A 57,671-nucleotide genomic window follows, 5' to 3' on the forward strand; every position below is an offset into this window, starting at 1 on the left:
TACTAACAGTATTCACCGTAAAAATAGTATTAATTAGTCACATTTTCTTATCCGCAAATCGATATATCCAAAATGACTCTCTTTCTGATTACTCAATAGCTTCTGAAATTCCAACTTCATACTCTCATTTCAGTTCTTTTACAAACTATCAAATCATTACCGCATACCATGTTACCCCGACCAGTAGAACAAAAAGAAGAAAAATATAGATTGCAGATAAGTTTTTCACATTTCTTTTTGTAGACTTACCGTAATTCTCCTCCACGTTTCTTGCAACTAGTACAGTCCCAAACAGCGATACAATTACAATAATAACGACTAGTGAAATTGCAAAACTCATTGTCTTTTCACCTCTCTAAGACCCATCTATTTTAATTAAAGAACTTACATAAAAACCTTCCTCTTTAAAACGTTGATAACATACTACCTTTCTTCTCTTATCATAATAGATGTTTGCAAAAAGCGGACCAACCACTTTTATGTTTTTTTGCTCATCCACTTAAAAAATAAAAGCAACTGATCACTTATGATCAGTTGCTTTTTCGTAAAGTTAATTATATTCATTTTTCACTTAAAATTGATCCGATTTAAAAGTTTAGTCTTTTCATAATGAAACATCGACTGAGATAACTCGAAAATTGTCCCGTTTACAAGACAAACTGTATTTTCAATAAGAAGCGCCGGATCACCTTCATTTAATTCTAAAAGCTGTGCATTTTCTTTATTTACTTTTTCACAACTAATAACTTTATCAGCAAAACCAATATTTAATCGTAAATCTTCAATGAAATAACTGTATACAGAGCTTAATGCTATTTCTTCGTTCAAATATGGAATAATATCCTTTTTGAAATAACTTACTTCAATAGAGAATGGTTTAGCATCTACAATTCTTAAGCGCTTCAAAAAATACAACCTAGTCCCAGCTTCGCATTGCATCCGCTTTGCTATCTCTTCGTCCACATCTATTACTTCAAGCTCTAACACTTTCGTTTCAATATTTTGTGAAACAAGATTTTTCGTTAATCCACGTAAACTTCCTAAATTAATGTAATCTGTTACAGAAGTTTCGCGTAAAAACATACCACTACCTTGCACTTGAAAAATATAACCTCTATTCACAAGCTGACTAATTACTTTACGTATCGTATTACGGCTTACTTCAAATCGATTCATCAACGCTTCTTCTGTAGGTAGTTTTTTCGTTTCATTAAAAAGCCCATCTCGAATGTTTTGCTCTAACACATCTGCAATTTGTTTATACTTTGCACTCATACACTTTCTCCTAAAATACTCTTTTATCTGTTATAACTCTTCCCCTCTCGTTTCGATCACACGTTTATACCAATGAAACGAAAGTTTCTTCTTACGTTTTAAGTTATCATTATGATCGACAAAAATAAAGCCATATTGCTTTTTATATCCATTTAACCAACTTAAAAGATCAATCACTGACCATGCATAATAACCTTTTAAGTTAATTCCCTCTTCAATTGCACGCTTCATTACTTTTAAATGCGCTTCAATAAATTTAATTCTCGGAACATCTACAATTTCTCCGTCAATGATTGGATCTTCATCACCAAGTCCATTTTCCGTTACATACATCTTTATGTCACCGTAACGCGCTTTCAACATATGCAATCCATCTAAGAAACCTTCGGGAGATATTTCCCATCCCCATTTTGTATATGTTTTATCATCCATTTTAACTGTTCGATAAAAACCATCAAAAGAAGGGTTACCTGGAGCAAGCGTTGAGTTTTCTCGAGAATGTTCCTCACTCTTTATATCTATATCGTATCTTTCTACTCGTATTGGTTGATAATAATTCAAGCCAATAAAATCATTTTCTTCTGCATTTTGTTTAATGATTTCTAATTCTTCAACCGTCCAATTAGGAGTCCATCCTTTTTCCTTTAATTGTTGTACAACATAAGACGGATACTCGCCTTTTAAAATTGGATCATAATACCAATACGTTTCATATTCATTCGCATGATTTGCTGCTCGTATATTTTCTTTTTGATCATCCACACTATAAGCAGGTAAGAAAACATGTGTAATCCCAATCTCACCATATTGTTTCAGCTGCTTGTACACCGCAACTGTTTTCGCATGTGCATAAAATACATAATGAGTCGCTTGAAAATACTTAGGAACATCATTTTGGATTCCTGGTGGATGTGCACCTTTTAAATAACCTAATCCACAAAACATTACTGTCTCATTAAAAGTAATCCAATGCTTAACTCTGTCACCAAATGCCTTAAAACAAGTTTCTGCATATTTCACGAAAGCCTCTGCTGTTCTTTTATTCGTCCATCCACCATCTTTTTCTAACGGTAATGGTAAATCCCAATGATATAAAGTGACAAACGGCACAATCCCGTATTTTAAACATTCATCAATTAAGTTGTTATAAAATTCAATCCCTTTTTCATTTACCTTTCCATCTCCAGTCGGCAATATTCTCGCCCAAGAAATAGAAAAACGATACGATTCTAATCCCATCTCAGCCATTAAGCGAACATCTTCCTTATATCGATGATAATGATCAACAGCTACATCACCATTTGTTCCATTGTATGTTTTACCAGTAATTTTTGAAAACTCGTCCCAATTCGTAACACCTTTTCCATCTTCATTCCATGCACCTTCTACTTGATAAGAAGCTGAAGCAGCTCCGAATAAAAAATCATGTGGAAACTTCATAGTATATACCTCCATTTCATTACAACAAATAAAATTCATTCATACATATAAAATTTATAGGTACAAATTTTATATGTATGATTATATCTTATGTTTTTATTTTTTTCTATTATAAAAGTACAATTTCTATTGTTGGTTATTGGAAAAGAAAAAGAAGCGATATATTTTATCGCTTCTTACTCTCATCATCTTTATTCTTTTATTAATGACTTATTCGCTCTTATAACTTCTTGATACAATAATGGTGACCACTTTTCATTTATGTAGTCTTGAATTACCCAGCCCACTCTCGAAGAATTCTTTTGTTTTATATGGTTTGCAATTTCAGGATTTATATAAGAAGCGTAGTAATATGGACTATTCCATGCTGTACCACCAGAAGACAAGCTTGTAAAATTAATATATAGATGATTTAAATCCTCGCTATTGTTCATCGTTTCATCCATCATATCTTTAATAGATTTTACTTTCTCATCATAACTCACTTTATATTTATCTTGTACTGTTACATTTACATTTTGGTTTACAGTTGTGGTAAACGTCTCATTATCTGGCCAATAAAAATTATTATATCCTCCAGATTCATTACTATCACCATATCTTTTTAGTAGTACAATTTTCCCACGAGCATCTCCTAATTTTATATTTCCTTCTGTTTTTAAAAAGATAGGATCAACATAATAATTTTTTTCAAACGTACTACTAAATGAACCTTCTGCCCCTTTCATATCCTCATACTCTTTTTTTAAGGACATAATAATCGTTTCACTTGGGTTATCTTTTAAAAATTGTTTCGCTTCGTTTATGAATTCATGCAGTGTTACATAAAGATATAATGGTCCATGATGAAGAACTATCGTATTATCATCTGTTAAACGTCCTCTTATATCGAAAATTCTAGCTCCATGATCCATTTGATAACGAAAATCATATTCTTGCGTCATTCCCCATACTTGCTTAATCGGATTTTGCAACTTGAATGTCCCACTATCATGTGTTCCTGGAATTGAAATTCGTGCTAACGGGATATTATCATGTATAGGTTGCATCCATTTTGACCAATTTTCAAGCTCATTAACAGAGCTAGCTGCAACTACTTGCTTATCATGTAAAGCAAATACAAATGTGATAAATATTGTACTACATATGAATAATTTCAAAATTAACTTCTTATTGCTCATTATTATCCCTCTCTCTTTCTGTTTTTACATCAAACTTATTGAATATAATATAAGCTAGTTCATAAAAAATAAATAACATTTCATCAATATGAAATATTGCATAGAAGTAAAGTTAAAAAATCATTCACATATACTAAATTAGAAAAATTTAAAGGAACTTCATCTGAAGTTCCTTTTGCTTATTTTATGTTCAATACATATGAACCATCTTTATTCTCATATTTATAGACGTATAAATAATATTTTCCTGGCTTTGCATTATAAGTTCCTTTAACTACCTTTCCTTCATTTTCACCATATGCTACATAGTTATTTAAATCTGATTCATGATGAAGTACCCATGTCATGCCGATATTTTGTTCATTTAGTAGAGAAATATTAATATTTTCCGGTGAGTCAATTTGGAAAGTAAATACATCTACTCTATCACTATTATGTAGCGTTCCTTTCACCGGTGTATGAAAGTTAACTTTATTTGCCTGTCTAGGCTCATTGTTTGGTTCATTTTCTGTTACTTGTAACTCATTCCCACCGTTTGGTTTTCTTTGTTCATAACCTAAGTTTACTAGTATAGACTTCAAATCTGGTAAAACACCAATTTTATCTGCATATGGATCTTTAGATTTTGTTCCTGTGCTCTGGTTGCTTAATATTGCTCTTAGTTCACTTGGTCTATATGGTTGTCCTAAATTTTCTTTAGCAATGCTTTGTACTAAAGTCGCTGCCCCAGCAATAATTGGCGAAGCACTTGATGTTCCGCTAAAGCTTGAAGTATAAAGATTTACAGCACTTCTACTTTGCTCGGCTGTAGTTGTATCTACATTTTCTCCCCATCCGTACACATCAATACGGCTTCCATAATTCGAAAACCACATACGTTCATGAGGGAAAGATGAAGAGCCAGCTCCTACCATAATTGCACCCGAATCTTTAAAATCTTTACTATTACGATTTAAGACTTGCTTACCTTTTCTATCTTTGAACTGATCTAAATCATTCCACCCATTTGCTCCAGCCTCTATAATTACAATTCCCTTATCTGTACCAGCACGAATTGCATCAAAAATATCTGGTTGTACTTCGACAGGTAAATATTTATCACCATATCCATCAAAGGATGCTTGCGCCTCTAACAATAAAACATCCCCAGCTTCTAACTGATTTACAGCGCTTAATATTGCATCAGCCGTATTATACTGTCCGTTATCTCTTATTTGAGAGATAACCTTTGCTTTCGCTTTTGGCGCAATCCCAATATTCCCAACTCCATTGTCCTCAGAAGATACAATTCCTAGTACAGACGTCCCATGACCGACATGCTGATCTATATTTCTTCCAGACATTAATTCAATATTTTGATGTAATAAATCCTCATGATTTAATAGCCATCCGTATTCCATATCAACAAAAGTGATACCATTTCCATTACCGCCTTGAATTCCCCAGGCGAAAGGCGCATTAATACCGTATGGGGCTGCTTCAAGATAACCTTGTTTTTTAAATCTAGGATTGTTATTAGGATTAAGAGCTACACTTGATGATTGCACTTCAGGTGGCATTATTTTCTCTTGTTTCTTCATATACGCATCTTCTATTAAAGAAGATGCCTTTAACTTATCTACTATTTCTTCTTCATACCCACTATTTTGATTTTGAAGAATATAGTAGTTTAATAAACTTGTAGATACATGATTAGGTGCTTTCACTTCAAGGTTTTGTATTTGTTCCGGGCTTACAGATGTGAATAAACGAGTAAATGTTACATCTGGATATTCTGTCAAAAGATCTTTTATTACTTTATCATTCGTTTGAGATTGTATTTGTTTTTCAATACCATCTTCATATGGCAAATCCAAATCCGCTTTAAATTTTACAATGATTTGCTTATCTGTTTCTTGTTCTATCCCTAATTTACTCTGCTGTTCTATAGAATCAGCATATACACTATTGATAGTGCCTCCTGTTCCTAAAAGTGTTGTAATGATTACAGTTGACGCACACATTTTTTGAAATATTTTCATTACATCAATCCTCCTATTAATAATTATTAATCATTATATTAATCTATAATAATTTTATTTCTATAACGTATTCCCTTTCTACTAAATAGATTATAGTAATCAGAAATATGAACTTCAACGTATTTTCATATGCAATATTTCATATTCTGACTCTACACTACACGAATATGAAACTTATAGTGATTATTTATTTTATATGTGCTAATATACTTACATTAATATATTACGCATATACACATTTCAAACTACATTACTTAATAGTTTCACCTTAATTTTTTCTTAGGAGGATTTATAATGAAATTACTAAAAATAAAACATATAATCCCTTTATCTGCGGCTGCAATTACATTCGTATGTAGTCAAAGTACAGCTGAAGCTTCTACTATTCATACAGTAAAAAAGAACGATACACTTTGGGGCATTAGTAAACAATACGGCGTTTCAATACAATCCATTAAACAGGCTAATCATAAAGGAAACGATCAAACCTTTATTGGCGAACAGTTACATATTCCAGGGGCCACGAACTCAAATGAAATTACCGTTCGTCAAAACGTCAAACCTGCGAACATTTCTGGACAAATTATTTATCAAGTACAACAGGGAGATTCATTAGAAACGATAGCAAAGCGTTACAATGTTACCGTTCAATCTATAAAACAAATTAACAATACAGTCGGAAACAAGCTTTATACAGGACAACATTTAAAAATAAACTCAAGCATTTCACAAAAAGAAAAAGACTTAATGGCACGCTTAGTTACTGCTGAAGCAGGTGGCGAATCCTATAAAGGAAAAGTGGCCGTAGCAAAAGTTATCCTAAATCGTGTAAACGCAAAAGGTTTTCCAAATACAATAACAGGCGTTATTTATGAACCTATTAAATATGGATATGCATTTACTCCTGTTACAGATGGAAGAATTAATCATCCGGCAAGCCCAGAAGCAAAAATGGCAGTAGAAGAGGCTATCTCCACAAATGGCATACATTCTGATTGGCTTTATTTCTATAATCCGAAAACATCAACAGACAAATGGATTACGACACGTCAAACAGTAGCAGTAATCGGTAACCATGTCTTCGCTAAATAAGATCTAAATTCATTAACAGACCTCTTCACTTAAAAGGTCTGTTTTTTTATATGTAAGATGTTATTAATCATATGAAATAGTGATTTTTCAAACTATTTCTTCTTTCAAATAAAAAATTTTGTATTTACTCCACCACTCGGAGAAATTAATAAAGCATCAAGTTCAAAAACCCCTTCTTTATTCATAAAAGCTATTTCTTAACTTCATAAAATTGTTATACACTAGAAAAATAGAAAACAAACTATTCGTTAGCAGGTGAAAGAATATGTATGATGTTACAATTATCGGCGCTGGAGTAAGTAGCATTTTTATGGCTTATTCACTAGCTAAAAGTAACAAAAAGGTTTTAATTCTGGATAAAGGTAAAGCGCTAGAAGATCGTCATTGTCCTCTAGACGAAGGAAAAGCGTGTACTTGTACTACATGTGCTAAATATTTCGGGTTTGGTGGTTTAGGAAAATCTGAAGGGAAATTTAATTATACAAACGGATTTGGTGGCGAACTTGAGCAAAAAGTCGGTAAAGAAGGCTTTATACAACTCATGGCTGAAGTAGATGAAATTCTATGTCAGTTCGGAGGAAATGCTGTTTCAAAATATTCTACAGAAAATCCAACTCTCAATCAGAGAGCTAAAGCGTGTGGTTTACAAATGCTAACAACAGAAGTAAGGCATCTTGGTACTACCCTTTCAAGTGAGATTTTTCAGCAACTCTATGAATTTTTACTTACGAAAATAAATATTCAATTTCATATAGATGTGCAACATATTATGAAACAGAAAGATCATTTTACAATAGAGACAAATGAAGGAACAGTTCAATCTAAACAACTAGTATTTGCAACTGGACGGTCCGGAGCGGATTGGTTAAAAGAAATGTGCACTTCTCTCAATATCTCTCAGAAACAAACTCGTGTAGATTTAGGTATTAGAGTAGAGATGAACGAACACCAATTACGTTCTATATTAAAAGATACATTTGAAACAAAGCTTTCTTATGAGCATGAACACTTCACAGCAACTACGTACTGTATGAATCCGAAAGGACGCATTATTAGAAAGTACGAAGAAGGTTTAGTTATGCCTGACGGTCAAAATTTTCGAGAGCAAGGAACTGGCACACCTAACTTAAATTTCACTTTATTTATCCCGCGCTATTTTTCAACTCTCAAAGAAGCAAATGTATACGCAAGTTCAATTATTAAAAGCATTAACCAAGGACGAGATCGAATTGTTATACAGCGCTTAGAGGACTTACTAAATAAACAAGCTACAACAGAGAACAACATGAAACATAACCGTATACGTCCTACACTACAAGGAGATTATGGAGATTTGCATACAGAAATTCCACCATTATATATTGAAGGACTTAAAGAATTTTTATTACGCTTAGAGCAATTCATCCAAGAACCGATCGATAAAGATACTTTATTATATGGAATTGATGGAAAGTTCTATGCTCCTACGATAAAAATTAATAATCATTTTGAAACTAGTATACACGGGCTATTTTTAATTGGAGATTGTTCCGGCGTTACGCATTCATTATCTCAAGCAGCCGCAAGTGGGTTGTATGTTGGAAAATATTTATCTCATATTTAATTACTTTCATTAAGATTGCAATCAAATATTTTAACTTCCATAGTAATAGCTTACTACCGATTCTCCCGTAAAAATAGGGATTTTACGAGAGAAATATTTAATATAGCCGTGTATTCAAAACTATTGACATTTAATTCTAACTAATTGAATGTCAATAGTTTTTAAAACCTCTATTCATTTCCCCTTTCATTTGTTCGATATTTTGTAACATCATCATAGTGTTTAATATGTTAGGATGTCTATAAGTATTTTTTACTACAACTATGACTTTTTCTGCTCTGTTTCCAAAAAATAGATTTATGCTTTAAAATTCCTCATTGTACGTATATGAATACTTCATATTATTACCTTTAAAAAACATAAGCTAAATGGTTCATTACACTCTAATAGTTATGAAAATATAATATATAACACAAGTTAAATAAACTGTATAAAGAAGGTGTAAAAATGAAAAATAAAATCAATTTACAAATGAAAAATATAAGCTTTGTTTTAATAATTGCTTTAGCAGTATGGTTAAAAACATATCTTATTACAAGATTCAGTTTTGATTTAAAAATTGAGTCTTCTACACAAGAGCTTATTTTGTTTATTAGCCCTCTTGCTTTATCATTAGCATTTGTCGGATTAGCATTATTTGCAACTGGTGAAAAGAGAAATTATATCGCGCTATGTATTAATTTCTTATTAACAATCGTACTTGTTGGGAATGTAATGTTCTATGATTTTTATAGTGATTTCGTTACGTTACCAGTACTTGGGCAAACATCAAACTTTGGCCAATTAGGCGGCAGTATTATAGAAATATTGAACTACAAAATTATACTCGCATTCGTAGACATTATTTTCTTCTTTATTTTATTGAAGAAGAAATCAATAGTCTTCAAAACAGGACGTGTAACTCATCCGGCACGCTTCGTATATTTTCTTTTAACGATTGGTGTATTTTTTGCGAATCTACATCTTGCAGAAAAAGAGCGACCTGAACTATTAACGAGATCCTTCGACCGAGTTATGCTTGTTAAAAATTTAGGACTATACACGCATCAAATATATGATTTAACACTACAAGTAAAAGCAGGTTCACAAAAAGCACTTGCTGATAGCAGTAAATTACAAGAAACAGAAAACTACGTAAAGGCAAACCAAAGTGAACCGAACCCTAGCATGTTTGGTGCAGCGAAAGGAAAAAATGTAATTGTCGTTACTCTTGAATCCCTGCAAACCTTCTTAATAGGAGCATCAGTTAACGGGCAAGAGGTTACACCATTCTTGAATCAATTCATAAATGAAAGCTATTACTTCGATAACTTTTTCCACCAAACTGGGCAAGGAAAAACATCCGATTCTGAATTTCTAATTGATACGTCGTTATATCCATTAAATCGAGGAGCTGTATTTTTCACACACGGTAACAATGATTATACTGCGACTCCAGAAATTTTACGTCAGCAAGGTTATTTCACTTCTGTATTCCATGCAAATAACGCAACATTTTGGAATCGTAACATTATGTACTCTGCTCTTGGTTATGATCGTTACTATAACGAACTTGATTACAAAATTACGCCCGAAACAAATTTAAATTGGGGATTAAAAGATATCGAATACTTTGATCAATCTGTAGATATATTAAAAACTGTTGATCAACCATTTTACGCTCGTTTCCTCACTTTAACAAACCATTATCCATTTACGTATGATGAAGATACAAAATTCATTGAACCATATAACTCTGGTAATGGCGTATTTGATCGTTATATCGTAACAGCACGTTACTTAGACGAATCAATTAAAAGATTTATTGAGCGTTTAAAAGCCGAAGGAATGTATGATGATTCTATTATTGTGTTGTATGGTGATCATTATGGCATTTCTGAAAAACATAATCGCGCAATGGCACAGTTTTTAGAAAAAGATCAAATAACAGAATTTGATACTTTAAATTTACAACGCACACCTTTATATATTCATATGCCTGGCCAAACAGAAGGTCAAACAATTTCAAAGCCTACGGGACAAATCGATATGAAACCTACTATTCTAAATTTACTCGGGATTGATACTACGAACGATATTCGTTTTGGTCATGATATGTTTTCAGATGAATATACCGGATTTGTTGTTTTACGTGATGGGAGCTTTATTACAGACAAGTATGCATACACAAACAACACTTTCTATGACCGTATAACAGGTGAAATTGTAGATTTACAAAAAAAAGAAGCACAAGCACTCATTAACCGTGCACAAAATGAATTACGAATGTCTGACAAAATTATTGAAGGTGATTTATTACGTTTCTCAGAAAGTAATAAAATGAAAACTGGCGAAGTACAAACTAAAATTAAAGAGACTGAAAAATAATTTAAATATGAAAAGGGAGCAACTCATTACAGTTGCTCCCTTTTACTCTCTTATAACATATGATGCAATGTCATATAAAAACCTCGTATATTTTACTTTTATTCTACGCTTGTTTCTAAAGTTACATCTGTATAGGTATGATCATCCCCCATATTTAAAATTACTTCACATTGACGTAATCTCAATTCAAAGAGCATGATAGAATCATGATAGACTTCAGGATTTGATTTCATCTTATGTAATATCTCTTGTTTGTCTTGTGTTTCTAGATGCGTGTTTTCTACAGCTTGTTTCAAGGAGTTAAATGGATTCCTAAAGAATATATGAATATCCCGCTCTTGCGTGTTTTCAAATAGCTCAAATTGCAAGAAAAACTTCTTCATAATAGAAGCCGTTACCTCTGTATAATCTTCATTTTCTACATACTGTTTGTATTTGTTATATAGCATAGCTTTGTTTTTAGGAAGAACTCCAAATAATTTACCGGCACTTTTCAGTAAAAATTGTGCTGGCGTAAATCGACGTAAAATATTTACTTCATCCATTTGTATTCTAGTCGTCATTCTGTCCGTATCTCTGCGCCAATCATCAAGCACTTTAAAATCACATGCTAACTGTATTCGATTTTCTCCAAATAAAGAATTAAGTCCTTCACTAAGTTCTTCTAGGTACGATTGACTTTGAAGGAGCTCATTATTAGAAGTTGCAATCCAATTTTGCATAGAAAGAGCAAGATTAGGTAATACAGTTTGTTCTAAGTACTTATGTACTCTTTCATTCATCGCTTTATTTAGTTCCATATCCATGTGACTAAAATCACTTTCTTCACTCATTAAATCAGAACAACTCTTTAATATCTTCGGAATACCTTCAGTAAGATCATTCGTAATTTCAGTCTTCATTGAACGATATGATTTTGTAATGAAATGAATTTTTTCCTTCTCAAAAGCAGTAAGATTATTAATACTACCATTTAGTTTGACTAGCATATCTTCATTCCAATTAATAGCATCTACTAGATTATTTTCTTTTTCAACACGTTTATCCAAAAGATATGTAATTGTTTTTCGAATGAAGAACAATAGCTTTTCAGTACGTTCTACATCGATATCTTTATGATTACAGTTAAAATGAATAAACTCCGTTAACTCATTTAATTGTTGACTACTTGTATATAGCGAAGAGTAGGGGAAAATTCTCGCACGCGGGAAATATGTGCTTATTCTAGCTTGCGTATCATATAATACTCTTTTCACTTCTGCTTCACTGTATATGTTATCGATTTTATTTAATAAGAAATGAATTTGTAAATTTGGTGTATGTTCTTGAATACTTAATAGAATGTCACGTTCTTTGTCAGTAAAAGGTGAATCCGCATTCAATACGAATAGTAATTCGTCTACAGAATTTAAATATTCGAACACCTCATCTCTAGTATCGTTATTCCTATTAAAGCCAGGTGTAACTACAAATGTAAGTTTATTTTCACTTAAAAATCTGCATGGTAATTTAAATTCAACACATGCTCTATCTCTATATGTTTGATGGTGCTGAGACATCATATTATGGTAATCAGAGACATCTTCCGTTGTTGTAATTGTAGCGTCTGTTATGGCGTTAATTTCTGTATGAGCATCATTTTTTAAAACTACTACATTTGAAATTGATTTTTCTAATATACTTTCTCCTAATATAGAGTTAATAAATGTAGTTTTTCCGTTCCCTGAAGTTCCCGTTACTAAAATACGAGTTGTTCTTAAATCTGCGAGTTCGTCAACTAACCATCTAAATCGGTGACCTATTTCTATATTGTGCTTTTGTGCCCACTGTGTAATAGATTCAAAAAGATGTAAACTGTACTCTAAACCATTCACATGATTAATAGAATATGACAGTAGGTTTTCCGCATGTTTTATATTTGCTGAATCTATTTTGGAAGGGAAAATCTCATCCCATGCCAATACAGCTGCTGCTGGAAATACAGCATAAGATGGATTGACTACTTTTAACCAATTTGTTAAAAGGTTTGGAATGATATCGTGTAATTGTCTAAGCATATATTGCCCTTGAATTAATGCAAAGTACGTTTCTTCGTAAAGAGAAGAAATTTTGTCCCATATATCGGACGAATGTATTTCAATATGTAAGAAAAATTCATTTATTGTGTTCAGCCATAATAAGTAATTTTGTTCATTTTTATAACTGTTCCAAAGTGATGAAACCATTTGTGTAAATTGTACTTGATCTATATTATTTAACGTAACTAATATTTCGTAAAAATAATCTGGTGAAATATGTTTAGTAAATCCTTTATCAATATATCCTTTTAAAACCTCAAACCACGGATAAGATTCTGTTCGAATTAACTCATTCACCGCAAGATCTACTGCACTATCAAAATCTTGCTGCTCCTCATAAAAGGAACGGGCAATTTTTGTGACATTCGGGTAATCGGGATTTAAAGAAACCGCTTCTTTAATAACAGCGAAAGCGGAGTCAAAATTATTTTGCTCTATATAAAGAGAAAGTAATTGTAATCCAATTTCAGTCATCAATATTATATTATCAGTAGTAATAGAAGTATAAACATTTTCAGCAACTGATAATTGATTAAGTTCAAAATAAGCATCCGCAATATTTTTTTGTGCCCATGGTGCTAATTCATTGCCAACCTTCTCCCATTTAAAAATAGCTGCTTCAAAATCTTGATGGCGATAATAAAATTCCCCTTGTGCAAAACGAATATAAGATCCATCAGAAATCTCATTTCTTTCTTCGTTTACATAAACTTCTCCAAGTACGTCAAGAGCTGGTTTTGTTTCATTCTCCATTAGGAATGTTTCATAATACATCTTTTTTATTAATTGTTTTTCTATTCTCATCTTTTCCCCCACTATATCTTGAAAATACATTTTTAAGATATGTCAATACTTTTTGTATGTATGCTTTTTATCTTAACAAAGAATACCTTTTGGAAAATTTCATTTTCCTTTCATTTTTCAAGTAAGATTGAATTTTTATGAGAAAAGTTTCAGTTTTTTTTCATTTTCCTTTCAGTTGTGAAACAGCATTAAATGTTCCTAATAACCTAATAACACTATAATCCCCCTCATTATATTATCAGGAAAAGCCTATATAAATCATATTATAAAAACAATTTATAACGAATATATATGCAATATTTCCTTCTCTAATAAATAAAAGAAGCATTATCATATATTTCTCACATTATTTTCCTTTAAAATATTTCAGTAGTTACGTAATTTAATTCCATTAACCTCTATAAATAACTAGTCCAAAAAAAATCTATATGCATATCATGTTATAGTAAAGAATTCAGGAAATCCTAAAAGGAGGCATTTTCATGTTTGAAGATAAATCTAAAATAAACTACCCATATGAATTTACTGAAACTACAACAATCCCTCTAAAAAACCCCATCAATAAAACATACAAAAACGGCTCAGGTACACATACTTTCCCAATTAAAAAACACTATAAAGAACAGGTGTTATATACGGAAAAAATTAATAATAATAAAAACAAATAACCTTATAGACTTTTATCACAATTGAACAAATAAGAATCTATATTAGACCTTGCATAGTTATAGGTAATATATAAATCTTTCTTATACAACTCATGTACTTTTAAAAAGTGCTGATATACAGCGCTTTTTTATACATAGATAATGGAAGAACAAAAAAGGTATGGATATTTTCCATACCTTTTTTGTTCTTTACTATTTATAAATTTTACCTAATATCACTTTAACGGGCCTTCTAGAAGCAATAAAAGCTAGTTTAATGGAACAATAAGTTTCTTAGCGTTTTCAGAGATATTCATGATAATACTATTCGAATACATTAGGCAATAAAGTCCACCTTCACTGATCCTTGGCCAATGCTCCTGCCAGCAAAATTTTACTCGTTGGAGTCATTGAAGAAAGGAGTAGATTGATGAATCACACAGTTAAAGAAGCACCCAAGAATGATATAGGCATTATGGCTCTATTATATATATTTAAAAATTTACTAAACGTTGTTTCAAAGCTACTTAGTTTTCATAAAACATTTTTTGTTTCCGTTGGAATGGATAGGCTTTAATCTCATCTGTATCTAAATTTTCATGGAATAAATGAATGGCTATAATTTGTCTACAATCGTAGGTATGATAATAATATGTTCCGGACTCCATACACATGACGCTTGTATAAATGGTATTATCTAATGCACCTTCTTCTGTTATTACTCCACCTTTAGGAACCTCGCAATTTGATAAGATATGAAATAGGGCCGATACTCCCTCTTCTTCACTATCTATACCTTGAATGTTTTGTTTGCCATATGCTGCCCGCACAAACCTTGATGGCGGGGTGAAATCCCCTGGAAGTCCCATTGAGCCTGAACCCTGACCAACAGCACTTAATGGTAAGTTACTCCACTCAGTTGGCGCGAATGGCTGCGATTTAAGGCCAATATATTGTCTTAAATTTTGCAAATGCCAATTAAACTCCGGACTATTCGTCATCACTCCTAGTGGGTTGTCATACATTTTTAATCCTTCATTTGTCGGCTCCAGTACAATGCAATCTCCCCATTTATCCGCTAAAATCCAATGGAGTGGTGGCGTAAGTCCTAAATCCGGTAATGGTATATCCAAAAAGGTAAGGCTATCTACAGATTTCTTTAACTCTTTGACAGAATTGAATTGTGTCAGACTCCACGTCACAAAATCAAATGGGGCCAAATTCGTTTTGTTGTCATCTATGCTTTGACTATAAGTAGCGAATCCTGGAAAATAGAGTGTTGCACATGTCATACCTGCTTCATTTACTCCGTCCGCCATAATGATCCGTCCTTGATGATTAATCCCCATTCCGACCGTAGCATGTTTCGTATTAATGATTTCACCAGTTATATTATTCCACTGGTAATGTCGAGGAATGATTAGTACTTCTTGATTCAAATCTAATGTGAAGTCCATCGTTCTTGCAAAAAGATGCTGACCATTTTTTGTCTGTAATGTCAAACTAGTACACATAAAGAACACCCCTTTTTATAGTTTTATCTACACTTTACATAATTCTGATAAATCTGTAAATTAAAAACCTCTTTCCTTACAAAGAAAATGAGAAAGCACATATAAATTACAAAAAGGTTATTTCTAGTTTATAAATAATTTTTTATATATAGTTACAAAAGAATTATATTAAAAAGGAGCGACTTGTTACTATCGCTCCTTTTTATTTCTCTCTATATTTTATTAAAATAACAAGAAACCCTTTTTTCTCTATGAACAGTATCCCTACATAACCCTCTTAAACATCTTCTCCAACTCATAAGTAGAATGATGTACAAGAATCGGTCTTCCGTGCGGGCATGTGTATGGGTTTGTTGTTGTACGTAGTTCTTCCAGTAAAGCAAATATTTGATCGTTCGTTAAATATTGATTTGCTTTAATGGATGCTTTACAGCTCATCATGATAGCTGCTTCTTCACGTAACTTTTTAATATCAACTTTTTTTAGTTTGACGACTTGTTCCATCATTTCGTCGATAATTTCTGTTTCTTGCCCTTTCGGGAACCACGTTGGATGCGAGCGGACGATAAAGGATTGATGGCCGAATTGTTCTAAGAATAGGCCAACTTTTTTCAGTTCTTCTAGTTGCTCTTCGACACGTAAAAATTCAGTAAGAGATAAGTCAATACGGTACGGTACAAGCAGTTCTTGTACTTCTTGCGCTACTCTCCCTACTTTATCACGGAAGTATTCATAATTGATACGTTCCTGCGCGGCATGTTGATCAATCATATATAAGCCTTTATCGTTTTGGGCGAAAATATATGTTCCATGCATTTGTCCAATTGGATAAAGCGGTGGTAAATCATTACCGTTCATTTCAATCTCTTTTATTTCTCGAACTTCTTCTTCCAATTCCTCTAATTCAAAGTCCTCTTCGTTATTATTCCAAGATTTTTCTTCTCGAATCGGTTCTTCGATTATCGGCTTAGAGGATGGCTGCCAACTTTGCTCTTCTCTTACTGGCGACTGTGGTGGTTGCCATTCTTGCTTCGGTGGTTGCCACAGTTGTGCTGGTTGTTTCACAGCCAGTGATTCTTCTTGTTTTTCATCCATGCCCGTCGGTAAAACGATATCCGGCATAGATGACTCTTTCGGCTTCGCATGCTCAAACTGGAATTGTTCTTGCACACTTTCATCTTTTTCTTTTTTCTTCGTTGTTACACCTGCATCTGGAATGAGCTGTATTTTTTTGAATGCCGCTTGCAATGTTTCTTCGATAAGCTTTAGCAATTCTTGTTCTTTACTAAAACGAACTTCTAATTTTGCTGGATGTACGTTAACGTCAACAAGCATTGGATCCATTTCAATCGATAGGAAGCCGATTGGATATCGTCCGATTGGCAATAATGTATGGTATCCTTGCTGAATGGCTTTCATTAATACGAAATTTCGAACGTAACGGCCATTCACGATCGTTGACATATAATTTCGAGATGCTCTCGTTACTTCTGGTAATGTTACATAACCTTTAATTGTGAAATCTAAAGATTCAGCTTCAATTGGAATAAGCTTCTTCGCAACTTGAATACTGTAAATCGACGCAAGTACTTGTCTTACATCACCATTTCCTGATGTGTGAAGCAATTTCTTTTCATTATGAAACAGCTTTAACGATACTTCTGGATGTGACATTGCGATACGATACACGATATCTGTAATATTCCCAAGCTCTGTATGAATGGTTTTCATATATTTAAGACGCGCTGGTGTATTAAAGAATAAGTTTTGTACTGTAATATCTGTTCCTTTTCTGCTCGCTGTTTTCTCCTGCTTTATAATGTCTCCACCTTTAATCATAAGGTGTGTACCAGGCGCATCACCTGTGCTAGTGATTAATTCTAATTCACTAACTGAGGCAATACTCGGCAATGCCTCACCACGGAAACCGAGTGTTCTGATGCGAAACAGATCGTTTTCATCTTTAATTTTGCTCGTCGCATGTCGTTCAAAAGCGACGATACAATCTTCTTCTGCAATGCCATCTCCATTATCAATGATGCGAATTTTCGATAAACCAGCTTCTTCTAAGTGGATTTCAATAGATGTACTATTCGCATCGATAGAATTTTCCACAAGTTCTTTTACGACTGAGGCAGGGCGCTCTACTACTTCCCCTGCCGCAATTAAGTTAGAGAGTTGGTCATCGAGTTTGCGAATTTTCCCCATCTACTTACTCATCCTTTCTTTAACTTTTTCTGCAAGCGATACAGTTCGTTCATCGCCTCTAAAGGTGTCATATCAAGTAAATCAATTTTTTTAATTTGCGCAAGTACTGCCGTTTCTTTTGCATCTAGAACTGACTTGTCTTGTTTTTTTGAAGACTGTTCTCCACCAAAGAATGATAATTGCGATTCTTCCTCAGTCTCTACTTTCGTCTCTTGTATTTCTGCTGGTTCTTCTTTTACAACTACAGGTTCTGGAGCAACTTCTTGTACTTTCACTTCTGTACGCTTTGGAATAATAATTTCTTCTTGTCCTTCTAGTTGCGCTAACACTTCTTTCGCACGAGCGATTAAGCTATCTGGAAGCTCCGCAAGTTGCGCAACGTGAATTCCGTAACTTTTATCAGCTGCTCCATCTTGAATTTTATGAAGGAATACTACTTTTCCGTTCTCTTCAATAGCTGAAACGTGTACATTCTTCAATTGACCTAAACTTTCTTCTAGCACCGTCAATTCATGATAATGCGTAGAGAATAACGTTTTCGCCCCAATTTGGTCATGAATATGTTCAATGATTGCTTGTGCAAGTGCCATACCATCATACGTAGATGTACCGCGTCCAATTTCATCGAATAAAATTAAACTTCTTTCTGATGCATTTGCAATTGCATTTTTCGCTTCTAACATTTCGACCATAAATGTACTTTGACCCGAAATTAAATCATCCGCTGCACCAATTCTCGTAAAGATTTGATCAAATACAGGTAATACCGCTTCTGTTGCTGGTACGAAACAGCCTATTTGCGACATAACAGTTACAAGTGCTAATTGTCTCATATACGTACTTTTACCAGACATATTCGGTCCTGTAATTAAAAAGACATCCATCTTCTCCGGCATAATACAATCATTCGGTACATACAATTTCCCGTTCAATACTTTTTCAACGACAGGATGACGACCATCTTTAATAAAGATTTCGCGCTTAGTTGTTAAAACAGGTTTTACAAACTGTTCTTCTTCACTAACTGTCGCGAAACTTTGCAGTACGTCTAATTCACTAATTACTTTCGCTAAATGCTGTAATTTCGGAATAAATACTTTTACTTCTTCACGAAGCGCTGTAAATAAATCGTATTCTAGTTGTACAATTTTTTCTTCTGCTTCTAAGATTAACGTTTCTTTTTCTTTCAGCTCATCTGTTATGAAACGTTCAGCATTAGCAAGTGTTTGTTTACGCTCATAGCGGCCTTCTGGTAATGCTGCAAGGTTCGCTTTCGTTACTTCAATGTAATAACCGAAAATACGGTTGTACCCGATTTTTAATGATTTAACTCCTGTAATATCACGCTCTCGTTTTTCAAGCTCAGCGATCCATGTTTTTCCATTTTTACTAACGTAACGATATTGATCAAGCTTGTCATTATAACCGTCTTTAATAATATCTCCATCTTTAATAGAAAGCGGTGGGTTTTCTTGAATACTTCTTCCTAGTAATTCAGTTAAGCTCTCACATGGATCCGCACCTTGAATTAACCTTGCTGCATAAGCATTATCTAACAAACTAATCGCTTCTAAAATAGCTGGTACTTGAAGTAAAGATCGTCTTAACTGTAATAAGTCCCGTGCATTCACATTACCAAATGCAACTTTCCCTGCTAAACGTTCTAAATCATATACTTCTTTTAATTTTTCTTTTAAATCTTCACGTAAGAAGTAATCATTTACAAATGTTTCAACCATTTCTAAACGCTCTTCTACTTTTTCTTTTTGGATCAGTGGACGTTCCATCCACTGTTTTAACATGCGACCGCCCATAGCTGTTTTCGTTTTATCTAATAGCCATAATAATGATCCTGTTTTTTCTTTCGTTCGAAGTGTTTCTGTCAGCTCTAGATTTCGCTTTGAATGCACATCAATTTTCATAAACTGGTTTGTATAATAAATTTCCACTGGTTGCAAATGATCTAACGAACGTTTTTGCGTTCTTATCACATAGTTAAATAAGCGTCCAACTGCTTTAATTAACTTTGCTTGCGAAACGTTTTTCACAAGATGTTCTAATCCCTCTGGAATCGTTGTTGCATCTTCATACGAAATCGTCATTTTTAATGTTGCAGTTAATTTATTTAATTCATCTTTCGAAAATGTAGAATCTACAACAATTTCTTTTGAACCAGTTGCATACACTTCTAATAAAATATCTTCTACTGAACCTGTTAACAACGTTACTGTATTTTGTCCAGTCGTTAAATCATTACAAGCTAAAGCATACGATCCATCTTCAAAATGTGTTAATGCTGCTAAGAAGTTATTTTCTTTCTCATCAATCGTACGCCCTTCCATCATCGTTCCTGGCGTAATGAGTTGTACGACTTCACGGCGCACTACACCTTTAGCTGTTTTTGGATCTTCCACTTGCTCACAAACAGCTACTTTATATCCTTTTTCAACAAGTTGCTCAATATAATTTTTAGCTGCATGATGTGGTACACCGCACATCGGTATACGATCACTACTACCACCATCTCGGCTCGTTAATGTAATTTCAAGTTCATGAGCTGCTTTAACCGCATCTTCAAAGAACATTTCATAAAAATCACCTAATCGGAAAAATAAAAAGGCATCTTGATAGTCTGCCTTAACCTTTAAATATTGCTGTATCATAGGCGTATATTGCGTCATACTTATCCTCCATAATTCTTACATAATAATCTATATTCATATATGTCACATTTCACGGACATCCATATCTCCTATTTCAGGAGTCTTTCTTCATTATAGCACATTTCATAAGGAATCATGGTCATTCAAGCACTACTTATGTAAAGTAAAAAGCTAGGAAGAACTTCTCCCTAGCTTTCTATTACTCTTCTTCTGCATCAACGATAAAGTTCGGATCTAATTCTTCAAACTCATCATCATCGATTTGGAAATCTTCGTCTGATTCTACACAACCTTCAGGATTTACACTTACACAAATTTTCGTTTCGCCAACTACTTCTGTTACAAATTCACGTTCTACAGTCACAACGATTTTATTACCATTTGGTGATACAAGAGCTTCTAAACAATTTGGTGGCTGAATGACACGAGCGATAATTTCTAAATCATCACCAGAAAAGTTTTTATCACGATACCCAATACTCACTTCATCAGTGTAGTTTACACGTTCTGTTACAACTTCTGTCTTTGTATTACCATCAAACGAATACCAAGTGTTCACATCATAGAAACCTTCAATTTCCACATGCTTTCCATTCTTTCTTGCTTCGTACGAGTGGTTAATTACCCAGCACCCTAAAATACTTGTTGGCTCATTATTCGATTCACATGTATGCGTTGACTTTGTATACTTACGTCCTTTTCCAACCACTGCTTTTGTAATAATCTCTCTAAATTCGGACATTCGTAACCCTCCTCAATCACTATTCACTTAATCATATGCGTGACAATAGCGGAATGTGTCATTCTTTTTTCGAGAAGAACTTACGTTTAACCCACTAAAAAAAGAGATGTCAATTCGACACCTCTTTAACAACCACAATTTCCTTTTTTACTTTCTACCTCTGCGCCCGTTTCACCCTTCAATACATCACCATTAGTCGAAATTAATATTTCATCTGTTACGTTGTTAGAAATCGTACTGGCAACTAGCTGTAGTAAGTCATTTACATATGTTTGTGAAGATTTAAATTCTTGTACAACTGGGATACTATCCAACTTATCTTGCAATGCATCAATTTCAGCTTCTACTTTTTTCAAAGCTTCCCATTTCCCGTAATGCTGCAAGTTTACTGCTTGCTTTTGCAGTGCTTTAATTTCATCAATTGCGCGCTTTACATTTTCATTTTTATGAATTTGCGCCTCTGCTTTCTTAAAGAAATCAACTTCTTCTGTTTCAGAAATCATTTTTGCTAATTCTTTCGCTTGCTCAACAATGTCATCTTTCGTATATACTTTCATCTATTATTCCACCTCAATCGGCTCTTCAACTAATTCTCCGTTAAGAGACCAAGTTTTCGCATCCGTTACTTTTACTTTCACTAGCTGACCAATTAAAGATTTTGGCGCAACGAAGTTTACAAGTTTATTCGTACGAGTATAACCTGCAAGTACTTCCGTGTTATTTTTACTTTCCCCATCAACTAACACTTCTACAATTTGACCTTTATAACGATCATTCTTTTCAACTGCCAATTTATTTACTAATGTATTTAAGCGTTGAAGACGTTCTTTCTTCACTTCCATCGGTACATTATCTTTCATCTTCGCAGCTGGTGTACCTTCGCGCGGAGAATAAATAAAGGTAAAGGCAGTATCAAATCCTACTTCACGATATAACGACATCGTTTCTTCAAATTGCTCATCAGTTTCATTTGGGAAACCGACGATAATATCAGTCGTTAATACCGCGTTTGGAATTGCTTCTTTAATTTTTCTTACAAGCTCTAAATAATGCTCACGTGAATATTTACGCGCCATAATTTTCAACATCTCTGTGCTTCCAGATTGAACTGGTAAGTGAATATGTTCTACTAAGTTTCCACCTTTTCCAAGCACTTCAATTAAGTGATCATCGAAATCGCGTGGATGGCTCGTTGTAAAACGAATACGGGCAATATCAACTTTACGGAGTTCGTCCATTAAATCGCCAAGTCCGTATTCAAAATCTTCAAAGTCTTTACCATATGCATTTACGTTCTGTCCAAGTAACGTAATTTCTTTATAACCATTCGCAGCTAAATGGCGGATTTCTTGGATAATGTCTTCTGGACGTCTGCTTCGCTCTTTTCCACGTGTATACGGCACAATACAATATGTACAGAACTTATCACAGCCATACATAATATTTACCCAAGCTTTAATATCGCCACGGCGTACTTTCGGAAGGTTTTCAATTACATCCCCTTCTTTTGACCAAACTTCAACTACCGTCTCCTTCGAAAACATTGCATCCTTTAGAATGTACGGTAATCTATGAATATTATGCGTTCCAAACACCATATCTACATGCTGATTTTTTTGCATAATTTTATTTACAACAGATTCTTCTTGCGACATACAACCACATACACCAATTAAAAGGTCCGGATTTCTTCGTTTTAATGACTTTAAATGACCTAGTTCACCGAACACTTTATTTTCAGCATTTTCACGAATGGCACAAGTATTTAATAACACTACATCTGCATCTTCAGTTGAAAAGGTTGGATCATATCCAAGTGCGGTGAAAATCCCCGCCATTACTTCCGTATCATGTTCATTCATTTGACAACCATATGTACGAATATAGAACTTTCTTCCTGTACCAAAATTGCGAAATTCTTCAGGTAAGCCAAAATCCCGTTCAATTTTAACTTCTTCTTTCCCTCGTTTTTTCGCGTCTTTTAAGGAAGGTGGTTGGTATACACTTTCAAAGTATTTACTATAATCTTTCTCTTCTTTTTTCGTAGAGGAATTTGCTTGTTGACTTGCTAATCGTTGTTGCTCGTTCATCGGTAATCTCCTTTCACCCTTAACTATACACATTCTATAGTCCATTTTAATGCGCTTTGACTCACCTCAAAAATGGTTAGATAGCTTGAGAGATAACTTGTCCTTTGAAACTTGAGTAATCAATCTAATCATTCATAAGAATGAAGTCTTCCCCACACAAATAGACATTCCCTTTTCATACTTCTTTTTGTCCTACCAAAAAGCATATTGCTTTATCCCTATAAACATTACCATAGTATGAAGCGTTGCGCCAATTTTAACAAGAAAAAGGCTCTGTCTAATCTTACATTTCATAAGCAATGAACTCGAAATTTCCATACAACGATTTATATATTATTTTACCATTCTGAATTTTCTAAGTAAATAAGACTATCCCATATTTTTCTCATAAAAAAAGGTTGCCACATGGCAACCTCCTCTTCTTATATTACATAAATTCAGCAACAAGTTCATCAAACATTTTCTGATCCATATTTAAATCAGCTTGCACTAAAGGCTTCTCGCTATAGCCTTTTACAAGTTCTTGGTATGAAGGTTGCGCTGTATTTTGATAAATTAAACCTGTTACTAATCCGTTATTTTCCATTAACGTTTGCATAGCCATCATGCGATTAGACGGATCATATCCCTCTACTGTACTTAGTTTTGTTAAATTCTCTTTAAACCAATCGTAAGTATTTACTTTATTGTAAGTAACACATGGGCTGTATACGTTAATTAATGAAAATCCTTTATGGTTAATACCAGCTTCAATAATTTGTGTTAATTCTTTTAAATCACTTGAAAAGCTTTGCGCCACAAATGTCGCACCAGCTGTTAAAGCCATTTCCATAACATTTAGTGATGGCTCAATTGAACCTTGTGGTGTGCTCTTCGTTTTAAATCCAGCTTCACTACGTGGTGAAGTTTGCCCTTTTGTTAATCCGTAAATTTGGTTATCCATTACGATGTACGTAATGTCGATGTTACGACGAATAGAATGGATTGTATGTCCCATACCAATCGCAAATCCATCACCATCGCCACCTGATGCGATAACTGTTAAATCACGATTTGCCATTTTTACACCTTGTGCAATTGGAAGGGCACGACCATGAATACTATGCACACCATATGAATTAATATAACCTGAAATACGACCTGAACAGCCGATACCAGAAATAACAGCAAGTTCATCTGGATTTAAGCCAACGTTAGCTGCCGCACGTTGAATTGCAGCTTGCACCGAGAAGTCTCCGCAACCTGGGCACCAGTTTGGTTTTACACTGTTACGAAAGTCCTTAAATGTTGCCATTTAATACAACCCCTTTTTTGCATTCGTTGTAAATCTCTTTCGGCAAGAATGGGTTCCCATCATATTTTAAAAGACTAGAAATTTTCTCACCATTACCAAGATTCATTTTCATAATGTTAGCAAGCTGACCTGTTGCGTTGTTTTCTACCACTACAACACGCTTCGCATTTTTCACAAGTGGATCGATTTCAGCTGTTGGGAATGGGTGAATTAAACGCACATGAGCATGGTTTACTTTCATACCCTCTTGTTCTAAGCGCTCCATTGCTTCTTCGATCGCACCACGAGTTGAGTTAAATCCAACAAGCAATACGTCTGCTTCTTCATGCTTAACATTTTTATAAACAGGGGTATTAAACTTCAAGTTCTCCATTTTACGGAAACGTTTGTCCATTTGATCTTTACGGTTTATTGCTGATTCAGATGGTTTACCAGTTTCATCATGTTCTACACCTGTAACGTGGTGAACACCATTTTTCATACCAGGTAAAACACGTGGTGAAACGCCATCTTCTGTTACTTCATAACGCTTGAAGTATGCTTTATTTTCACGTTCTGGTAATTCCGCTTCTAAATCAAGCTTACCGCGACGAATTTCCACTTTATCTAACGTAAGCGGTTCTACCGTTTGTTTTCCTAAAGAAAGCTGTAAATCTGTTAAGAAAATAACAGGAACTTGATATTCTTCAGCTAGGTTAAATGCTTCTACAATATCATAGAAAGCTTCTTCAACTGTACTTGGCGCCATTACGATTTTTGGAATCTCACCGTGCGTACCGTAAATCATCGCCATTAAATCAGACTGCTCTTGTTTCGTTGGTAATCCTGTACTTGGACCACCACGTTGTGTATCAACAATTACTAATGGTGTTTCTGTAATACCTGCTAAACCAATCGCTTCCATCATTAAAGATAGACCCGGACCAGCAGATGCAGTTAATGTACGAACACCAGCATAGTTTGCACCAATTGCCATTGTACAAGCTGCGATTTCATCCTCAGTTTGGATTACTGTTCCGCCAACTTTCGGCAATTTTTTAATTAAGTATTCCATAATTTCAGATGCAGGTGTAATTGGATATGCTGACATAAAGCGAGCACCACCAGCTACCGCACCAAATGCGATTGCATCGTTTCCAATCATAAACATGCGTTTCTTACCGTCAGCTTTTTCAAGCTGCATCATGTTTACTTTCTCACCTAATAATTCTTTCATATATTGAGAGCCGCGCTTAATAGCGTCCATATTCTTTTGAACAACTTGCTCTCCTTTACGACCAAAGATTTCTTCAACAACATCTAAATAAGCTGTTTCATCTAATCCTAATACCGCACTTGATGCCCCAACAGCAACCATGTTTTTCATTAATGATGTGCCTAATTCTGAAGCAATATCTGTAAACGGTATCACATATAGATTTACATCTGTATTGTCAGGTATTGTTGGATTAAATTTCGCATCCGCAACTACAATTCCACCTGGACGTAGTTCGTGGAAGTTAAAATCAATTGTTTCTTGATCAAAAGCAATTAAAATATCTAAATCATCTGAGATCGCGCGTACTTCTGTTGTACTTACACGAATTTTATTATTTGTATGGCCGCCTTTAATACGTGATGAGAAGTGGCGGTAACCGTATAGGTAATATCCTAATCGGTTTAATGCAATACAGAAGATTTCTCCTGTACTTTCAATTCCTTCACCTTGTTGGCCTCCAACTTTCCATGAAAGTTGACTAATCATCTCCTACACCCCTTTTGGCTGCATTCATTGTAGTGTATTTTTTTACAGTAATAGTTTAGCATTTTTTATACAAATAAACTACAACGGACGCAAATTATGCCTCTTCTGATTTCCCTGAATCTTTAGTATAAAGCTATTTTGTTTTTCATTCTAGTATTAGGTCTTAAAAAAAGCAATACTATCAAATGAATTAATTCTAATTTTTCTGGATTTTTAAACCAAAAATCTTAAAAGCTTATATGTCCAACAAAATTATCATATAAAAATCGCTCTACAGTAGATGCTGCATAGTGTTTACAAAGCTCATTCATTACATTTTCGTATTCTCTATACGCTGATACATTTACAACTGTTTCTAAAATTCCATCAAAATCCGAACCAAATCCTATATTCTTCTCTCCACCTAATGAACAAATATATTCGATATGGTTTACTATATCCGCTATATTCGCTTGTTTTTCACTTGTTAGAAACTGTGGTACAAAAGTAACACCGATCATGCTATTTCGCTTTATAAGAGCTCTAAGTTGTTCATCTTTTAAATTACGTGGGTGCTGACAAAGTTTCATACAATTTGAATGGGAGGCAATAGGATTTTTTGCAATTTCTATCACATCCCAAAAGCTTCTTTCATTCAGATGAGACATATCAGTCCATACATGTAACGTATTAAGTTCTTGTACAACATGTTCACCAAAGGTCGTTAAACCCGCCCCACGTGTCTCTAGCGCACCATCAGCTAATAAATTGGCATAATTCCATGTTAGTCCAAAAGAACGTACTCCTAGACGATAAAGCAACCGTAATTTCATTGCATCTTTTCCAATTGCTTCGCATCCTTCTAGTGTTAATATCGCTCCAATCTCGTCCTGTTTTAACATGTTAATATCATCTTTTGTCTGAATAAACTTCACACCCGGTAATGATAAAATTTCATTATAAAAAATATCTACCATTTGTAATGCCGCTTCAAAGCGTTTTTCATATAGCACCGTTTCTGGCACATATATAGCAAAACATTGTATACTCCCTTTTCTTTTCTTTAATTGTTCAAATGTAATATGTAATTGCGGATCGTTTTTAAAATCCTTTTTCCCCTGTGCACTCCATAACTGAAAGAGTACATCACAATGAGCATCAAAAATTTTCATTTCCATTCCTCCATTATAAAAACAACCTGTTTGCATACTGCAAACAGGTTGTTTAAACTTAACGAGGTTCTACAATTAATTTTATTGCTGTACGCTCTTCCCCATCAATCATAATATCCGTGAACGCTGGGATACAAATCAGGTCCAAACCACTAGGCGCTACAAATCCTCTTGCAATTGCTACTGCCTTTACCGCTTGGTTCAATGCACCTGCACCAATGGCTTGAATTTCTGCTGTTCCGCGTTCGCGAATAACACCTGCAAGTGCACCAGCTACAGAATTAGGGACCGACGTTGCTTTAACTTTTAATATTTCCATTCCGCGTTTCCTCCTCGTTTCTATAAAAAGTATTAGCAATTATTTCACTTTAACTTATATTCACGAGGAATGACGCGTATTCCTGCTAAATTTCTGTAATTTTTCTAAAAAATTAAAAAATAATAACTTTTCTAAATTTTATCCAGGAATTACTCAAAAAATGGCTGATCATCATTAATTAAGATACGCTGAATTTTCTTAGCTTTTCCTGTATTAGGATCCACATCAACTAGCACTGCACTTAATTGTGTTCTACCACTTGTCACTTCAAATCGTACTGGTAAGTTTGTTAAAAATTTCTTCAATACCGCTTCTCGATCCATACCTAAAATTCCATCGTAAGGCCCTGTCATACCAACATCTGTGATATATGCGGTTCCGCTTGGTAAAATACGATTATCTGCTGTAGGAACATGTGTATGTGTACCTACTACCGCTGTAGCACGACCATCTACATACCAACCTAACGCTTGTTTTTCACTTGTAGTTTCCGCATGAAAATCAATAAAGATAATATTCGTACGTTTTTTTGCAATGTTAATTAATTCATCCACTTTACGGAATGGGCAATCAATTGGAGGAAGGAATGTACGTCCTTGTAAGTTAATAACTGCAACTTCTGTTCCATTACAGTTCACAAAGATGAGCCCTTTTCCTGGAGTTCCTTCTGGGAAGTTAGCTGGTCTTGCAAGATATTTTGCATCATCAATAAATTCAAATACTTCACGGTTATCCCAAGCATGGTTTCCAAGTGTAACCGCTTGTGCCCCACATTCTAAAAAGTTTCGATATATTTTTTCCGTAATTCCACGTCCACCTGCTGCATTTTCTCCATTAATAATGGTTACTGTAGGTGTATATTTTTTCTTTAATGCCGGTACGTATTGTTGAATCATACCTCTACCAGGAGATCCTACTACATCCCCAACAAATAATATTCTCATATGTCTTACCCTTCCTATGTACTACATTTTTTATTACTATAGCTTCAAGTGATTCCCTTACAATATATGTATTATAAGTTTGTTTCACTTGTATGCTAATTTCCTTTATTTTAACCAATTCCAACACAAAAAAATAAAGTGGTGTTTCACCACTTTATTTTGCGTATTCCACTGCACGTGTTTCACGAATAACAGTTACTTTAATATGTCCTGGGTAATCCAGTTCATTTTCAATACGTTTTCGAATATCACGAGCTAAACGATGAGCTTCTAAATCATCAATTGTATCTGGCTTTACCAGAATACGAACTTCTCGTCCTGCTTGAATTGCGAAAGATTTTTCTACGCCTTCATAAGACTCTGAAATCTCTTCTAACTTTTCAAGACGACGAATATAGTTCTCAAGTGTTTCACTACGAGCTCCAGGTCTTGCAGCTGATAATGCATCTGCTGCTGCAACTAAAACTGCAATGATAGAAGTTGGTTCTGTGTCCCCATGGTGAGATGCAATACTGTTTATAACTACAGGATGCTCTTTATACTTCGTTGCGAGTTCGACACCAATTTCAACATGGCTACCTTCTACTTCATGATCAATCGCTTTACCGATATCATGTAATAGACCAGCACGTCTTGCTAGTTTTTCATCCTCACCAAGCTCCGCTGCCATAAGTCCAGTTAAATATGCAACTTCCATAGAGTGTTTTAAGACGTTTTGTCCGTAACTTGTACGGTATTTCAGACGGCCTAAAATCTTAATTAAATCTGGATGTAATCCGTGAACACCCACTTCAAACGTTGTTTGCTCTCCGACTTCGCGGATATACTCGTCCACTTCACGTCTTGATTTTTCGACCATCTCTTCAATACGCGCTGGGTGAATACGTCCGTCCTGTACTAGTTTATCAAGAGCGATACGAGCTGTTTCACGACGAATTGGGTCAAATCCGGAAAGGATAACCGCTTCTGGTGTATCATCGATAATTAGGTCAATACCTGTTAACGTTTCTAACGTACGAATATTTCGACCTTCACGTCCGATAATACGTCCCTTCATTTCGTCATTTGGAAGATTTACAACCGAAACGGTTGTTTCAGCAACATGATCAGCTGCACATCTTTGCATTGCAAGAGATAAGATTTCTTTTGCTTTCTTATCCGCTTCTTCTTTCGCACGAACTTCACTTTCTTTTACCATTACGGCAATTTCATGAGAAACTTCACTTTCTACTTTACCAAGAATAATTGCTTTCGCTTGTTCGCGTGTCAGATTGGAAATGCGCTCTAATTCTGTTTGTTGCTTTTGAACTAACTCTCCCACTTTGCTTTCCAACTCTTCAATCTGTTGTTGTCTCGCTACAAGAGAATCCTCTTTCTTTTCTAACTGTAGCTCGCGTTTATCGAGCGTTTCGTCTTTACGATCAAGGTTCTCTTCTTTTTGCATTAAACGATTTTCTTGTTTTTGTAATTCGCTTCTACGGTCACGAATTTCTAATTCAGCTTCTGTACGAAGTGTATGAATTTCATCCTTTGCTTCTAAAAGCGCTTCTTTCTTAAGTGCTTCAGCCTCACGATTCGCTTCGTCTATAATACGTTTCGCTTCATTAGCTGCACCATTAATCTTCGCTTCAGCAATAGACTTTCGAACAAAAAAGCCAACAACTGCACCGACTGTTGCAAGCAAAATGGAGATGAGTATCCAAACTGTAGTACTACTCATGATTTCACCTCCCCTTGCTATGAATGAAAAAAGACTGTCGGCATGTACATTGAATACCAACATACAGCAAAGACCGTCGTCCCGCTTTTTTAAGGGACTTTCTTCATTTCACAATTAAAATGTCATATTATTATTTCGGCAAGATTTAAGTCTTACTCCGAATATTACTTCTCTTCTTGAGAAGAGTATTTCGTATATAAGAAAAAATATACATTCTCATTGTATCTATCGCAATTTTCATTGTCAAGCGTTGTCTACTTTTACTTTCTTTACCTTCAGCTCTAATTCATATATGAATTTAAAAAGGAGACAGCATATTATCCTGGAAAACCTTAGTAAATTCCAGTTTATTCATACAAAACATGCATATATCCCTCTTTATACATAATCTTTTAGGCAAATTAAATATTTTATCTCCAATGATATACAACGCTTTCATAATGATTAAAAATAAAAGACACGGAACCGTGTCTTTTATTTTTAATCTTGAAGAGTTGAATCTTCCGTGTCTTCCGCACCAGAGTCTTCACCAATTCCGTGATGGTCACGAACAAAGAAGGCAATTTCCTCTCTTAAATCCGTATTCTCTTTTAAGAATTGCTTCGAATTTTCACGACCTTGCCCTAAACGCTCTTCATTATAAGAGTACCAAGCACCACTCTTTTGAACGATATCAAGTTCAGAAGCCATATCTAAGATTTCACCTTCTCTTGAAATACCTTCCCCGTACATAATATCAACTTCAGCAACACGGAATGGTGGTGCCACTTTATTTTTAACTACTTTTACTTTTGTTTTATTACCAACGATGTCGTTACCTTGCTTTAATTGCTCCGCACGACGTACTTCAAGACGAACTGTTGAATAGAATTTCAACGCACGACCACCTGGAGTTGTTTCTGGGTTCCCGAACATAACCCCAACTTTTTCACGAATTTGGTTGATAAAGATTGCGATTGTTTTTGATTTATTGATTGCACCTGATAGCTTACGAAGTGCTTGAGACATTAAACGAGCTTGTAAACCTACGTGTGAGTCACCCATGTCTCCTTCAATCTCAGCTTTCGGCACAAGAGCTGCTACAGAGTCAATTACGATAATATCCACCGCACCACTTCGTACAAGTGCTTCTGCGATTTCTAGTCCTTGCTCCCCTGTATCAGGTTGTGATAATAGTAATTCATCTATGTTAACACCTAATTTTTGTGCATATACAGGATCCATCGCATGCTCCGCATCAATAAACGCTGCTTGTCCACCTTGACGCTGTACTTCAGCGATTGCGTGTAATGAAACTGTTGTTTTACCTGAACTTTCTGGTCCATAAATTTCGATAATACGGCCACGTGGGTATCCGCCTACCCCTAGTGCCACATCAAGTGCTAAAGAACCACTTGAAATTGTAGAAATTCTACGCTCCGCTTGTTCTCCTAATTTCATAATTGAACCTTTACCGAATTGCTTCTCTATTTGTTTTAACGCCATATCTAATGCCGCTTGACGATCACTCATTCAAAATTCCTCCTTAACTGAATTGCTAATCTTATTATACCTATTTTCAATTCAATTTGCCAACAAAAATCGAACATTTATTCGATTTTTTTATTTTCCATTAAATAAAACTGCATTTAAGCATAAAAAAAAGCTAGAAGAAACTTATATCTCTTCTAGCTTTTTATATAAATGATAAAATCCATATTTCGCCGAACGTTCCCTAATTTGTTGACGACTTCCACTTAAATTAAGAGAAAAGACTACAGTTCGTTCATCCTTCATCGCCAATCCAACGAACACTGTTCCCGGCTCTTTATGTTCTGAAGCATCCGGTCCTGCTACCCCAGTGAAACTAATTCCGATATCCGCCTTTAATAAGCCCTTAACATTTTCAGCAAGATAACGCGCACATTCTTTACTAACTGCACCATCAGTAGATAACACTCCCTCAGGTACATGTAATACATGTTGCTTCACATCATTATGATAACAAATGACACCGCCTTTAAATACTGAAGACACACCAGCTCTTTCTGTTACTTGATTTCCAAAGAGACCTCCGGTTAAACTTTCTGCACACGCTAAAGTTAATCCTTTTTTCTTCAATAACTCTATCGCCTTATCATGCAGAAACTCTTGATCATACCCGTAGAAAAATTCTCCTACTCTTTCTAAAATCAAATCTTCCATATGCTGAATGAGTTTCGCCGCTTCATCAGCATTTTGATGTTTGGCAGTTAAACGTAGTGTCACTTCTCCATCATTCGCAAGGGGCGCGATTGTCGGGTTCGTTTGTCCATCAATTAAATCTTGAACTTTCACCTCTAATTGAGATTCCCCAATCCCGAAGAAGCGAAGCACACGAGAATAAATGTTTTCTCCTGTTGTAAAGTTACGTAAAAAAGGCTCTACATAACTTACATACATCGGCTTCATCTCTTTCGGTGGTCCTGGTAATAAAATATAAACTTTTCCGTTCTTATTTAACCCCATACCAGGTGCCATGCCGTGATCATTCGCAAATACAGTTGCTCCATTTAAAACGAGCGCCTGCTTTTTGTTATTCTCCGTAAACTCGCGACCTGTACGCTTAAAGTACTCGCTTATCGATGCTAATGCCTTTTCATCATACACAAGCTCTTCACCCAAACTAGAAGATATCGTTTCTTTCGTCAAATCATCTTTTGTCGGGCCTAATCCACCTGTGAAAATAAGTATGTCAGCACGTTCTTCCGCAACTTCAATCGCCTGCTGTAATCGCTTGTTATTATCTCCAACTACAGTATGGTAGTACACATCAATTCCAATTGAAGCTAACTTTTCAGATAAAAACTGGGCATTTGTATTTGCAATTTGTCCAAGTAATAATTCAGTTCCAACCGCAATAATTTCAGCATTCATCCCAATTCCCCCATAAACTTCTATTTTGAGTTTACAAAAGCTGCTCTATTTTTCCAGAAATAATCCCACCCTGAAATAACAGTAAAAATTAATGCAATCCATATAAAGATATCAGCTACCGGAATATGGATTAGATTTAAAGGTACATCGTGTAATAAATATGCTGCAATCGCAATAATTTGTGTCCATGTCTTAATCTTCCCTAACTGATTTGCCGCAACTACTTCTCCTGTTCCAGCAAGTACAAGGCGTAAACCAGTTACTGCGAACTCACGGCTGATAATCACAATAACGATCCAAGCAGGTACGTATTGCATCTCAACTAATGTAATAAGTGCTGCTGAAACAAGTAATTTATCAGCTAACGGGTCAAGAAACTTCCCTAAATTCGTTACAAGATTATACTTTCTTGCGTAATGTCCATCAATCCAATCTGTAGCCGAAGCAATAATAAAGATAAGTGCCCCTACTAAATGTTGAATTGGTAAATCAACATCACCAATTGTGTATGAACCCCAATCAAAGGGCGCTAACATAATTACCATAAAAATTGGAATTAAGAAGATTCTAGATATTGTAATTTTATTTGGTAAATTCACAGCTATTCCTCCATCATATCAAAAACATTTGTTCATTGAAAAAAGTCATCGAAGCGATGACTGTTATTGTGCAGGTTGCTCTATCCCTTGGTTTTTTATCACCAATCTTTGGTGAAGTTCTTTTCCTGTATCCAATGGGTAAGCGACCACTTGGCCATTCAGTTTAACTTCAACATTCGTTGCATTTCCAATATTAAGTCGCACTTCTTTTGCTGTTGATACATCATGTTTTTCTACTTGACCCTCTTGTACTGTAGTGTTTAGAATCACATTCCCAGCATCATCTTTAACATCTACATAACTCGCACCTTTACTCGATATTTCCAGTTCTAATGTTTTATTATTATGAATTTCCAAAGTAGATACTATACCAGTTGTTCCAACTACTTTCACTTCTTCTTTTCCAGTTGGCTGTGCTGGTTGTTCTTCTTTCTTTGGCTCTTCTTTCTTTGGTTCCTCTTTTTTCGGCTCTTCCGCCTTCACTTCTTCTTTCTTCGTATCTAACGGAGAGTTTTCCGCTTTTTTAACTTCAATTTTCTCACTTTGAGCATTCGGAACTTTCTCATCATTTTTTCCAATTAACGCTTGAAAAACAAACCAAATTACCACTCCAAATGCAATTACTAACAGCGCAACTAAAATTTTCGGCATATGATCTGCAATTGGCCATGATGAAGATTTTTGCATTGTTTCTTGTGTTTTTTGTCCAGTTGATACTTGTGGAACGTCGCGTTTTTCAGATTGTGGTATCGTACTCTGATATTCTACAAGCAGTTCCTCTCCATTTAATCCAACCGCATCTGCGTATTGTTTAATGAATGCACGCGCATAAAAAGCTCCTGGCAATACATCATAATTGCCTTCCTCGATCGCTACTAAATGGCGTTTTTGAATTTTTGTCATCTCATGCAGCTGATCCATAGACAAGCCTTTCGTTCCTCTGGCTTCTTTCAGCTTTTGTCCTAATTCTGTCACTACTAACACCTCAATATTTCTTTAAAAGTCAAACATAGAGAAATTATTTTGCGTACCTTGCTCAATTTCATCTACTAAATTATATTGAATTTCTTCATCATAATCGTTACGCAACTCGATAATATAATCAAAATCATCCAATGTGTATTCTGACTGACTCACAAATACATCAGGATGTTCCACAACTTTCGTTGCAGGCAATCTCATAATTTCACGAACAAGCTGCCAATGCCTTTCGTTAGCACGCTTTGTTGACACGATTCCATCTAGGATGAAAATATTGTCGTCGCTATACTCATCTTCAATCAATTGACTACGAACTGTTTGCTTAATAAGAGTAGATGATACAAATAACCATCTTTTATTTGCACAAACACTTGCGGCAACAATGGATTCTGTTTTTCCAACACGAGGCATTCCTCGTATCCCGATTAGTTTATGACCTTCTTTTTTCATTATTTCAGCCATAAAGTCTACAAGTAACCCTAATTCATCACGTACAAATCGAAATGTCTTCTTATCGTCTGCATCTCGTTGTATGTACCTACCATGTCTAACCGCTAACTTATCTCTTAGCTTTGGCGGACGATATTTCGTTACCGTTATGTTATCCATCGTATTTAAAATTGATTCAAGTCTAGAGATTTGCTCTTGATTATCACACATAAGGAGTAATCCACGTCGTGCATTATCTACACCATTAATTGTGACAATATTAATGCCGAGCATACCGATTAACGAAGAAACGTCACCAAGCAAGCCAGGTCGGTTTTTATGTATTTCATATTCAAAATACCATTCAATCATCCAAGATCACTCCCCTTGCTTACTTTACACCTACGTACTATATTATATGATTTCACCTTAATAGGGAAGCTAAATGTATAATCTAACCCGCGTTATTATTATACAAAAAAAATAGAGAGGAGAATCTCCTCTCTATTTTTACTTATGTTGTACAAACTTCACCATTAAGTTTGCGATTGTATGTTGCTCTTGTTCATCAGCAACTTTCCAAAGCTCAGACAGTAATTTCTCTTGATCGTTGCGCGCTTCTACTTCATTTGCTAAATAATCACCAACACGAAATGCCATATCTGATACAGCACCACCATCAAGACCTTTTCCTGACGCCTGTTCTAAACGCTCTCCTAAAAAGCTCTTCCATTGATCAAAATTATCTAAAACTGACATGTTTAAGCACCTCACTACTTAGTAATAGAATCATGCTTAATTTGTACAGTTTTTTATTTTTTATGTAAGAATTTTTTAGCAATGCCAACCGCCATTCACTCCGATAATTTGTCCAGTTATGTAAGATGCACCTGGTGATACGAGGAACGACACTGTTTTCGCTACTTCTTCTGGTAATCCCAACCTGCCTAACGGAATCTCTTCAGCAATTTCATTCTTATCCTCTTCTGAAAATACATGTAACATTTCCGTTTCAATCGCACCTGGTGCCACCGCGTTAACCCTTAATCCACTTAATGAAACTTCTTTTGCTAAAGCTTTCACATATGAATTTTGTGCACCTTTTACCATCGAGTAAAGTACTTCACATGATGCGCCAATTTGTCCCCATATAGACGAAATAAGTACAATATTACCGCTTCTCTGCTGAATCATAGATGGCAGCGCCATTGATAATAATTTATAGATGCTCTTCACTTGAAGTTCTACCATATAATTCAATTCATCGTTCGTTACATCTGTTACTAATCCAAAGATACTCTTCCCAGCTGCATATACGATAACATCAAGAGGATGTTCAATTTGTCCCCACAATTGCTCCGCCCCATCACTAGAAGCCAAATTCGCTTGAACAGGAATCACTTCCCCCCACTCTTTCTGCAACTCATTCACTTTCTCTTCACCGTTATTATAATGAACATATACTGTATATCCATCTTGAATTAATTGTTTTGAAATAGCAGAGCCAATCCCTCCGCTTCCTCCAGTTACTAATGCATACTTTTTCATATAATTCCTCTCTTATCCCAACAAAATGTTTTTCCTACAAATAAATAATACCCTCATCTTACAATTTATCAATGATAAGATGAGGGTATTATTATGACACCTTTTATTTTTTCGGTAAAACTTGACAAACACTCATTCTTTCTTCTGATAATAATAATTTGGCTACTTCTTGTAAATCTTGAACAGTTAGACTTTCTAATACAGTCAATGCCTCAAACAGACTAGATTCATTAAACGCATATCGTGTAAATTGATTTGCAATATATTCCGGTGAATTTAAGGAGCGTAAAAAGCCACCTATTTTCTTTTTCTTTACTCGTTCTAATGCCGCCTCGTCTAATTGATCATAATTTGTGTTTAATAAAATACCTTTCAAACGCTCTTCCAGCTCATCAGGTTTCTTCGTATCACCGCCAACCATTGCAAAACCGAAGTTATTCTCTTCTGTATAATCATACGAGAACGAATCATCAATAAGTCCTTCATTATATAAAGATTCGTAATGAACAGAGCTCTTCCCAAATAAATAATCTAAAAGTAACGTAAGCGCAATTTCTTGTTTTAAAAGGGCTTTCCCTTTTTCTTTTAAATTTGTCGCTTTAATACCTACTAAACATTTCGGTGTTTGTACAGGCATTGAAATAATTTTCTTTTTTTCATTTACCTCATCTGGTTCTTCTTCAAATGAACGTACAATTTCTGGCTGGTTTTTATAATCTTTTTTCGCTTGATTTTCACGTACTAAATCCATTGTTTTCTCTGGATCAATTGCGCCCACAACAAATAGTAACATATTGCTCGGATGATAAAACGTTTCATAACATTCATATAATAGGTCTTTTGTAATTTTACTAATAGACTCGATTGTCCCTGCAATATCAATTTTAATTGGGTGCTTTACAAACAAGCTATCAATTAATCCAAAGTATAAGCGCCAATCTGGATTATCTTGATACATTTGAATTTCTTGCCCAATAATCCCCTTCTCTTTTTCGACTGTTTTTTCAGAGAAGTAAGGCTCTTGTACGAAGTTTAGCAATGTATTTAAATTTTGTTCTACATTTGATGTACATGAAAAAAGGTAAGCTGTTCTTGTGAAAGATGTGAAAGCATTTGCTGATGCTCCTTGTTTACTAAACAATTGGAAAGCATCGTGATCTTCTTTTTCAAATAATTTATGCTCAAGAAAATGAGCAATTCCATCAGGCACACGAACCATTTCTTCTTTACCTAGTGGCACGAATGTATTATCCATAGAACCATATTTTGTCGTAAACGTTGCAAATGTTTTATTAAATCCTTGCTTCGGTAAAATATATACATCTAATCCATTAGGAAGTTTTTCATAATAGAGTGTCTCTTTTAATTGCTCATAAACAATTTTCTCCATTTATTCTCCCTCCGTTCCATGTAAAAAGTAAATTGTATCTAGTTCAATATTTTTAGCAACTTTCACAATCTCTTCTTTCGTCACACTCTCAATACCTGAAAGCCATTCTTCAACCGGACGCGTACGGTCTGAAATAATACCATGATACAGCATTTCCACAAATCCGCGCGGTGTATCAATCGCCTCTAATATTTGATTTTGAATAACACTTTTCGTTTGATGCATCTCTTCTTCTGAAAAATCACCATTTTGCATCGCTAACATTTGTTCTTTAATAATCTCAACAGCTTTTTCATAATTTTTCGCTTCGATTCCTGACATGACAAACAATAAGCCTTTATGACTTTCAAAGCGGGATGCCGCATAGTACGCTAAACTATTTTTTTCGCGAACATTAACGAATAACTTCGAATGTGAAAATCCTCCAAACAGTCCATTGAACAATTGCAGTGCGAAATAATCTTCGTCTTTATACGTAATAAACGTACGATAACCGATGTGTAATTTACTTTGTTTTAATTCTTGTTTTTCCACAACTTCTTTTTCTTCATTATTTCTCTTATGAAGAAGTACATTTCTTTCTCTTACAGGACGCGCTGAAACAGAAAAATACTTACTTACAAGATCAACTGCGTTTTCTGAAATATCACCAATAATATATAAATCCATTTCATCTTCTGCTAACACTTTTTGATAATATTGATACAAACTTTTATTTGTAATAGAAGAAACACTCTCTTTTTTCCCATTTGCACTTAAACGATACGGTTCTACTTTGCACATTTCTTCAATTAAACGCTCGTTTGCATAGCGCATTTTATCATCATACGTAGCTTCAATTCGCTGCAAGAGCGCTCTTTTTTCACTTTCTACGATAGAAGGTAGAAAACCATTCCCCTCTGTTGCTGGATGTAAAACTATATCCGATAACATAGAAAGCGCTTTTTCAAATAACGGTGGTGCATCATGCAAATATACTTCATTTGCAATGTCTACATAAATAGAGATGATATGGTCTTCTCCTTTTTTACTTACATCGACTGCCAAAGAAGATCCGTATAATTCTTCTAAATATTGACGAAGACGAATTACAGAAGGAAGCTTTTCTGTCGCACTTTGCAATACGTATGGCAATAGTGCACGCTCTGTCACCGTCTCCTCATTTAAAGGTGCTTTAAAACGAAATACAAAAGTATTTGTTTTATATTTATCAGTTGGAATAATATGTACTCGCAAACCACCTAACTCGTGTAACTGTTGTTCCATCAGTTTCATTTATAGCCCTCCTTTACCTATGTAGGAATATTCCTCTTCAATATACAGTTTTTAGAAATAAAAAATCAACTTTTCTTCCTTATTATGCTTACATTCAACTCTTTCTAAAAACTTTAATATGTAAGGAACATAGTAAAATTCCGTATTACATATATTCTATGTAAAAAAGCCCGCACTAATGTGCGAGCTTTTTTATGCTTACAAAATACTTATCGTTTTCCTTTTTCATAAGGGGTTCCTAATGCTTTCGGAGCTTCAGAACGACCTACAAAACCAACAAGTGCTAATATTGTGAATACATATGGTAATATCGTTAATAAAACACTCGGAATTTGATCTAACACAGGAATTGTTCCACCTGTTACACTTAACGATTGTGCAAAACCAAAGAATAACGCTGCACCTAATGCACCTAGTGGATTCCACTTCCCAAAGATCATAGCAGCTAATGCTAAGAAACCTTGTCCAGTAATAGTTGCCCCTGAGAAGTTATTAGAAATTGACATTGCAAAAATTGCTCCACCAATTCCAGCAAACACACCTGATATACAAACACCAATATAGCGCATTTTATATACGTTAATCCCCATCGTATCAGCTGCCATTGGATGCTCACCAACTGCACGAAGACGAAGACCAAACGGCGTTTTATAAATAACATACCAAACAACGAATGCTAAAATAATAGCAATATACGACGTTATCGGTACGTTAGAGAAGAATATTTTCCCTAAAACCGGAATATCCGAAAGACCTGGAATATCAATCTTTTCAATACGGTACTGAATAAAATCAGTCTGTCCTTTATCAAAAATCTTCTTAATTGCAAATACAGTTAATCCAAGAGATAAGAAGTTAATCGCTACACCACTTACAACTTGATCCGCTCGGAATGTAATAGATGCTACCGCATGAAGTAATGCAAATAACCCACTACCAATTGCCGCAAATAATAATGCAATCCACGGAGTCATCGTTCCCCAAGTATCACCCATTAATAAGTTTGTAACAACTCCAATAAATGCACCAAATAGCATTAGTCCTTCTAATCCGATATTTACAACACCCGATCGTTCACTAAATACACCACCTAGTGCTGTGAAAATTATAGGTGCTGATGTATATAACGTACCCGTCACAAGAATGGCTAATATATCTAAAAAGCTCATTTATTTCCCCTCCTTGCTCATGCGTGTAAGCGCCCATCTTAACACATAACTACATGCAACAAAGAAGATGATACATGCAATAATCACATTAATAAGCTCTGATGGTACATCTGCCTCAAAGTTCATTTGAGGGGAAGCACTTTTCAAACCACCAAATAATAAAGCTGAAAGGATAATACCAAACGGATTATTCCCTCCAAGTAAGGCTACGGCAATCCCGTCAAATCCTACTCCTGTAAACGAAGACATTGCTGTCATACTTTGGAATGTTCCTAACCCTTCCATCGCTCCACCAATCCCCGCAAATGCACCCGCAATTGTCATAGAGAATACTACATTACGAGAAACTTTCATACCAGCATATTGGGAAGCATGTTGATTAAATCCTACCGACTTTAATTCATACCCTAAAGTTGTTCGATCTAATAAGAACCACATTAAAATAGCAATTAAAATTGCTACAACAATTCCCCAGTGAAGGCGCGAACCATCAGTGATGGCAGCAAGCCAGTCTGAAGATAATGACGCACTCCCTTTGATGTCATACGTTTTATCATTACCCTCGTGCAAGAAACGCTTAATAATGTCATATGTTACGTATAACGCAATATAGTTCATCATAATTGTTACAATAACTTCATTAACTTGAAATTTCCCCTTTAAATATCCAGGGATGAAACCCCAAATTCCACCTACCAATGCTGCAAATAAAATAGATAACGGAATGTGCAGAACAGCTGGTAGCGACACTGCATAACCGAACCAAACTGCTGCAAGCCAACCAACTAGTAATTGACCCTCTACCCCGATATTAAATAAACCTGTACGAAATGCAAACGCCACTGATAAGCCGGCAAGAATAAGTGGTATCATTGTACGAAGCGTTTCACCTATTGCACTTGGGCTACCGAACATTCCTGTCCAAAGTGCACTATAACCAACAATCGGATCATAGCCACTAACTAGCATTACAATCGCTCCGACAAGTAAGCCAAAAATAACGGATAGTACTGGGACTAAAATATTTATCGTTCGTTCTGTTAAAAGTTTTTTAGCCATTTGTACCCACCTGCTCCTTCTTTGTTCCTCCAGCCATTAACAATCCAAGCTGTTGTTCATTCGTTTCTTTCGCATCAACAATTGCTACGATTTTCCCTTCATAAATAACAGCAATTCGGTCACTAACATTTAAGATTTCATCTAACTCTAGAGATAAAAGTAATACACCTTTTCCTTTATCCCTTTGCTCTATTAATCTCTTATGAATAAATTCAATTGCTCCTACATCTAAACCACGTGTTGGTTGTGCCGCGATTAATAAATCTGGATCACGGTCTACTTCACGTGCAATAATTGCTTTTTGTTGATTCCCCCCAGATAAAGCGCGCGCTAACGTTTGCTCACTAGGTGTACGTACATCAAACTGTTCAATAAGTGCCTTTGCTTTTTCTGTAATTTTACTAAAATTTAAAATCCCTTTCTTTGAGAAAGGATTTTTATAGTACGTTTGCAGAACTATATTATCTCTAACTGAAAAATCAAGAACAAGGCCGTGTTTATGACGATCTTCTGGAATATGACCAATTCCTTCTTCTGTTATCCTTCTAACAGGCCAATTTGTTATTTCTTTTCCTTTAATTGCAATAGAACCTGACTCAACTTTTCGTAAACCAGTAATTGCTTCTATTAATTCACTTTGTCCGTTTCCATCAATCCCTGCAATTCCAACAATTTCCCCCGCACGAACAGTTAAGTCAAGGCCTTTTACAGCAGGTAGTTGACGTGCATCGTGAACGACAAGATTTGCAATTGAAAGTACCTCTTCTTTTGGCTTCGCGTCTATTTTTTCTGTTTTAAAATTCACTTGACGTCCGACCATTAATTCTGCAAGTTTATTTTCATCCGTATTTGCAACGTCAACCGTTCCAATCCCTTTTCCTTTACGAATAATCGTACAACGATCGCAAACTTCCATAATTTCTTTCAACTTATGTGTAATAAGAATAATAGATTTTCCTTCTTGTACAAGCTTTTTCATAATTTGAATTAGCTCATGAATTTCTTGCGGTGTTAACACAGCTGTCGGTTCATCAAATATTAGAATTTCTGCCCCACGGTAAAGTGTTTTTAAAATCTCAACACGTTGCTGCATACCAACTGAAATATCCTGTATTTTCGCATATGGATCTACAGCTAAACCGTATTGTTCGGACAGTTTTTGAATTTCTTTTGCAGCTTCCTCAACAGCAATTTTCCCTTTTTTCTTCGGTTCATTTCCAAGAATAATATTCTCTGTAACTGTAAAATTATGAACAAGCATAAAGTGCTGATGAACCATTCCAATACCAAGGTCATTTGCCACATTCGGATTGGTAATGTTTACAGGCTTTCCTTTAATTTTAATTTCACCTTGTTCTGGTTGGTACAAACCAAATAGTACATTCATCAATGTGGATTTCCCTGCACCATTTTCTCCAAGTAAAGCATGTATTTCTCCCTGCTTTACTTGCAGCGTAATATCATCATTCGCTACAATGCCTGGGAATACTTTCGTAATGTTATTCATCTCAATTACGTATTCCATTGTGTTCCTCCTTTTAACAGGGAACATTCCCCTATTACACTATTAACTTATTAAGCAATTTGGAAGTTTTATACATACAAAGGTTAGTTCTATGAACTAACCTTTGCTATTTCTCTATTTATTTTTTTAGAGAAGCTTCATATTCTTTATACTCTTTATCTGTAGCTGGTACTTTAATTTCACCATCTGTAATTTTCTTTTCAAACTCTTCTACTTTTGTTAAAATTTCAGGGTTAACTTTTTTCACGTTGTCAGTTGTTTTTGCGATACCAACACCGTCATCTTTTAAGCCAAACGCTTCTACTTTACCGCCTTTTAATTTACCATCTTTCGCTTCTTGTGCTACTTTTTCAACAGCGATATCTACACGTTTTACCATTGAAGTTAATGTTACGTTTTCAGGCATACCTTCTTGGTTTTGGTCACGGTCAACACCAATTACCCAAACATTTTCACCTTTTTTCTTACGGTTTTTCGCTTCAGTGAACACGCCGTTACCTGTACCACCAGCAGCATGATAAATTACATCTACACCTTGACCATACATTGCTGAAGCAAGAACTGTACCTTTTTCCGGTTTATCAAATGCTTCTGCATATTCAGATACGATTTCAATATTTGGATTTACTGCCTTTGCACCAGCTTTAAATCCATTTTCAAATTTACTAATTAAATCACTCTTCATTCCACCAACAAATCCTACTTTATTCGATTTTGTTGACATAGCTGCTACCGCACCTACAAGGAATGAACCTTCATGATCTTTAAATGTAATGCTTGTTACGTTCGGTGCATCTACAACAGTATCCACAATTGCGAATTGTTGTTTTGGAGCTTCTTTTGCTACTTCTTTAATTGCACCTTCTAATTTATAACCGATTCCGAAAGATAAATCATACTTATCTTTTGAAAATTTCTTTAAGTTTGGAATATAATCTGCTTCTTTTTCAGACTGTAGGTAACGATAATTTGTCTTTTCCTTTAATTCATTATCTTTACCAAACTTTTTCAAACCTTCCCAAGAAGATTGGTTGAATGATTTATCATCCACGCCCCCAACATCTGTTACCATACCAACTTTAAATTCTTTATTTTCTTTCTTGTCACTGCTCGCCTTATCCGAGTTACCACATGCACCTAAAACCGCACTTGCTGCTAATGTTAATGATAATAAAAGACCTGTTTTTTTCTTCATACTAGAAACCCCTCCTGAAATTATATATATATCTTTATTCTTACGCTGCTGTCCCTAACTTCTTGCTGTCACCTCCCTAAAATGGAACTTACCTACATACGTTTTCTTAATACGTGGAAGCTAAACTTGTCAGCTCTAAAGTAATTGATAGAATATAAGATTGGCTCATCATTTTGATCATAGTGCATTTGTTTTAAAACTAGCAGTGCCGTTTCAGGTTCACATTCTAAAATCGGTGAGATTTTAGAATGGTAGCCAATTGGCTCAATGTGAGCAACTGCATATGTGATACGTTTGTGCGTATTGTTATGTATCACTGTAAGCAATGATTCTTCGTTGTATCCCGATAAATCTGGCAAGATTTCTTTTGCAAGTTTATCGATACAATATACAACAGGTTCCCCATCTGCTGTACGCACACGCTCAATCATTACTGCATTAAAACCATCTTCACTATTAAACTTCTCTTTTTCTTCTTCTGTTAAACTTGTTGTAGATGATGATAAAAAGATAGTTCCTGGTGTTTTCCCCACACTAGAAATCATATCTGTAATACTAGAAAGTTGTTCAATCCCAGAAGAAAATAATGGCTTTGCATTTACAAATGTTCCTACACCATGTCTACGAATGACAACATTTTCTTCTTCTAAAATACGCAGCGCTTCCCTTAAAGTCGCCCTACTTACACCAAGTTCTTTTGCTAAATCAAACTCTGATGGTAACTTCTGCCTTTCTTTGTAAGCTCCATCTTTAATTTTTTCTTTGATGTGATCAATCACCCGTAAATATAGGTGACGACTATCGGATTTTACTGACATAAGACTCCCCCGCATTTCAATTATTCGACCTCTGATGTAAGACTTCTTTTCTCTTTTTTCAACTTACAACATAATAAAAATTGCTAAATACTAAAAATAAGCTTAATTGTCGAATAAATATTAATAATTTTTTAAGATGAAATTTTCACTCTTTATGGCATAAAAAAAACTTTGCACCATAAACATTCCTCATTTCGAGAAAAAGTTCGGTACAAAGATCTCTTACATCCTTTGTTACACACTTTTCCCCTCATAGTCCAGCAATTCATGGTTGCCGGGTAGAAACTTATGGACCTTATCTCCAAGATTATATGAGGCAGTGATTCTTTTCGAAGTAATCTTACCACTTGCTCCCATACGTGTCAACAAAATTTAACATTTTTCTACATTAAATATCGAACATTCATTAAAAACACAATCAAAGTATTCGTATTCTAAAGAATCACTTTATATGTAAGCCCTTTCTTTATTGCTGAATATAGTATATAACAAAACTAGCATATAAAAAAGCCTAATTGTAAAAACAATTAGGCTTTTTTTATGAACTTTTTTCTTGTACATCATTAATGAGCACTTCTCGTGGTTTACTACCTTCATACGGACCTACTACACCATTCATTTCCATTGCATCAATTAAACGGGCAGCTCGCGTATAACCTACTCTAAACCTACGTTGCAACATAGAAACAGATGCTGTTTGCATTTCCACTACAAGCTGAACTGCTTCATCATATAATTCATCTTCTACTTCCTGCTTCGTATCAGGAACATCTTGTGGAATCATATCTTCTTGATATTGCGCTTTTTGCTGACCAATAACATATTCTACAACTCTCTCAACTTCATCATCGGATAAAAATGCACCTTGTACACGTACAGGCTTAGATGCACCAATTGGTATAAACAGCATATCTCCACGACCTAGCAGTTTCTCTGCACCACCACCGTCAAGAATTGTACGAGAGTCCGTTTGAGAAGATACCGCGAATGCAATACGCGATGGAATATTCGCTTTAATAACTCCCGTAATAACATCAACTGATGGACGCTGCGTCGCAATAATTAAATGAATACCAGCTGCACGAGCCATTTGTGCTAAACGCATAATCGCATCCTCTACATCTGATGAAGCAACCATCATTAAATCGGCTAACTCGTCCACTATTACTACAATATAAGGTAATTCCGGTTGTTTCGCTTCTGATTGACTATTATGTTCTTTAATATGATCATTATATCCTTCAATGTTACGCGTGCCACTATGAGCAAATAACTCATAACGTCGTTCCATTTCACTCACGACTTTTTTCAAAGCTTGTGATGCTTTTTTCGGATCAGTTACAACTGGTGTTAATAAATGCGGAACACCGTTATATACATTTAACTCTACCATTTTCGGATCAATCATCATTAATTTTACTTCATGTGGTTTTGCACGCATTAAAATACTAACAATAATACCATTAATACATACACTTTTCCCGCTACCTGTCGCACCAGCTACTAGTAAATGGGGCATTTTATTTAAACGTGCTAATACAGCTTCACCTGTAATATCTCGTCCAAGACCAATTAACAACTTCTCTTCCGGATGATTATTAGCCTTAGAATCAAGAACTTCTCTAAGCGTTACCATAGATACTTCTGAGTTCGGAACTTCAATCCCTACAGCTGATTTCCCGGGAATAGGTGCTTCAATACGAATGTCTTTCGCAGCTAAAGCAAGTGCTAAATCATCACTTAAACTAACGATTTTGCTTACCTTTACTCCCATATCAGGATACACTTCATATTTTGTAACTGCAGGACCTCTATGTACTTTTGTTACTTTCGCTTTCACTCCAAAACTTTGGAATGTACGTTCTAATTTACGAGCATTCTCATAAATTTCTGCATTTTCATTTGTAACTTGCTTATTCTTAGGAAATTTCAATATATCAATTGCAGGAAGCTTGTAATCTTTATTTTCTACATTTGAAAATTGCATTGGCGGGGCACTTGTTTCCGCCTCTAAAGATTCTACAATCTTTTCTCCACGCTTTTTCTTAGATTCTTCAACAGGCGGAGCCTCTTCAATAGATGGTGAAGTGATCAACTCTACTTCCTGTTCTTCGCTAATTCGTTTATTCTCTTCTTCATTTACAGGATAATTCTCAGTGAAATTCGAAATAATTGGAGGATCAATTGAGATCTCTTCCATCGGCTCAATAATCTCTTCTTGTTCTGCAGCACGTTTACTCCTTGTGCTTCTCGTTGTTTTTTTCTTTTCTGTTTGTTCAGCCGTCCTTTTGGATTTCCAATCTTTATAATCCCCTTGCATTACTTCAAATTGACTTCTAAGGATTCTTCCTACAGGGGCAAGTACTTCTCCAATATGCTTATTTGTTATACAAAGTATGCCGAGAATCACTAAAATAATACCAATGATATAAGCTCCTACTTCGTCAAATAAGAAGTAACACGTCGCGAACATAAGCGCACCAAACATACCACCGCCTAAATGAACGCTATCCGGCCCCTTTTTCATTTCAAGGAAGAAGTTATCTTTCGTACTCACAATAACAGAAGTATTTTGCACTGCTCCATCTTTCGTAAGAAGGTTAAATAATGTAATATGACTAAACATTAATATCGCCAATACTATTAAATAAAAACCAATTAACCGTTTATTTAAAAGGTTCGGCCATCCACGTTTGATAACAAACGAAACCGATAAAGCTATTACACCTAACACACCAATTATGTACCACTCACCAAAGAAGAAGCGAAAAAATAACACAAACGATTTCCCTACAACACCTAGCTGTAAAATCGTAATGATTGAAAGTGCAAAAAGAGTTAAACCGACGATTTCATAATACAAAGTTGGCTTTATCGTGCGTCTTGCTTTTGCCTTCGTCCCTCTTTGCTTTTGTTTTGCCATTTCTTCACCTCGTGTTCTACATGTAAGTAGGGCTTCCTTAAAAAAGCTTTACTTATATGTCTGTTTTCTCTATTTTTCAGGTCTTATATCTTCTATTTTTACACTTCTTGTAAATTGTTAAATAAACAGAAGAAAGCAGCCCTCTCATGGCTGCTCAACCGTCTTGTTTTTTATATTATACCATAGCTTCTAAACAAAATCCTTCTTTTTGCTAAAAGGTTATTTTCTGACCGGGCTCAAACTCTAAGTAGTGTAGCGGATCCGTACTTAACACACGTACAATAGAATAAAAGCCATGTTCTTCTTCAGAAACCATTAATTCAACACCGTTTATATTTACAACTTTTTGACTTTCACATTGTGAATAATCGGCTGGATATACAAGTTGCTCTGGCATAATTGTGTATAAAATCATTGTAACATTGTCCCTTCTGCACTATCATCCATGCGGGCATCTATTAATTCATTCAGTTTTCGAATTGCATTCCCAATACCACCGACATCATCTATAAGACCATATTTCACTGCATCTCCACCAATTACATTCGTCCCAATATCTCGCGTCAAATTCCCTTTTGCAAACATAAGCTCTTTAAAACGATCTTCTGTTACTTTCGAATGCTTCGTCACAAATCGTATGACTCTTTCTTGCATTTTATCTAAATACTCAAATGTTTGCGGCACACCTATAACAAGACCTGTTAGACGGATGGGATGAATTGTCATCGTTGCAGTTTCTGCAATAAATGAATAATCCGTAGAGACAGCAATCGGTACACCGATAGAATGTCCCCCGCCCAGAACAAGAGATACTGTCGGTTTCGAAAGCGAAGCTACCATCTCAGAAATTGCTAGCCCTGCTTCAACGTCACCACCAACTGTGTTTAATATTAAAAGTAAACCTTCAATTTTCGGATTTTGTTCAATCGCAACAATTTGCGGAATAATATGCTCATATTTTGTTGTTTTATTTTGCGGCGGTAATTGAACATGACCTTCCACCTGCCCAATGATTGTTAAACAATGAATACTCGATTCATTCATTTGTGGTACATTCGTTTGCCCTAGCTGTTGAATTTTTTCCACTATTGAAGCTTCTTTCCCAGTTTCTTTCGGCTCAGCCTCTTTCCCTTCATTTGTATAACGATCACGTTCTGTCATATCGCATCCCCTTTCACTCGTATATAACTATTATTTCTTAAGTTATAAATTTCATTCGATAGAGTTAAAAAAGAAAAAAAGATCACCCGTAAAGGTGATCTTTTTTTATACTTCCATAATAATCGGTAAAATCATAGGTTTTCTCTTTGTCTCTTCGTACAAGAACTGTCCTAATAATTCACGAATATTTTGTTTTAACATAGACCATTCAATTGAATACTCTTTAATCGATTGCTCAACAATCATACGTACAATCTCTGTAGAGCGGTCAATTAACGCTTCTGATTCACGAACATACACAAAGCCACGTGAAATGATTTCTGGACCAGAGATAATTTTCTTTTCATCTTTACCAAGTGTTACAACAACTACTAATATTCCATCTTGAGATAACATTTTTCTATCTCGAAGAACGATATTACCAACGTCACCTACACCTAAGCCATCAATTAACACATTACCGGCTTGTACTTTGCCAACTAAGTTTGCTTCATCGTCACCAAAAGCAATCACATCGCCTTTTTCTACGATAAAGATATTCTCTCTTGTAATACCTACATCTTCAGCTAAATATGCATGTGCTTTTTGCATACGGAACTCACCATGTACGGGTACAAAGTATTTCGGTTTCATTAAATTTAACATTAATTTTAATTCTTCTTGGCTACCGTGACCTGAAACGTGAACTTTTCTTTCACCGTAATAAATAACATCAGCTCCAGCTCTAAATAACAAGTCAATAATTTTCGATACAGATATTTCATTACCCGGAATTGGAGAAGCCGCAATAATAACCGTATCACCTTTACGAATTGAAATTTGTTTATGAGCTTGCTTCGCCATTCTAGAAAGAGCTGCCATCGGTTCACCTTGGCTACCTGTCGTTAAAATAGCTACCTTTTTCTCCGGGAAATTGTCTACTTCTTGTAGTGAAATAACCATACCTTCTGGAACATCTAAATAACCAAGACGTCTTGCGATATCTACCACTTTCACCATACTACGTCCTACAACCGCTACTTTTCGTCCTGTTTCAGCAGCTGCATCAAATACTTGTTGAATACGATGTACATTCGATGCAAATGATGCAACGATAATACGTCCTTCTGCACCGTAGAACACTTTAGAAATTTCTACACCAACTTCTTTTTCAGAACCTGTATAGCCTGGACGCTCAGCATTTGTACTATCAGATAATAAGCACAGTACGCCTTCATTTCCGATTTGTGCCATTTTTCCAAGGTCTGCTCCACTATTTCCAATTGGAGTTTGATCGAATTTAAAGTCTCCTGTATATACGATAGCACCTTTTGATGTATGGAAACAAACACCCACAGAGTCTGGAATACTATGTGTCGTCCCAAAGAATGACACCGTTGTAGTATTAAACTCTACTGTTGAATTTGAATCGATTGTTTTTAAGTCTACACGGCCTAACATACCCGCTTCGCCAAGTTTTTCTTGTATAAGTCCTACTGTTAATTTCGTTGCATACACTGGAATTGATAATTTACGAAGTACGTAAACAATTCCACCAATATGATCTTCATGACCGTGAGTAATAAATAAACCTTTTACTCGCTCTTGGTTTTCCACTAAATATGTAATATCAGGAATAACGATATCAATTCCAAACATTTCATCTCCCGGGAACATTAACCCTGCATCTACAATAAAGATTTCAGAATCAATTTCAACACAGTACATGTTTTTCCCGATTTCACCTACTCCACCAAGAGCAAATACTTTAACAGACTCATTCTCTTTTCTCTTCATGTTGTTGCCTGGTTTAAAAATCTTTCAAACACTGATTTCACTAAAATTGCAGAGACACCAGGGGAAACTCTACAACCACCATATATTCACCGTCCAAGACGAATGTCCTTACCGTTATGCGATATCATGTCCTTGTTTATTTTTTAAACCAGGTTTCACCTCTCTTTCATTATATAAATCAAATATCTTATTCGATATGATATGAAAATGTAATCAAATTATAATTTTTACCAATTTTGCTAAGCATACCCGTACTAAGCTACTTAGCCATATTATACCTGATACAAGAAATAGAACACAAGTTAAATCGTGCGAAAGAAAAAGTAAAAGAACGGAATTACAACAAAAATATCGAACGTATTTCCTTTATATTTACTCCGGTTTTGTATTCCATATTATTTTGAAGAAATAGCCATAAATACGCTAAATTAATTTCATACTATAGATTTTCAAGACTTATTTTTCTAAATTCGAACAAAAATAATTATATAATGAAGTTTTTTTATGAATTACGTCATATTTGAGACAATTCCTCTGAAAAACAGAATCGATAGTTTATTACGTTTATACAAATGTTTATTCTATAATAACTATGATTTTTTGATCCTTTTAAAAGGGTACGATTATTTTCTTATACATGTTGCAATACATAATGAAAAAGCGGTTAATGATCTTATAAGTATTCATGTAGATGAGAAAAGAGTGGCAAAGATTTTCATACCATAAAAAAATGACCTAGTACTATACTAGGTCATTTTTTATTAACGAGGGATAGATTGCATAACAGATTGTAACGTTACTCTTTCTTCTTCTGTTAATGGAAGAAGTGGTAAACGTACAGAACCTACATCTAATCCAACCATTTGTAACGCTGTTTTTACTGGCGTTGGGCTTGGCGCCATAAATAATGAATCCGTCACTCTTACAAGTAATTGATGTAATTTTTGCGCCTTCTTAAATTCTCCTGCTTGGAATGCTACAATCATTTCTTGCATTTCATTTCCAATAACATGAGATGCTACAGAAACGATACCTTTCGCTCCAACTGCCATAGCTGGTAACGTTAAACCGTCATCACCGCTGTATACTGCAAAGTCGTCCGCTGTTTTTTCAATGATTTCTGTCATTGTTAACACATCGCCGCCTGCATCTTTAATCGCAACAATGTTTTCTATTTCTGATAAACGAACAACTGTATCAACGGAGATTTGTACAATAGATCGTCCTGGAACGTTATATAGCATAACCGGAAGCGGCGTGCTTTCAGCAATTACTTTAAAGTGCTGATACATTCCTTCTTGACTCGGTTTGTTATAATACGGCGCTACTAGCATTACTGCATCAACACCAACTTCTGTTGCCTTTTTAGTTAAGTCAATAGAAGCATGCGTATTATTGCTACCTGTTCCAGCGATTACGGGCACCCTTTTATCGACAACAGATACGACATGGCGATATAACGCTACTTTTTCTTCTGAAGTTAATGTAGGAGATTCGCCTGTCGTTCCTCCTACCACGATTGCTGTTGTACCGTTATCTATTAAATAATTTACCAATTTCGTTGTCTTTGCAAAATCGATATTTCCGTTTTTATCAAACGGAGTTACCATCGCGGTTGCAATTGTCCCAAAATCTATCATGGTCTCACTCCTTATTGTTCCAGTTGCTTTTCTTTTGAAAGCTCAAACGCACTATGTAATGCATTTACAGCCTCCACTAAATCAGTTTCTTTTACAAGAACCCAAATTGTCGTATGGCTATCTGCCGATTGCAGAATTTGAATACCTTTTTCCGCTAAAGCTGTAACGATTTTCGCAGTAACCCCTGGGTATCCTGCCATTCCAGCTCCTACAATAGAGACTTTTGCACAATGCTCTGTCACAATTGGCTCATATCCAAGTTTTTTTAATAATTCAACTGCACGACTTGATACACTATCACTCACCGTATAAGCTACCCCAGTAGGTGAAATGTTAATTAAATCGACACTGATTCCTTCATTCGCCATTTCTTTAAACACATGCTGTTGTAAATCATATGCTGTTTCTTTTGCCAGCACTTTAATTTGCGTCACATTTGACACATGAGCAATACCTGTAACAGGACGTTCTTCTACATCACGACCTTTTGTCGCACCGTCCGATGCTGAAATAAGCGTACCTTCACTATCAGAATACGTAGAACGTACACGAAGTGGTACTTTGGCATGCATCGCAATTTCAACTGCACGTGGATGAACGACTTTTGCACCTTGATATGCCATGTTACAAATTTCATTGTACGTTACCGTTTGAAGATGACGTGCATCTTTTACAATGCGAGGATCCGCAGTCATAACACCTTCTACATCTGTGAAGATATCGATATATTCAGCATGAAGCGCAACACCTAACGCTGAAGCTGAAGTATCGCTCCCTCCGCGTCCAAGTGTTGTCGTATCACCTTTTTTCGTTTGTCCTTGGAATCCTGTAACGACGATTACATCTAGATTTTCTAGCTCTTCATGTATACGATCGCAATTCATTTCAATAATCTTAGCATTCGTAAAATCATCATTTGTTACAAAACCAGCTTGTGCACCATTTAACGCTGCTGCTTTTATACCATTCTCATTTAACATATTAGAGAAGACGATTGCTGAGATTAATTCTCCGCATGATAATAATAAATCTTGCTCACGATTAGAAATGCAAGATTCCTCTTGATTTACAAGACTTAACAAAGTATCAGTTGCATATGGTTCACCTTTACGGCCCATAGCAGATACGACAGTAACTACTTTATAACCCGCATCTAGCGATTTTTTTATATGATGAAGCGCATGCTTACGTCCATTTTCATCACGTACGGATGTGCCACCAAATTTTTGAACAATAATTTTCATATTTTGCACCTTCTCTTAGCCGTTTACACTAATTGTAATTTTACTAAGCGCTCTGCAATTTGAACAGAATTCCATGCAGCGCCTTTTAATAAGTTATCAGATACGACCCAAAGATGGAATCCTTTATCGTTATTTAAATCTTTACGGATTCTTCCAACGAATACTTCGTTTTTACCTACTGCAGTAGCTGGCATTGGATATAACTGCTCTTCTGGATTATCTTGCAGAACAATACCTTCCGCATTTGCAAGTAAGCTCTTGAATTCTTCTACTGTTACACCTTCTTTTTCTACTTCGATGTAAACAGATTCAGAATGACCTGATACAACTGGTAAACGTACACATGTTGCCGCTACTTCTAATTCAGGCATATGCATAATTTTTTTCGTTTCATTAATCATTTTCATTTCTTCAAACGTAAATCCATTATCTTGGAATTTATCAATCTGTGGAATCGCGTTGAAAGCAATTTGGAAATGCTTTTTATCACCTGATACAGGTAAAACATTTGCCTTCACTTCTTCACCATTTAAGATTGCTTGTGATTGTTCATGAAGTTCTTCAATCGCTGCCGCACCAGCACCTGATACAGCTTGATATGTGGAAACGATTACTCGTTTTAAACCATATTGCTGACGAACTGGCTCAAGAGCTACTACCATTTGAATTGTAGAACAGTTTGGATTTGCAATAATACCATTATGCTCTTTTAAGTCGTTTTCATTTACTTCAGGTACAACAAGTGGCACGTTTTCTGTCATACGGAATGCACTTGTATTATCAACAACAATCGCACCGCGCTTTGCTGCTTCTGGCGCTAATTGTTTTGATACAGATCCACCAGCACTAAATAGTGCGATATCTACTCCTTCAAAACTTTCAGGAGTTGCCTCTTGAACTGTAAATTCTTCGCCTTTAAATACAAGTTTCTTACCTGCAGATCGTTTAGATGAAAGTAACGTTAACTTCCCGATTGGAAATTCTCGTTTCTCTAAAGTATTTAACATTTGTTCACCAACTGCGCCGGTTGCTCCAACTACAGCGACATGAAAAGTTTTTTGCTTTTCCATCACTATGCCCCTTTCTAGATACCAATCCTTCTATAACTTAGAATTAGAAGGAGTATACAATACCCCTTCTAATCTTAATAACGTTAATTTTATCATATTCTACAGTAAGAATGATGGTTTCATCAAAAATTGTCCGTTTTTTTTCGTTTTTTAATTCATATATCTGAATTTTTCTACGACAACCGGTTGCAATTGCTTCCCTTGCAGCGCTTCTAATACTGTATCTTCCAGTAACTCCATACGAGCCACCATTGAGTTCGGTTTTTTCTCTGGTGCATCTTGGCCAAACGGGACGAAGTAGATGTTTTTCGTTGCCATTAGGCGCATGAGATTTACCCCATTAAGCCCCAACGCATCATTCGTCGAAACAGCCAACACGACAGGCTTGCCATTTCTTAGCGTCGCTTTCGCTGCCATTAATACTGGAGAGTCTGTCATTGCATTTGCAAATTTACTCATAGAATTTCCTGTTAGTGGTGCAATTACCATACAATCTAGTGGAATTTTAGGTCCTAGTGGTTCTGCGCCAACGATTGAATTAATCGCTTTAAAGCCTGTTACTTCTTCAATCTTTTTAATCCACTCTGCTCCTTCTCCAAATCTTGTATTTGTTGATTGAACAGTGTAAGAAACAACAGGACGTACTTCTGCTCCCTCAGCAATTAATTTTTCTAAATGAGGCATTACTTCTTCGTACGTACAATGTGAACCAGTAAAACCAAATCCTATTCTTTTCCCTTTTAAATTCATTCCCCATTCTCCTTTCTTGCTATTACGTCTTCTGCTAGTAACTGAGAAAGAACGTTCGCTAAAATTTGTCCTGCTGTTTTCGGAGCAACAATACCTGGTAATCCAGGTGCTAACAGCGCTTTGACCCCTCTTTTTTCCGCATATCTAAAGTCGGTACCGCCTGGTTTAGACGCTAAATCAATTACTAACGTATGAGCTGGCATTTTTGAAATGACATTCGCTGTTACAACGAGATGCGGAATTGTATTAATAACAATATCGATATTTCCTACTTCTTTCTCAATGTTTTGCATATGAAAAGGAGAAAACATCATTTCTGTAATACGTGCAATATGTTCCGATCGTCTTGCTCCAACTTTGACATGGGCTCCTAATGATTGAAATGCTCTGGCAACACTCATCCCTGTTCTACCAAATCCTAAAACCATTACATTGGAACCATGAATTGTATAGTCGGTATGTTGAATTACCATCATTAATGTACCTTCTACAGTTGGAATAGAATTGTAGATTGCCACATCATCACGATCAAATAATTTAACAAGTTTGCGGTTTGTAGTAGATACGAGATTTTCCAAGTAAGGCGTACCAATTCCTGAATATATAGTAAAGTGTTCTGGTGTATTTTCAATTTGTTCTTTCGTTATAGAAACTTTTTCGTTTGAAAAAATAGTATCTACTTCTCCCTTGGCATTTGTACCTGCAACTGGCAAAATAATTGCATCTACAGAAGTGAAATCTAAATTTTGTATACTTTCTTTTGCTGCCCCTGTGAAGCCATGATCTAACTGATCAAACCCTATCAATGAAAGTTTCGCATCCAATTCAACTAGCTTGCGAATTACTTCTAGCTGTCTTGCATCTCCTCCTATGACAGCAATATGCATCTCAGTCAACATTCCCTAATTCACCTTCTTTTTCTGTCATTTATAAGAAAAGTGCCTACTTTTTCTTTTTCCTCCACATCATATGTAATGTACGAGTTTTAGGTGATTGAAAAACATAAAGCACGTATGATTTATCCCGCTATTTGTACGCAGTTAAACCCCACCTTAAAATTCGGCATATAAGAGGACATTATACGGGAAATTGATTTCCGGTAAAGGCTCGATTCATGTGAGCTTTTACTCAGCGGCGAATGAACAAAAAAAGATGACCAAAATGGCCATCTTTCACTTCGAATTTGAACGATCTGTCATATCACAAAGGATCATATCATGCCCTACTTTTTTAATTTGACTCCATGCTACTCTTACTTCTTGTGGTTCCTTTTTAAAACCTCCCCATTTACCAGCAGGTATGATAAAAGCCTGTATTTTCCCATTCT

At 35.3% G+C, this 57,671-nt stretch carries 46 protein-coding genes and 1 riboswitch (1 of these 47 running past the window's edge); of the genes, 4 read left to right on the forward strand and 42 right to left on the reverse strand.

All coding sequences use genetic code 11. From position 1 onward, the window contains the following. Positions 1-148 precede the first annotated feature (148 nt). The 5 genes from KZZ19_RS18265 to KZZ19_RS18285 all read right to left on the reverse strand — a co-directional run bounded on the left by KZZ19_RS18265 (position 149) and on the right by KZZ19_RS18285 (position 5,917). Positions 149-340 carry a hypothetical protein gene (locus KZZ19_RS18265; RefSeq protein ID WP_000006456.1) on the reverse strand — a complete coding sequence of 64 codons (192 nt, stop codon included), beginning with the start codon at positions 338-340 and terminating at the stop codon, positions 149-151. A 227-nt stretch (positions 341-567) separates the two neighbouring features. After that, positions 568-1,275, reverse strand: a complete 708-nt coding sequence (locus KZZ19_RS18270; protein ID WP_237979293.1) for a GntR family transcriptional regulator — start codon at positions 1,273-1,275, stop codon at positions 568-570. A 30-nt stretch (positions 1,276-1,305) separates the two neighbouring features. Then, positions 1,306-2,715, reverse strand: coding sequence for a glycoside hydrolase family 1 protein (locus tag KZZ19_RS18275; RefSeq protein ID WP_237979294.1), 1,410 nt, complete (start codon positions 2,713-2,715; stop codon positions 1,306-1,308). 191 nt (positions 2,716-2,906) lie between these two features. Further along, positions 2,907-3,896, reverse strand: coding sequence for a phosphatidylinositol diacylglycerol-lyase (plcA, locus tag KZZ19_RS18280; RefSeq protein ID WP_237979295.1), 990 nt, complete (start codon positions 3,894-3,896; stop codon positions 2,907-2,909). A 179-nt stretch (positions 3,897-4,075) separates the two neighbouring features. Next, positions 4,076-5,917 (reverse strand): S8 family peptidase, encoded by a 1,842-nt coding sequence (locus KZZ19_RS18285; protein ID WP_237979296.1) that lies wholly within the window; start codon positions 5,915-5,917, stop codon positions 4,076-4,078. 294 nt (positions 5,918-6,211) lie between these two features. Here KZZ19_RS18285 and KZZ19_RS18290 point away from each other — a divergent pair, with 294 nt between their 5' ends. The 3 genes from KZZ19_RS18290 to KZZ19_RS18300 all read left to right on the forward strand — a co-directional run bounded on the left by KZZ19_RS18290 (position 6,212) and on the right by KZZ19_RS18300 (position 10,979). Continuing rightward, positions 6,212-7,009: a cell wall hydrolase gene (locus tag KZZ19_RS18290; protein ID WP_237979297.1), complete on the forward strand. Its 798-nt coding sequence runs from the start codon at positions 6,212-6,214 to the stop codon at positions 7,007-7,009. Positions 7,010-7,274: 265 nt separating this feature from the next. After that, positions 7,275-8,612, forward strand: coding sequence for an NAD(P)/FAD-dependent oxidoreductase (locus KZZ19_RS18295; RefSeq protein WP_237979298.1), 1,338 nt, complete (start codon positions 7,275-7,277; stop codon positions 8,610-8,612). Positions 8,613-9,059: 447 nt separating this feature from the next. Beyond that, a complete protein-coding gene (locus KZZ19_RS18300) occupies positions 9,060-10,979 on the forward strand; it encodes an LTA synthase family protein (protein WP_237979299.1) in 1,920 nt (639 codons plus the stop codon). Between the two features lie 98 nt (positions 10,980-11,077). Here KZZ19_RS18300 and KZZ19_RS18305 read toward each other — a convergent pair whose 3' ends face one another. Next, on the reverse strand, positions 11,078-13,861 hold the full coding sequence (locus KZZ19_RS18305; RefSeq protein WP_237979300.1) for a dynamin family protein: 2,784 nt from the start codon (positions 13,859-13,861) through the stop codon (positions 11,078-11,080). A gap of 482 nt (positions 13,862-14,343) precedes the next feature. Between KZZ19_RS18305 and KZZ19_RS18310 the strand changes: the two genes are divergently transcribed. Beyond that, positions 14,344-14,529 carry a hypothetical protein gene (locus tag KZZ19_RS18310; RefSeq protein ID WP_000461131.1) on the forward strand — a complete coding sequence of 62 codons (186 nt, stop codon included), beginning with the start codon at positions 14,344-14,346 and terminating at the stop codon, positions 14,527-14,529. Between the two features lie 506 nt (positions 14,530-15,035). Here the strand turns inward: KZZ19_RS18310 and KZZ19_RS18315 are convergent. The 36 genes from KZZ19_RS18315 to KZZ19_RS18490 all read right to left on the reverse strand — a co-directional run. Further along, a complete protein-coding gene (locus KZZ19_RS18315) occupies positions 15,036-16,022 on the reverse strand; it encodes a choloylglycine hydrolase family protein (RefSeq protein ID WP_237979301.1) in 987 nt (328 codons plus the stop codon). A 264-nt stretch (positions 16,023-16,286) separates the two neighbouring features. After that, positions 16,287-18,230, reverse strand: coding sequence for a DNA mismatch repair endonuclease MutL (mutL, locus tag KZZ19_RS18320; RefSeq protein WP_237979302.1), 1,944 nt, complete (start codon positions 18,228-18,230; stop codon positions 16,287-16,289). A gap of 8 nt (positions 18,231-18,238) precedes the next feature. Beyond that, entirely contained in the window at positions 18,239-20,911 is a 2,673-nt protein-coding gene (mutS, locus tag KZZ19_RS18325) for a DNA mismatch repair protein MutS (RefSeq protein ID WP_237979304.1), read from the reverse strand. Positions 20,912-21,092: 181 nt separating this feature from the next. Next, entirely contained in the window at positions 21,093-21,635 is a 543-nt protein-coding gene (gene cotE / locus KZZ19_RS18330) for an outer spore coat protein CotE (RefSeq protein ID WP_001288800.1), read from the reverse strand. A 125-nt stretch (positions 21,636-21,760) separates the two neighbouring features. Then, positions 21,761-22,192 carry a RicAFT regulatory complex protein RicA family protein gene (locus KZZ19_RS18335; RefSeq protein WP_000870464.1) on the reverse strand — a complete coding sequence of 144 codons (432 nt, stop codon included), beginning with the start codon at positions 22,190-22,192 and terminating at the stop codon, positions 21,761-21,763. Between the two features lie 3 nt (positions 22,193-22,195). Continuing rightward, the gene (gene miaB, locus KZZ19_RS18340; RefSeq protein ID WP_237979306.1) at positions 22,196-23,725 is read right to left on the reverse strand and encodes a tRNA (N6-isopentenyl adenosine(37)-C2)-methylthiotransferase MiaB; all 1,530 of its coding nucleotides are present in this window, start codon (positions 23,723-23,725) and stop codon (positions 22,196-22,198) included. 427 nt (positions 23,726-24,152) lie between these two features. After that, positions 24,153-25,019, reverse strand: coding sequence for a 2-oxoacid:ferredoxin oxidoreductase subunit beta (locus KZZ19_RS18345; RefSeq protein WP_000190158.1), 867 nt, complete (start codon positions 25,017-25,019; stop codon positions 24,153-24,155). Beyond that, positions 25,006-26,763, reverse strand: a complete 1,758-nt coding sequence (locus KZZ19_RS18350) for a 2-oxoacid:acceptor oxidoreductase subunit alpha (RefSeq protein ID WP_000625413.1) — start codon at positions 26,761-26,763, stop codon at positions 25,006-25,008. Before KZZ19_RS18350 ends, KZZ19_RS18345 begins: the two co-directional genes overlap by 14 nt. Before the next feature lie 227 nt (positions 26,764-26,990). Then, positions 26,991-27,914, reverse strand: a complete 924-nt coding sequence (locus KZZ19_RS18355; RefSeq protein ID WP_237979308.1) for a dipeptidase — start codon at positions 27,912-27,914, stop codon at positions 26,991-26,993. A 58-nt stretch (positions 27,915-27,972) separates the two neighbouring features. Then, positions 27,973-28,233, reverse strand: coding sequence for a stage V sporulation protein SpoVS (gene spoVS / locus KZZ19_RS18360; RefSeq protein ID WP_000404341.1), 261 nt, complete (start codon positions 28,231-28,233; stop codon positions 27,973-27,975). 149 nt (positions 28,234-28,382) lie between these two features. Beyond that, positions 28,383-29,177: a TIGR00282 family metallophosphoesterase gene (locus KZZ19_RS18365; protein ID WP_001221093.1), complete on the reverse strand. Its 795-nt coding sequence runs from the start codon at positions 29,175-29,177 to the stop codon at positions 28,383-28,385. A 154-nt stretch (positions 29,178-29,331) separates the two neighbouring features. Further along, the gene (gene rny, locus KZZ19_RS18370; RefSeq protein ID WP_016086643.1) at positions 29,332-30,897 is read right to left on the reverse strand and encodes a ribonuclease Y; all 1,566 of its coding nucleotides are present in this window, start codon (positions 30,895-30,897) and stop codon (positions 29,332-29,334) included. 480 nt (positions 30,898-31,377) lie between these two features. Then, on the reverse strand, positions 31,378-32,409 hold the full coding sequence (gene recA, locus KZZ19_RS18375) for a recombinase RecA (protein ID WP_088097465.1): 1,032 nt from the start codon (positions 32,407-32,409) through the stop codon (positions 31,378-31,380). A 144-nt stretch (positions 32,410-32,553) separates the two neighbouring features. Then, on the reverse strand, positions 32,554-33,792 hold the full coding sequence (cinA, locus tag KZZ19_RS18380) for a competence/damage-inducible protein CinA (RefSeq protein WP_237979310.1): 1,239 nt from the start codon (positions 33,790-33,792) through the stop codon (positions 32,554-32,556). A 20-nt stretch (positions 33,793-33,812) separates the two neighbouring features. Further along, positions 33,813-34,391 (reverse strand): CDP-diacylglycerol--glycerol-3-phosphate 3-phosphatidyltransferase, encoded by a 579-nt coding sequence (gene pgsA / locus KZZ19_RS18385; protein ID WP_046956497.1) that lies wholly within the window; start codon positions 34,389-34,391, stop codon positions 33,813-33,815. Positions 34,392-34,454: 63 nt separating this feature from the next. Further along, a complete protein-coding gene (locus KZZ19_RS18390; protein WP_237979312.1) occupies positions 34,455-35,366 on the reverse strand; it encodes a helix-turn-helix domain-containing protein in 912 nt (303 codons plus the stop codon). Between the two features lie 21 nt (positions 35,367-35,387). Then, positions 35,388-36,173, reverse strand: a complete 786-nt coding sequence (locus KZZ19_RS18395) for a DUF3388 domain-containing protein (protein ID WP_000574107.1) — start codon at positions 36,171-36,173, stop codon at positions 35,388-35,390. Positions 36,174-36,311: 138 nt separating this feature from the next. Beyond that, positions 36,312-36,560 (reverse strand): DUF3243 domain-containing protein, encoded by a 249-nt coding sequence (locus KZZ19_RS18400; RefSeq protein ID WP_000114455.1) that lies wholly within the window; start codon positions 36,558-36,560, stop codon positions 36,312-36,314. A 75-nt stretch (positions 36,561-36,635) separates the two neighbouring features. Next, positions 36,636-37,349 (reverse strand): elongation factor P 5-aminopentanone reductase, encoded by a 714-nt coding sequence (ymfI, locus tag KZZ19_RS18405; protein WP_237979314.1) that lies wholly within the window; start codon positions 37,347-37,349, stop codon positions 36,636-36,638. 103 nt (positions 37,350-37,452) lie between these two features. Beyond that, complete coding sequence (yfmH, locus tag KZZ19_RS18410) at positions 37,453-38,739, reverse strand: EF-P 5-aminopentanol modification-associated protein YfmH (protein ID WP_237979316.1); 1,287 nt, start codon at positions 38,737-38,739, stop codon at positions 37,453-37,455. Next, the gene (gene yfmF / locus KZZ19_RS18415; RefSeq protein WP_237979318.1) at positions 38,740-40,014 is read right to left on the reverse strand and encodes an EF-P 5-aminopentanol modification-associated protein YfmF; all 1,275 of its coding nucleotides are present in this window, start codon (positions 40,012-40,014) and stop codon (positions 38,740-38,742) included. A 209-nt stretch (positions 40,015-40,223) separates the two neighbouring features. After that, positions 40,224-41,183 carry an ABC transporter permease gene (locus tag KZZ19_RS18420; RefSeq protein ID WP_000008857.1) on the reverse strand — a complete coding sequence of 320 codons (960 nt, stop codon included), beginning with the start codon at positions 41,181-41,183 and terminating at the stop codon, positions 40,224-40,226. Next, positions 41,184-42,242 (reverse strand): ABC transporter permease, encoded by a 1,059-nt coding sequence (locus KZZ19_RS18425; protein ID WP_088097471.1) that lies wholly within the window; start codon positions 42,240-42,242, stop codon positions 41,184-41,186. Then, positions 42,235-43,767, reverse strand: a complete 1,533-nt coding sequence (locus KZZ19_RS18430; protein ID WP_088097472.1) for an ABC transporter ATP-binding protein — start codon at positions 43,765-43,767, stop codon at positions 42,235-42,237. The genes KZZ19_RS18425 and KZZ19_RS18430 overlap by 8 nt, the downstream gene beginning before the upstream one ends. A 118-nt stretch (positions 43,768-43,885) precedes the next feature. Beyond that, a complete protein-coding gene (locus KZZ19_RS18435) occupies positions 43,886-44,962 on the reverse strand; it encodes a BMP family lipoprotein (RefSeq protein WP_088097473.1) in 1,077 nt (358 codons plus the stop codon). A gap of 92 nt (positions 44,963-45,054) precedes the next feature. Next, positions 45,055-45,780 carry a GntR family transcriptional regulator gene (locus KZZ19_RS18440; RefSeq protein WP_000114178.1) on the reverse strand — a complete coding sequence of 242 codons (726 nt, stop codon included), beginning with the start codon at positions 45,778-45,780 and terminating at the stop codon, positions 45,055-45,057. A gap of 233 nt (positions 45,781-46,013) precedes the next feature. Continuing rightward, positions 46,014-46,115, reverse strand: a riboswitch (purine riboswitch). A gap of 203 nt (positions 46,116-46,318) precedes the next feature. Continuing rightward, positions 46,319-48,703 (reverse strand): DNA translocase FtsK, encoded by a 2,385-nt coding sequence (locus tag KZZ19_RS18445; RefSeq protein ID WP_088097474.1) that lies wholly within the window; start codon positions 48,701-48,703, stop codon positions 46,319-46,321. 211 nt (positions 48,704-48,914) lie between these two features. Beyond that, positions 48,915-49,118 carry a YlzJ-like family protein gene (locus KZZ19_RS18450; protein WP_000605023.1) on the reverse strand — a complete coding sequence of 68 codons (204 nt, stop codon included), beginning with the start codon at positions 49,116-49,118 and terminating at the stop codon, positions 48,915-48,917. Next, on the reverse strand, positions 49,115-49,864 hold the full coding sequence (tepA, locus tag KZZ19_RS18455) for a translocation-enhancing protein TepA (RefSeq protein ID WP_000139828.1): 750 nt from the start codon (positions 49,862-49,864) through the stop codon (positions 49,115-49,117). Before tepA ends, KZZ19_RS18450 begins: the two co-directional genes overlap by 4 nt. Positions 49,865-49,969: 105 nt before the next feature. Further along, entirely contained in the window at positions 49,970-51,640 is a 1,671-nt protein-coding gene (locus KZZ19_RS18460; protein WP_088097475.1) for a ribonuclease J, read from the reverse strand. 761 nt (positions 51,641-52,401) lie between these two features. Then, positions 52,402-53,280 carry a 4-hydroxy-tetrahydrodipicolinate synthase gene (dapA, locus tag KZZ19_RS18465; RefSeq protein ID WP_088097477.1) on the reverse strand — a complete coding sequence of 293 codons (879 nt, stop codon included), beginning with the start codon at positions 53,278-53,280 and terminating at the stop codon, positions 52,402-52,404. Between the two features lie 11 nt (positions 53,281-53,291). Beyond that, the gene (dapG, locus tag KZZ19_RS18470; protein WP_237979321.1) at positions 53,292-54,524 is read right to left on the reverse strand and encodes an aspartate kinase; all 1,233 of its coding nucleotides are present in this window, start codon (positions 54,522-54,524) and stop codon (positions 53,292-53,294) included. Positions 54,525-54,547: 23 nt separating this feature from the next. After that, a complete protein-coding gene (gene asd / locus KZZ19_RS18475; RefSeq protein ID WP_000414854.1) occupies positions 54,548-55,594 on the reverse strand; it encodes an aspartate-semialdehyde dehydrogenase in 1,047 nt (348 codons plus the stop codon). Between the two features lie 150 nt (positions 55,595-55,744). Continuing rightward, complete coding sequence (gene dpaB, locus KZZ19_RS18480) at positions 55,745-56,344, reverse strand: dipicolinate synthase subunit B (protein ID WP_001049480.1); 600 nt, start codon at positions 56,342-56,344, stop codon at positions 55,745-55,747. Then, entirely contained in the window at positions 56,341-57,243 is a 903-nt protein-coding gene (gene dpaA, locus KZZ19_RS18485) for a dipicolinic acid synthetase subunit A (protein WP_000954740.1), read from the reverse strand. Before dpaA ends, dpaB begins: the two co-directional genes overlap by 4 nt. A gap of 273 nt (positions 57,244-57,516) precedes the next feature. Next, a protein-coding gene (locus tag KZZ19_RS18490; RefSeq protein WP_237979323.1) for a YlmC/YmxH family sporulation protein crosses the window boundary here: on the reverse strand, positions 57,517-57,671 show its 3' portion. It continues 97 nt past the right edge of the window; only the last 155 of its 252 coding nucleotides appear in the window; its start codon lies beyond the right edge, outside the window; it ends in the stop codon at positions 57,517-57,519.

This window comes from Bacillus thuringiensis (genome assembly GCF_022095615.2).
GTDB classification, from domain to species: Bacteria; Bacillota; Bacilli; order Bacillales; family Bacillaceae_G; genus Bacillus_A; species Bacillus_A cereus_AG.

Bases quoted from the DNA above. Each gene is read 5' to 3' on its own strand.
- mutS (WP_237979304.1), bottom strand. From the start codon at position 20,911: ATGACGCAATATACGCCTATGATACAGCAATATTTAAAGGTTAAGGCA.
- KZZ19_RS18395 (WP_000574107.1), bottom strand. From the start codon at position 36,173: ATGATTGAATGGTATTTTGAATATGAAATACATAAAAACCGACCTGGC.
- KZZ19_RS18335 (WP_000870464.1), bottom strand. From the start codon at position 22,192: ATGAAAGTATATACGAAAGATGACATTGTTGAGCAAGCGAAAGAATTA.
- KZZ19_RS18420 (WP_000008857.1), bottom strand. From the start codon at position 41,183: ATGAGCTTTTTAGATATATTAGCCATTCTTGTGACGGGTACGTTATAT.
- KZZ19_RS18345 (WP_000190158.1), bottom strand. From the start codon at position 25,019: ATGGCAACATTTAAGGACTTTCGTAACAGTGTAAAACCAAACTGGTGC.
- asd (WP_000414854.1), bottom strand. From the start codon at position 55,594: ATGGAAAAGCAAAAAACTTTTCATGTCGCTGTAGTTGGAGCAACCGGC.
- KZZ19_RS18305 (WP_237979300.1), bottom strand. From the start codon at position 13,861: ATGAGAATAGAAAAACAATTAATAAAAAAGATGTATTATGAAACATTC.
- KZZ19_RS18445 (WP_088097474.1), bottom strand. From the start codon at position 48,703: ATGGCAAAACAAAAGCAAAGAGGGACGAAGGCAAAAGCAAGACGCACG.
- KZZ19_RS18285 (WP_237979296.1), bottom strand. From the start codon at position 5,917: ATGAAAATATTTCAAAAAATGTGTGCGTCAACTGTAATCATTACAACA.
- recA (WP_088097465.1), bottom strand. From the start codon at position 32,409: ATGAGTGATCGTCAAGCGGCATTAGATATGGCGTTAAAACAAATAGAG.
- KZZ19_RS18450 (WP_000605023.1), bottom strand. From the start codon at position 49,118: ATGATTTTATACACAATTATGCCAGAGCAACTTGTATATCCAGCCGAT.
- KZZ19_RS18400 (WP_000114455.1), bottom strand. From the start codon at position 36,560: ATGTCAGTTTTAGATAATTTTGATCAATGGAAGAGCTTTTTAGGAGAG.
- KZZ19_RS18460 (WP_088097475.1), bottom strand. From the start codon at position 51,640: ATGAAGAGAAAAGAGAATGAGTCTGTTAAAGTATTTGCTCTTGGTGGA.
- spoVS (WP_000404341.1), bottom strand. From the start codon at position 28,233: ATGGAAATATTAAAAGTTAAAGCAACGTCGGTCCCTAATTCTGTAGCT.
- KZZ19_RS18265 (WP_000006456.1), bottom strand. From the start codon at position 340: ATGAGTTTTGCAATTTCACTAGTCGTTATTATTGTAATTGTATCGCTG.
- KZZ19_RS18310 (WP_000461131.1), top strand. From the start codon at position 14,344: ATGTTTGAAGATAAATCTAAAATAAACTACCCATATGAATTTACTGAA.
- KZZ19_RS18270 (WP_237979293.1), bottom strand. From the start codon at position 1,275: ATGAGTGCAAAGTATAAACAAATTGCAGATGTGTTAGAGCAAAACATT.
- dapG (WP_237979321.1), bottom strand. From the start codon at position 54,524: ATGAAAATTATTGTTCAAAAATTTGGTGGCACATCCGTACGTGATGAA.
- yfmH (WP_237979316.1), bottom strand. From the start codon at position 38,739: ATGGAGAAAATTGTTTATGAGCAATTAAAAGAGACACTCTATTATGAA.
- KZZ19_RS18355 (WP_237979308.1), bottom strand. From the start codon at position 27,914: ATGAAAATTTTTGATGCTCATTGTGATGTACTCTTTCAGTTATGGAGT.
- dapA (WP_088097477.1), bottom strand. From the start codon at position 53,280: ATGATAGATTTTGGGACAATTGCAACCGCGATGGTAACTCCGTTTGAT.
- KZZ19_RS18315 (WP_237979301.1), bottom strand. From the start codon at position 16,022: ATGTGTACTAGTTTGACATTACAGACAAAAAATGGTCAGCATCTTTTT.
- KZZ19_RS18300 (WP_237979299.1), top strand. From the start codon at position 9,060: ATGAAAAATAAAATCAATTTACAAATGAAAAATATAAGCTTTGTTTTA.
- ymfI (WP_237979314.1), bottom strand. From the start codon at position 37,349: ATGAAAAAGTATGCATTAGTAACTGGAGGAAGCGGAGGGATTGGCTCT.
- KZZ19_RS18350 (WP_000625413.1), bottom strand. From the start codon at position 26,763: ATGATTAGTCAACTTTCATGGAAAGTTGGAGGCCAACAAGGTGAAGGA.
- yfmF (WP_237979318.1), bottom strand. From the start codon at position 40,014: ATGAAACTGATGGAACAACAGTTACACGAGTTAGGTGGTTTGCGAGTA.
- KZZ19_RS18290 (WP_237979297.1), top strand. From the start codon at position 6,212: ATGAAATTACTAAAAATAAAACATATAATCCCTTTATCTGCGGCTGCA.
- KZZ19_RS18435 (WP_088097473.1), bottom strand. From the start codon at position 44,962: ATGAAGAAAAAAACAGGTCTTTTATTATCATTAACATTAGCAGCAAGT.
- cinA (WP_237979310.1), bottom strand. From the start codon at position 33,792: ATGAATGCTGAAATTATTGCGGTTGGAACTGAATTATTACTTGGACAA.
- plcA (WP_237979295.1), bottom strand. From the start codon at position 3,896: ATGAGCAATAAGAAGTTAATTTTGAAATTATTCATATGTAGTACAATA.
- KZZ19_RS18275 (WP_237979294.1), bottom strand. From the start codon at position 2,715: ATGAAGTTTCCACATGATTTTTTATTCGGAGCTGCTTCAGCTTCTTAT.
- KZZ19_RS18295 (WP_237979298.1), top strand. From the start codon at position 7,275: ATGTATGATGTTACAATTATCGGCGCTGGAGTAAGTAGCATTTTTATG.
- tepA (WP_000139828.1), bottom strand. From the start codon at position 49,864: ATGACAGAACGTGATCGTTATACAAATGAAGGGAAAGAGGCTGAGCCG.
- dpaA (WP_000954740.1), bottom strand. From the start codon at position 57,243: ATGTTGACTGAGATGCATATTGCTGTCATAGGAGGAGATGCAAGACAG.
- KZZ19_RS18365 (WP_001221093.1), bottom strand. From the start codon at position 29,177: ATGAGAATATTATTTGTTGGGGATGTAGTAGGATCTCCTGGTAGAGGT.
- miaB (WP_237979306.1), bottom strand. From the start codon at position 23,725: ATGAACGAGCAACAACGATTAGCAAGTCAACAAGCAAATTCCTCTACG.
- KZZ19_RS18425 (WP_088097471.1), bottom strand. From the start codon at position 42,242: ATGGCTAAAAAACTTTTAACAGAACGAACGATAAATATTTTAGTCCCA.
- cotE (WP_001288800.1), bottom strand. From the start codon at position 21,635: ATGTCCGAATTTAGAGAGATTATTACAAAAGCAGTGGTTGGAAAAGGA.
- KZZ19_RS18430 (WP_088097472.1), bottom strand. From the start codon at position 43,767: ATGGAATACGTAATTGAGATGAATAACATTACGAAAGTATTCCCAGGC.
- dpaB (WP_001049480.1), bottom strand. From the start codon at position 56,344: ATGAATTTAAAAGGGAAAAGAATAGGATTTGGTTTTACTGGTTCACAT.
- KZZ19_RS18440 (WP_000114178.1), bottom strand. From the start codon at position 45,780: ATGTCAGTAAAATCCGATAGTCGTCACCTATATTTACGGGTGATTGAT.
- mutL (WP_237979302.1), bottom strand. From the start codon at position 18,230: ATGGGGAAAATTCGCAAACTCGATGACCAACTCTCTAACTTAATTGCG.
- rny (WP_016086643.1), bottom strand. From the start codon at position 30,897: ATGAGTAGTACTACAGTTTGGATACTCATCTCCATTTTGCTTGCAACA.